A 57,671-nucleotide genomic window follows, 5' to 3' on the forward strand; every position below is an offset into this window, starting at 1 on the left:
CCGTTGCTGCAGACGACGTCAACTATGGATACAGTGTCTTCCTTCTTCAGACCTCTATGTGTAGACATGTGTTCAATATCCGTATTGGCCCGGCAGACTTCATCCCAGTCATCCACAACAATTGCAGAGGTATAATCGAGAATATCCGGCGTGAAATCGCGGAGAGATACGTTCAGCAGCAGACTCCGCTCTCTGGGCTTTCGGTTGATGTAGCCGGAGCTGGAGATCGTGCAGGTAAGGAACAGATTTGCCCCTTCGTAGGCTTCTTCCCAGGAACCAACACACTGCACCCTCGCATTCAATCCATCAGGGATATGCTGCAGGACATCAGGGTTCTGGTCAAAAATCCGGAGCCCGCCCAGCCGGTCCCCCAGAAGCTGAGTCAGCATCGACAGATGCAGTTGCCCGATCGGCCCGAAGCCGACCATGCCTGCAATGATCTTATCTGTCCAAGGGTGCACCTTCTCATATTCCTGAATCATCAGGCCGCTGACCGAAGCGGTTCGGATGCCGGAGATCAGCGGACTGTTGATCATAGCCAGAGGCTTCCCGCTCCCGGAATCATTCAGTATCGTAACCGAATGGGCACGGGGAATCTGCCGGGCATGGTTGCCCGGAAAGCTGGCAATCCACTTGATGCCCGCCATACCGATCTCTCCGCCCACATAGGCAGGCATGGCAATAATCCGGCTGCTGGGATCTTGCTCGAATAGCAGGTAGGGCTTGATCGGCTGGGAGAATTCATGCGCTGCCATCACATGAACTGTTCTCCGTATCGTCTCAATACAGAGGTTCCAGGGAAGATCCAGATGCTCCAGATGTTCAGTGTTCAAATATAACATAGTCGTCCAGCCTCCTCAGCTTATTGGTTTCGCTTTGATGTGCAAACCGATACGCTCCTCTATATCGCTGCATTTCTGCTTAGCCTGCTCTGCATCGTCCCCTCCGGCAATCACCCGCCCAATCCAGTCAAAATTAGACCGCGGATAGGATATTTCACGTCCGGGAGTAACAAAGTTCGCTCTCAGAATATCTGTCCTTTCCTCTAATTCCTGCAGCCCGGTAACTTCGAGCAGCCAGCCGTCAACCGGTGAACAGAATTCCCGTGAGGCAGCTCCGCGTGATTCACTCGGCGTCAAGTCCGGCATCTCCCCCATGTGCATACGCAGCACTTCCCGGGCCAGGTCAATACCCGTTGCATATTTAATCATTTCCGGGACAGGCCCGCCCACCATCCGGGGATTGAATTCAATAATCTTGGGTCCTTGCGGAGTCAGGGCAACCTCCGTATGCGTCGGGCCAAAATCAACCCCAAGCGCACGCAGTCCTTGCCGGACTATCTCCACTACCTCTGCCTCATTGCTCAATTGGACCGGAAAGCTGGCGCCAGTCTCTACAAAATAGGGAAAGCCGATCAGCCGGCGGTCTGTAATGCCGATCAGGTGATTCTCCCCTTGATAAGTGACCATCTCGACACTGACTAAAGGCCCGGCTGCGTATTCCTCTATGAGCACATCTGCGCTTCCATAGAGATTCCGCCCGTAATCCCGGTTGTTCAGATAACTGTCATAGGCCTGCCGCAGCTCTGGCTCATTATTCACGAAGACCACCCCCATACTCATGGCCCCGTCACATGGCTTAAAGATGCAGGGATAACCGATAGCCTGCGCATGTCTGAGCGCTTCCTCCATGCTGGCTGCCAGCAGCGAAGCAGGAACCGGAACACCGTGCTGAATACAGATTTCCCGCGATTTATATTTATTCCGGGCATTCTTGGCAGCCTGCGGATGCAGAGCCGGCACTCCAATGGCATAAGCAGCAGCAGTTGCCTGAGACACATAGAACTCTGCAAAAGACATGACACCCATCAGCGGATAGACCTCATGATAAGCGGTGACAAACTCAACGACCGCTGCTTCATTGAAGGTATCCACCTGATGGATGTGATCTACCAGATGCAGGGGGTGAGTGTCCAGCGGCCGGCCCTTCAGGTAATGCTGGATATTCTGGGTCAGCAAAGTGACTGTATATCCCATCTCCTTGCAGGCCTGGATTCCTGCGATAGACTCATTGCTCTCAACTAACAACAGGTGCTTCATCTGTGTCCTCCTTGTATGCAGGCAGAATGTGTACTTCTCTCTCCAGATACCGCAGCAGCCCGGACAGTCTGGACTGTAATGACGCCGAGTCCTCACCAACGATAATGACGGTCATCACGGCATCCACACTGGAATGGGCGGCATCCAGCCGCTCCCCTTCCCTGACACGGGGAACATATTCTGTCACCCACTCAAAGGGCAGGCTCTGCGGAAGTGCCTTGACCGTTCCCGGGCGTCTCGGCATCAGATATACTCCCGCTACTCCCGGCGGGCTTCCAGCCGGCAGCTTCAGCGGCAGGCCGCATACCCCCCGCACCCACTCCCGGTTCAGATTCACATCATACATGGCGCTGATGGACTCGCTGATCCGTCCGCCTGCAGTCCGGCTGGCAATCTCGCAGAAGATCCATTCATCCTCCGGGGTATGGAACATCTCGCAGTGAAAGGTGGAGACGCCCGGCGAAGGCAGAATCTCTATCACTTGCTGAACGATTTGAACCAGCTGCTGATAGACGGCGCTGCCGGGACTTAACAATTCTACGAAGCATTCCTTGTGGAGAATCTCCAGCGGCGGGCAGGAATATTTCCCTACCGAAGCAAAACGGATCTCCTGGCCCATCATCAGCCCGTCAATCTCATACATTTCCCCCTCAACATAAGCTTCGGCCATCAAGCCGCTGCCGAGGCCGCGTTCCCATACTTCGTTCAATTGCCGGGGGTTCCGTATAATCTCCGTATTCATCGAGCCCATGCCATCATACGGTTTAATGACAACCGGCAAGCCCTGCTCCTGCACGAAATCGATTAAGTCAAGCGGCGACGCCAGCCGGCGGAATGCCGGACAGGACAGTTGCGTGCTTACCAGACTTTTCATAACCACTTTATCCCTGTAAGCAACGGCACTTTCCAGTCGCTGCCCCGGCAGGCCTAGCCGTTCGCGCAGCCGGGCTGCACGAATCAGATCGCTCTCGTCGAGCGCGATAATTAGGCGGTATGGATGCTCCTGATGCAATCGCAACGCCTCGATCTCCACCCGGTCATTGGTGACCCAATGCTCGAACACCCGTATGATGGCATAGGGCTCCGTTGTCTCACCATATCCCGGTGAAGTGTACAGGAAGATTTCTTCATCCAGATCCTCCAGCCAGCTCAGATATGGCGCGAAAGCCCGCCTTCTCTGATTCAGAATCAATATCGCCATACTTTCCCTTCCTCCTTGTGATGAACCGATGACCGCGTTAACATTAGGTAGAATAAAAGCGATAGCCCTGCCAGACAGGCTAACGATAACCAGAAGTATGACAGCTGTCCGTACGAGCTCCACATATGTATGAATTGCAGTCCGGTATATACACCGATGCCTTCTCCAAGTGCGGTTGACAAGCCAATGACACTGAAGTAAGTGATGCGCAGCTCCGGGTGGGCAGCAGTGGACACGAACGCATCTATGGTAGGGATGAATAACATCTCTGCCAGGGTGAACAGGGCGACAAATGTATAATAGCCCGCAATTGAACCTGAGAATGCATTGATCAGGAACGAAACGCCGAATAGCAGAAAAGCCAGCATTAGCCGGTATCCCTCGCGTTCCCCTGACAAAGCGGTATTCATCCAGCGTCCGACAGGAATCTGAAATAGGACCACAAGGATTCCGTTCAGCATCAGCAGACTCCCCAGCTTCTCCGGTGCATTAGAATAAGTGCCGATAACATAGGGAAACGAATTGAACAATTGGGTGAAGAAGAAGCAGCCGATGGTGTTGAACAACAGCATTTTACGGAAGCTCCGGTCCTGCAAAACCGTCTGATAACCCCTCCAGAAGCTTACCGGACTCCGGTCCTGGTCGAGCAGACTGCAGCCTGGCGGAAAAATGCTGAGCAGGATAGCGCCCAGAATATAAAAGCCTCCAACAAAAGACATAGTGTAGCTCTTCAGAGAACCGGCCAGCAGAAAAGAGCCGATTAAAGGCCCGGCAATAGCTGCACCATTCGTATACATATTGGAATTGGCAAAGTAGAACAGCGAGTTGCCGTCCTTACTCCCTACAAAGGATAAAGAAGCCTTGGAGGATAAGCCCCTGACCGAGTACCCGATTCCCGCAATCATCAACTGTATCGTAATCCATACCGGCGACTCCCAGACATCTACCATAGCAATAGAGGCTCCTGTTAAATAGCAGCCAAATACCATACATTTGAACGGGTCCAGGTTATCCAGCAACGGGCCGGTCAGGAATCTTGCGCTGCGGTAGGAGACTGTGAAGATCATGGTGACTACAGCGGTAACCGACAGCGGCAAGCCTTTGACCTGAGACAGATAGATGGTCAGCACAGCCGTCATGGCATAGAAGCCAAGGTGGGTAACCAGGGTGTTAAGGCAGATGGCAAAAACCGGACGGGGCACCTTTAGCTTCCGGAACAAGCTCAAGCCCTCCCTTCTTTGCAGCCTGCTTCTCATTCTGTGCCTGTCTGAAGGCGTCCAAATCGTCGGTAAGCCGTCCAAGTAATTCTTCCGGCGAATGCCGGCCCAGCGCCCCGCACACTTTGGCCGGCTGACTGCACAGATAACAGCGGCGCGAAGGAGCGCCCAGCTCTCTTCTGCCCACTGCTTGCCCTGACGGGGTGTATACATCCATGTCCCAATAAGCGCTAAGCGGGTGCTTTTGTTCGAGTGACAGACACAATTGCTTCAATGCTGCCGCCTCCGCACCGGCCTGCAGATAAGCAACCGGACCAATCATCAGGTCCATGCTCTCCAGAGCAAGCACCGGATACGCTGCTGAAGCCAGCGCCTCCTCCAGAGCCTTCATACAGAAGCCGAATAACTCATAAGCAGCAGGCAGCCTTTTATCCGGCCCTGGAATATTCATCGTGAGCTGCAGCAGCGCGCCTGCTGCCGGATACCTGGTCTGTCTCCGCTCACAGAGCCGCTGCCGGTCATGAAGAATAGCTGATGCGGTGTAGGAATTCGCCATTCTCTCTCCTCCCTTGCTTCTCATTCCACAGGTAGAGCGTATAGGTCATGGCCAGCAGATCCGCAGAACCGCCGGGAGATAAGGACCGCAGCCGGAAATCCTCCTCCATAGTGCGGATGCAGGCTCTGCCCTCAGCGGTGAACAGGCTTCCCCGGGCCAATGCCTCAAGTGCACACGACTGGGTATAGTGAATCCGCGCCCTGTCGAATTCACGGTTCAGCAGCGTGGTATCCTGAGCCACAGACATCAGCGAGAGCAGGCAGTGAACCAGTGCGGTCCGCAGATCCGCTCCCTGGTCAAGCGCTTCCCGGAAGGACGGCAGCCCCGTGTTAAGGATGGACGGGAAGCCGTCGATAACCTCACCCCGTATGCCTCTGACCCCCCACTCCCTGTAGGCACGTGCGCCTGTGCTTATACACTGGGACTGCTCCAGAATAGCGGCCAATTGTGCCTGAAGCGGACGCTCAGCTATGCTTCTGGCCAACCGGCAGATCTCTTCAGGGGCTGCTTCAACAGACTGCCCCCGGCTGGCCATTCCCGCAGCCGCACATAGAATCATCCCGAGAAAGATTGTTCCTTTATGGGTATTCACTCCCCCGGTCGCTGTGAGCATATCAGCCTCAGCCCGTTGCCCGGTTCGCTGCAGCCGCTGGAACAAATCTTCCAGGCGGTTACTGCCGCCGGATGCTTCCATGCCGAAGAGCGCCGCTTCCCGGTAATAGGGCTGAATGCGCAGAGCGCTTCTGAGGAAGGTATAAATATCCATATCCCGGTGGCAGCCTGTGCTGACCGCCGAGACCAGTCCCGGCGAGGGCCAGCTCACTGCCTCCGATAGAAGACTATAGGTCATTGCTTCGGCAATCTGCGCTGCAGCGTCCTGCTCCGAAGCGGTCATCTAACGCTCTCCGGGATCGCTGCAGGCCAGTTCTCACTCTGCAGGCCATACTGCTGGAGGAAGCTCCAGACCACCCGCTCCAGACCCAGCCCGATACAGCCCGACCATGTTTCGCTGTGGTCCTTAAGCCCGAAATTAAAGGTCTTGGCAAAAAAATCACCATGCGTATCATAAGAAGCAATGGAAATGGTATCGTTCTTGTACGGTATATCCGCCCGGACCTCATATTTGACATGCTTAGGCACTTTGAAATTCTGCTTCACCTTGCCCGGGAGGAAGAACGGATCATTCGCCAGGGCACATTGCCCCTTCAAGCCTACGGTCTCCATCCATTCAACGGTCCATTGCAGCGTGAGATCGCGCATCCGGGTAACATAGTCAGGCGTGCCCAGGAAGACGAATTCCCGCATCGTGAAATTCAGCAGCCGTTCCAGCAGGTAGACGCGTTTGCCCTCATTGCGGAAGGACTGGCCTTTGAGCACGAACGCGGTGTTGTCCTCAAGCTCACGGTCCTCCATTTCCATATAGACTTTATAGCAAGGCGCGGATTGCAGAAGATAGGGCGGCGTCTCCAGATACGGGCCGGAGTCCTGCGGAAGCTTGCCGTTATTGGCGGAGACATCCTCCGCGAAGGATCTCATTTTGGCCTGGTCATGGCTGAGATGGGTAGCCAGCAGCAGGTGCATCGGCGCACTGTGGAAGTAATTCATCTTCTCGGCGAAGGCGGCAGGCAACAAGACCGAATACTGCCGTTCCCGGCACCGGCCAATCTTCCCGCCGACATACTCCACATAACTCCGGTCAAAATGCTCCAGCAGGCGGATGATCGGACGATGGTACGCCAGCTCCTGATTCTTCAATAAAGTCAGCCATCCCTGCTCCAGCAGGTCATCCGAGATATTCAGATGATTGGCCGGCGTGCAGCAGGAGCACAGCTGCTCCAGCGGGGGCTCATGCAGCTCCACCACATTCAGCGCAGGCTCCAGCACTTCTGCGGATAATGCGGATGCCTCATCATGCTGCGGGGTGAACCGCTCCAGGAACATAGCAACCTCCCGCTCAATCTGCTCCCTGGGATAAGACGACAGATAAGTGACACTGATCCGCTTCCCATGAATCGGGTCGACCTGAACCTTATGGGCGGATACATGCTGAAGAAACATATGGGTAAAGACCGGAATCTGCAGCTTGTTAAGCGACACCGGCTCAGGCAATTCCAATCGGTATGTTGTGAACATAACAGCCTCCTACGCTATTGAAGTTCCGTAAATCTCTTGGACAAGGGCGACCTGGTCAGGGTGGATGACAGAGCGTCCCGTAAAGCCATACTCTCTGGACAGCAGACAATCCTGGCGGAATCCCTCCATATCACGGAAGGCCATGTATGTGGTGTCGAAGCATTGCAGACCCTTGCTGCGGCAGTATTCCCCGAGCTGCTGCTTGGCCTGCCGGACCTCACGGACCGGGTCCGGCAGCCCCTTGGCTACACAGTCATTGTAGTAATCCGTCCCCCCGAAGGTGAACGCATGGATGTTGGCACTTGCCTCGTGAATACTGGCAATATTGGCAATCGCTTCGCGGCACTCGATCATCACTTCGTAGACAGGAGAATAGTCCAAGCTACGCGCCTGAATGATATCCTGTACCTTGCGCTCCACCAGCCGCAAATCCTCCGCCGATTTGACCATAGGCACCCTGATACGTCCGGGCCGCTGCGGCACGATCTCTTCCAGATCCTGCTCCCAATAGGGCGTATGCACACTGTTGATGCGGACGATCAGCGTATGCTCCGAATCCGCGAAGGCTTGCAGCGCATGCTTAACTACATACCGTGCTTCAAGCTTCTTATCCTCCGGTGTTCCGTCTTCCAGGCACAATATAATATTCATAGGATAGAAGGTCATGGCGTACTCTATGTAATTCGGTTTGTATCCCGGAACATAGAAGTAGACGAGCTGTCCGGCCGTCTGATTCATCCCGCAACCTCCTCCCGCTCCAGGGCAGCATTCAGCATGCTTCTCAAAGCTTCGCAGCGGCTGCGGACCACCCATTCATTGGCTCCATTGAACCAGATCTGCGGGGACAGATCCGCCAAGCCATACTCCTTCAGAATCGGGGCGACATACTCATAGACTAGGCGGTCCGTAAGCTCCGGCACCATATTCATGCACTGCATTGCAGCGTGACCTTCTTCGATTACAATCTTGATATCGCTTGATTCAATTGATCCGGCACTGATATTCACTAAGAACCGACCTCCAAGGAATAATGTAAAGCCTCTAATAGAAAATAGTCGCCCCAGATCTGTGATTCTCCCGGGGCTTGAACGACGTGCAGGGGAGTACTTGCGTGCACAAGCAATCCCTCATGCCCGGAACTGGAGGGGATATATTCCGCAGAGCTCAGCGTCTGAAGCACTCTCTCTGCCGCGTTGCAGAACTGCTTCCGTAAAGGATCGTCAGAGTCTAAGGCCCCGGCAAATTGAAACCAGGCCGAGCAGGCAATAGCAGCAGCGGAAGCATCCCGCATAACGGTCTCCTCCGGGGACAGCATCAGATCCCAGGGCGGAACCCCGTCAGAGCAGACACGGGATAAATAGAAGCCGGAGAGCTTCTCAGCCTGAATCCTCCATTTCTCTTCACGGGTCCATACATATAGCTGAACGGTTCCATAGAGTGCCCACGCATGGCCTCTGGCCCATACCGATTCGGCACCGAATTTAGCATTCTTGTTGAAGGGCTGCTCCGGTGCTCCGGTAGCAGGGTTCATTCTTCTGTATTCATAAGTGAAGCCGTCCTCGCGCACCAGCGCAGCACAGGTGATCCGCGCGGATTCTATGGCGGCGGCGCGGTAGCATTCCCTTCCGGTTACACGGCTGGCCCATAGCCACAACTGGATATTCATCATACTGTCAACGCCCGCGTAACACTTGCCCTCAGGCAGCCAGCTGCATTCCAGATATCCGCCCGGCAGACGGGAATCAAAGAGCTGGTCGGCCGCTTCAAGGGCAATCGTCTTGTATTCTTCCATCCCGGTCAGATCGTACCCAAGCGCATATGAATAATAGAACAGGAAGCCAATATCCTGATAATCCCCTTGCGTCTTGTATGGCTCAATCTTGCCGATCCAACGCCTGGCCTCTTTGGTATAGAGAGAATCCCCTGTCAACTGGCCGAGCCGGAAGAGGAGTCCGATGAAAAAACCGGAAGACCATTTATCCTCCAGCATATAGGCTCCGTTATTTGTGACATAAGGAAACCTGATTTCCCCGGAGGACGGGAGAGAAGCAAGCTTGTCAAGCTGCCTCCGGGTCTGCCTGACGGCACGATCAATCACCTCATTACGTATGGAAACAGTAATGTGTAGCACCCCCGATCATATTTTCACCGCGCTCTTCTCCAGCTCAATGCCGTTCTTCTCCAGCCATTCATCCGAGAATATCGTATTATAGTACCGGTCGCCCCGGTCAGGCAGAATCGCCAGCACCTTCTCCGCAGCGGGCAGACGCCGCGCAAGCTTAAGAGCTGCGAACACTGCCGCGCCTGCGGAGCCGCCGACCAGCAGCCCCTCTTCGTTCACCAGTCTGCGCGCAGTGGAGAAGGCTTCGGCATCCGAGACATGCGTAATCTCATCATATAATTCTCTCCGCATATTGCCGGGGACGACCGCCGAACCAATACCAATCTGGTATCTGACCCCCGCCGGCATTCCGAAGGTAACTGAGCCTACAGCATCTACAGCCATTATCTTAATTCCCGGAATATGCTCCTTCAGACCCAGGCTGCATCCGGTAATCAGACCACAGGTACCTGCCGGTATTACCGCCCAATGAAGCTTCTCTCCGAACGCTTCATAGATTTCCTGTGCGGTGGTCCGCCTGTGGGCCTCAGGATTATTGGGGTTATTATACTGGTTCGGCCAGAATGCCCCGAGCTGTCCGACCAGAGCCTGAACCTTGTCCAGGCGGGCTCTCAGATAGTTGCCATGCTCATCGGCCTGATCAACCATCACCGTCTCCGCCCCGTAAGCCTGGATAATGCTGAGGTTAACCGGGCTGATTTTGGGATCGACCACACAGATCAGCCTGTACCCTTTCTGACGGGCTACCAGAGCCAGTCCAATCGCCAGATTGCCGGATGATGATTCTACAATCGTGCCGCCGGGTCTCAGCTGTCCCGCTGCTTCGGCCTGGCTGATCAGGTACAGCGCCGTACGGTCCTTCATGCTGCCTCCCGGATTCAGTCCTTCCAGCTTGATGAATACCTGTGCCCCATGCGGCTCCGGAAGAGAGTTGAGTTTCACAATCGGCGTATCTCCGATCAATTGCAGCACATTGTCATAGATCAAACCCTCCACCTCCAAAGGTAAATTTTTATAGAATTTTCTATAAAAAGTAAAATAAACACATGAGCATCATACTCTCATTTTCTATTAAATGTAAATATATTAAAAAATTTTATCAGTTTGATTTAAAATTTCTATAAAAATTCATAGGTTTGCAACCACAACATCAAGCAATTATGATTAACCTCATAATGTTTATTGCCCCAGGAGGTAGTATAGTGTCCAAAACGATCTTAGTGGTAGACGATGATGAAGAAATTGTGAAGCTCATCAGCAAGACGCTGAGGTACGAGCAATTCGGTGTAATTACAGCCAGTTCGGGGAGGGAAGCTTTATCTGCGGTGGAGGGTCACCCTATTGATTTCGTTGTTCTCGATATCGTCATGCCTGATATGAGCGGACTGGATGTCTGCCGGACGATCCGGTCGTCTTATAATGTTCCGATTATGTTGTTAAGCGCGCGCGATCAGGACATTGATAAAATTGTCGGTCTGGAAATCGGCGCAGATGATTATATGACTAAGCCGTTCAGCATTCTGGAGCTGGCCTCCCGGATCAAGGCTCATTTCCGCAAGGTGGACAGGCTGCACAAAGAGTGGGGCGAGCTTAGTCCCGCCAAAGCAAAGGCCGATGCTCCGCTCATTTTAAATGATAAAACGTATGAAGCCTTCCTGTACGGCGGGAAGCTCGACTTATCCGCGAAGGAATTTCAAATTCTGTCTGTCCTGATGCGCCACCCCAACCAGGTACTCAGCCGGGAGCAGATCTATGAGAACGTCTGGGGAGACGAATACGGCGAGATCAATACCGTAACGGTTCATATTAAGAATATCCGCAAGAAGCTGGGCCCTGACCACAATTTCATCAAAACCATTTGGGGCATAGGCTATAAATACACGGAAAGAGAGCAATAGGATGAAACTGAAAATAAAGCTTCCCCTGTTATTCCTGCTGATGCTGCTAATTCTGATGTTCTCGATTGGTTTCTATTTAAAATTTGTCTTTACCGTATATTCCCCGATACGTACCACTTTGCTGGACTCACCCTATGTAGTATTACTGCTGCCCATCTTCGTCATCGCCGGCAGCATATTTTCCATTCTGATCCTCTATATTCATTATTATATTGAGAAGCCTATCCGGCGGCTGAATGCCCGGCTGGAGGAAGTCAATGTGGTCCATCCCCTGCCTCCGCTGGCTGTGAAGCGTAAGGACGAGATTGGAGAGCTGTATAAGCACTTCAATAAAATGGAGCATCGGCTTCAGCTCGCCCACAGAGAACAAACCGATATGATTGCTGCCATCGCCCACGATTTGAAGACACCTCTAACTTCGATTAACGGCTTCACTGAGCTGCTGGCTACCCATGAAGACTTACCTGAAGCTGAGAAGCAGGAATATTATGAATTGATTCAGCGCAAGTCCGCCTATATGGTGGAACTCCTCAATGATTTCTCCAGCTTCACCAAAGAAAAATCGGAGCTCGAATCCATGACCGCTAAGCCTGTAAAGGCGACAGAGCTGTTTGCCGACATTGCTTTTGAATATGAGTATGAGCTGGCGGGACTTGATATTGAACTGGTTTGCCGCCATTCCTTCACGGACAGCATATGGCTGACGGTGAAGGAACCGATGCTCCGCCGGGTGTTCGGCAATCTCTTCAGCAATGCCGTAAGATATGGCGGGAAGCCGGATCTGAAGGTGTATATGACCGGGTACCTGCGGGAGCATCATGCCTATTTTCAGATTGAGGATAATGGCATTGGTGTGCCGGATCAGGATATGTCCTCGCTGTTCCTTAAGTTTTTCACGGTGGACCCGTCGCGGCAGAGCCGCAAGGGCGGACTCGGGCTGGGGCTGGCCAGCTGTAAATCGATTATTGAGCACCATGGGGGCGAGATTACGGCCTTCTCCTCCGAGTATGGCGGTCTGGGAATCAGATTCAGCCTGCCTTTATAGTTTTTTATATTCTCTTCAGATTTGTTTATTTTTCCTTTAATGATGCTTCATGTTTGGATGTGACAATAAGTTGTAGCAGGATACAACAATCACTGGAACCAAGCAGGAGGTCGGAGGAAGAATGAGTATTCTATCCAAGAAAAGAATCGGCAGCACGCCCGCGATACAAATTGACGGAGTGCACAAAAGGTTTGGCGACTATACCATATTAAACAATCTTTCGCTGGAGGTTACCCGGGGTGAGATCTTCGGATTCCTGGGACTGAACGGCGCCGGGAAGACAACGACGATCAAGATGCTGCTGGCGATGATCAAGCCTACCTCGGGCTCGCTCTATATGTTAGGGGAGAAGGTCGACGCCGGAAACTCTAAATTATGGAGCAATGTCGGGTATTTGGAGGAGGCTACCTTTTATCCGGATCTGACAGTAACGGAGAATCTGGATATCGCACGGCGGATGCAAGGAATAAAGGACCCGGATGCTGTGCATCAGGTGATCTACAAGCTGGGGCTGGATCCGCACAAAAAGAAAAAAGCAAAACATCTCTCCCTCGGAAACAAACAGCGCCTGGGACTGGCCAAAGCGATGATTCACAACCCGGAGATTCTGATCCTGGACGAGCCGATCAACGGCCTTGATCCCGCAGGCGTAGCGGAGATACGGAATATGTTATATAATCTGGCGCACAATTTCGGCATCACGGTGTTTATATCCAGCCATCTGCTAGAGGAGCTCTCGAAGGTGTCCACACGGATTGGGATTATCCACGGCGGCAAGCTGGTGCAAGAGGTCGCAATGGACAAGCTGGAGCAGTCCTTGGAGAAAAGCCTGGTCGTAAACGGCCGGAACAAGCCTGCTTTAAAGAAGGTGCTGGAGGCGCATGGCTATGACTTTGTGGATACGGCGGACGGCTCCATCAAACTCACCAATGAACATGCGGCAGATCATCCGGAACGGCTGGCTGAACTACTCGTGCAAAACAATCAGCCGCCAACGTCGCTCCGGGTAGTTACAGAGGACCTGGAAGGCTATTTTCTCCGCACCATCGGGGTTAACAGGGGGATTGTATAATGAATATTCTATCGGTGTTACATTGTGAGCTTCGCAAGATTATCCGCTCGAATGTATTCTGGATCATGTTCCTAGTGCTAGGCTTCGGACCCATCATGATGGGCGTCGGAAATGTATTATCCAGTGACGCCGGCGGTGTCACCTGGGAAGCGTATTTGAACGGATTGCTGGAGACACTTGCCCCGCTGGGAGTGATCGGATACACCTTTGTGGCCGCATGGGTATTCGGACGGGAATTTTCGGACCGGACCATCAAGGATTTACTGGCCAAGCCCATTTCCCGGGCGAAAATTGTATTGTCCAAGTTCCTGGTTATTTTAGCATGGTGCGTCTTGCTGTCCATCTATATGTTTGCCATTGGTCTTGCCGTAGGAGCTATTCTCGGTGTTGCAGGCGGGTCCGCCGCGTTCATTTGGAGCTTGTTCCTTAAGTACCTCATTACCTCGCTGCTGTTCATTTTGGTGACCGCACCAAGCGTTCTGTTGGCTAATGTGACCAAGGGCTACCTGGCACCCCTGGGGCTCATCCTGATCATTGTCATTCTGTCCAATGTGCTCAGCTCCTTCGGATTTGCACCCTACTTCCCATGGACGATCCCGTCGGTATTTCTAAGCACCGGTTCGCTGCAGCTGAGCAGTATCATCATTGTTGCCTATACCGGAATTATCGGAATCGCCGGAACCTTCGCCTGGTGGAGATATGCGGAGCAGCCATAAGGGGACCGTACCGGAGCGTCTCAATTTATATGAAGAAACATCTGCTGAAGAGCAGGTGTTTTTTTGTATCATTCCTCATCACCTGCGGCGCTCTTCATCGCCTCCTGTTCCCGGTAAGCCGAAGGAGTCAGCCCGTATTTTTTTTTGAACAGGGTCGAGAAGTAAGTAATATTGTAGATCCCGACCGCTTCGCTGATCTTAGCAGCCGTGTCAGGGGTAGCAGCAAGCAGCTCCTTCGCTTTGTCCAGCCGGGTGTTGTTCAGGTATACACTGAAGGATTGCCCGGTCGCTCCTTTGAACAGCTTGCCCAGATAGCTGGGGGATAAGCCTGCGATTTTGGACACCAGATCGAGGGAGATATTAGGCTCGGCATAATGCTCATGAACATAATTCTGCACTTTTTCAATGAGACTATTATGCTTCTTGGCATTCATCCAGTGGTTCTTGTCTTCAATTAACGTGCAGATGTTGGAGCAATAGCGGCCAAACAGGTTACGGATCTCCGTCAGATCCTCAGCGCCTTCAATTTCGGTTACCGCCTGCAGGTAGTCATTGAAATTAGAATCAGGCACATGCTGCAAATAATCAAAAGCTTTGAGCAAAGACAACATAAGCTGCGTGCTGAAGGTGATAATCTGATGAACAGATCCGCCGGATAGGGTATCGATAAACTCATCGATAGCGTCAGCGATAGGCTCCGGCTTCCCCTGCTGGACGGCCTCAATCAGCTTCTTCTCGCAGGCACTGGGATAGCTTAAGGCCGTTAACACATGGTGCCGTGTCGCTGCTGCATCCAGAATCGCTTCCTTCCCATAGATTAAGCGGTATTTCACATACTGCTGGGCTGAAGTATACGAGTACGGAATATTCCCCTTGCCGAAGGAGATATCTCCGACACCTATCGATACGGTCACCTTGAAGTAACGGCTCAGGAAGCTCTGAACATTACGCAAGGCAGGCACCAGCTCCTCCGGCAGCTGATTTTTCGTGTATTGAAGGATGGCGGCAGCTTCACTTCCTCCCATAATGAGAACATCACAGGGACCGATATGCTCCAGCAGCTCTTTGGCAATATTCCCTAGTGCGAAGCGCAGCAAGGCCTGCTGTTTCCCTTCCATCCTCTCCCCTGCCGGCTCCAGCTCATTGATCTTGAACACCAGAACACTGAAGAACGGCCCCGCAACCTCTTCGCCGATATCCTTAATAATTTCGCTGGACACCGAATTTTCAAGGGAATGACCACGAAGCAAGGAATGAAGATAATGCTCTCGAACCGTCCGGGAGGAATGGCTAATGACGAACTGCATCGATTGCTCACGTTCATGATAGGATTGGAACACCTCGTTCATCATCTTGTACTCATCTATAAGCGCCAAGCCAGATGCGGGTTTGACCGGGCTTGGCATGACCTTCTCCAGCAGCGCCGATAATGGCTTATTCATATTCGAGGTCAGCAGGATAGAGATTAACAGGCCTGCAAGTACAATACCGGCTGTAACCATCAGCGTAATGCTCCGCAGCTGGTCGATGTCAGTGATGAGCTCGGAGTACGGTGAAACGCTTACAAAATACCAGTCCAGTTCCTCTGATTTCACATAAGTGACCAGATTCTTTTCGTTTGCGATCGTTGTGGTGAAGCTGTTCTCCGGTTGGCTCTCTATTAATATCGTCCGCACATACTCCTCCCCGGATAGATCATCCAGGAACAGATTGGAATCGGTATGGGACAGCACTTTACCTTCATTATTGATCACGAAGACATTATTGGCCGCGTCCGCTTTGCCGATCTTGCGGATGGTCGTAAGAATCGACTGCTCCTCCACATTAATATAGATCAGCGGATTACCTGCGGACTGGTATGCGAAATTCGGGTACAGCAAGAAGGTCAGGAACTGTAACGGCCTGCCGTTGTTGCGGCCCGCAGCCTTCAGACTGCGCGGATTGAACTCCATATACTGCTTCGCACTGAGCGAGGTGAGCGATGCGTCGAACGGCAGTCCGGCGGTATCGATGGTCGTGCCTGTAGAAGGCCGGTGGATTCCGATGCTGTGGATATACGGGTTCAGATTGGCAATCTGTTCGATCTGCTGAAAAATATGATAATTGCTCACCTTGTTCTCCACCGTCTCATCCAGAAAGGACAGGATCTCCGGTTGAATCAGCAGCGTATTTCCGATTGTGTTGACCTGATTATAGACGACATCCGAAGCATATGTGATCTGGGATAACATCGCCCGGGAATTGCGTTCAATCTCCTTGATGGCGCTTCGGGAGAACAGAGAGAAGAGTACACTGGAGAGCAAGCTTACAGTTAGAAGCACGAGCAGGAAATATGAAATGGTGAGTTTTTGAAAGGCCTTGTATCGAACAAGCCGCTTGATGGTTGCCCGCATGCTGTATTCCTCCCCTGCTGCCCGGTATCATTTCTAAATATAGTACATTTCCGGCCGGAAAAATACCGAATCAGGCGAAAATGAAAGCCATTCCGTTTTTTTGAAAGCCTCGTGAGCGAATTTGAAAGCGTTTGCCTGGTTTTAAAATAGACTCCTGTTGCGGCTATAGCTAAGCTGAAATCAAGACAACAGTCATCTATAACAAACAAATAGGGGGGAACGGGAATTGAAGAAAAAACGGCGTCCAGGGCTCAGCATACTGTCTGACATCCGCAGGAATGGCACATCCTATTTGTTGGTTTTGCCGGCCATGGCATACACGTTTATTTTCGGCTATCTGACTTATCCTTATATGGTCATTGCTTTCCAGCGCTTCAATTATACAAAAGGAATCTTCCACAGCGAATGGGTCGGCTTCAAAAACTTTGAATTTTTCTTCCGTTCCAATAAAGCGCTTACAGTTACCTTCAATACCATTTACCTCAATTTACTGTTTATTATTTTCGGCACGCTGATGGCGCTGGCCATTTCCCTGGTGCTGAACGAGCTGCGCAAGAAGCTGTTTGTGAAGATCAGCCAGTCGCTGATGTTATTCCCGAACTTCATCTCATGGATCGTCATCAGTTATGTGCTGTACGCGCTGTTCTCCATGGATATGGGCGTGATCAATAGAATCCTGAACCAATTCGGCATGGCCTCCGTGAACTGGTATACCGAAGCCCAGTCCTGGCCGGCGATTCTAACCATTATGCATGTGTGGAAGGGCGCCGGCATGAACGCGATCATCTACCTGGCGACCATTACCGGCATCGACGAGACGTTGTATGAAGCCGCCGAGATTGACGGGGCGAACCGCCTGCAGATGTGCTTCCGGATCACACTTCCTCTAATGATGCCAACGGTTATTATTCTGACGATGCTCTCGGTCGGCAAAATTATGTACGGCGATTTCGGGATGATCTACGCACTCATTGGGGACAACGGCACCCTGTATTCGACCACGGATATTATTGATACTTACGTATTCCGTTCCTTGCGCCAGATCGGCGACCCTTCCGAAGCCATGGCCGTGGGACTGTTCCAGTCGGTTATCGGATTCATCCTTGTCTTTGGTACCAATGCCATTACCCGCAAGTACTTCAAAGACGGCGCATTATATTAAATCCGGGAAGGAGGAGTATTCATGAAAAAAATCTCAATCAGCAGAACGGTCATGTACACGCTGACTGCGGTCTATTCGGCGCTGTGCCTGCTTCCGATGCTGCTTGTGCTGATGATCTCGATCACGGATGAGGATGCCATTCTCAAGAACGGCTACAGCCTGTTTCCGGAGAAATTCTCCCTGTATGCCTATAAGCTGATCTTCACGAGCGGCTCCCAGGTCATTCAGAGCTACGGCATTTCGATCTTTGTCACTCTCGTCGGCACCACGCTGGCCCTGCTGATTACTTCTATGGCAGGCTACACACTGGCGAACAAAAATGTAAGGCACCGCAATCTGCTGGCCCTTTACTTCTTCATCACCATGATTTTCTCAGCCGGCATTGTGCCCTGGTATCTGATGAACCGGGCGCTCGGATTAACAGATAATATTCTCGCCCTGATTATTCCGTCGCTGCTGTTCAGCCCGTTCAACCTCTTCCTGGTGCGCAATTTCATGAACGGCATTCCTGACTCGCTGCGGGAATCCGCCACCATCGACGGAGCCAGTGATATTGTCATTGCCTTCAAGATCTATCTTCCGTTATGTAAACCGGTACTGGCGACGATTGCCCTCTTCTATGGACTGGATTATTGGAACAACTGGTGGAATGCGATTATGCTGATTGACACTAAGGATCTATACCCGCTGCAATTCATGCTTCTGCAGATGCAATCGGAGATCAGTATGCTGAACGATATGGCCATGCTGGCGGGAACGAGCGATGTTACGCTTCCTTCGGAGTCGGTCAAGATGGCGACAGCCATCGTAACCATCGGACCGATTGTTTTCCTCTATCCTTACTTACAGAAGTACTTCGTGAAAGGGCTCGTGATCGGTTCGGTGAAAGGCTGATGTCATCCCTTAGGGGTTAACATATAGAAGACAACATAAGAGGAGGTCCGTATTATTCATGAGAAAATCCTATGCAACCCTGTTAGCTGTGGTGCTTGCCCTGTCCACCCTGGTTGGATGCGGCAAGGCCGATAATGCCAGCCCCGGCGCAAATGGAGAAAGCAATGCTTCATCCCCGAATGCAGAGAAGGCTAATGACTCTGAGGTCGTCAAGATCAAATACGTGGTTCCCGGCACCGAGCCTAAGGATTACCAAAAGGTGTTCGAGAAGGTCAATGAGAAGCTGGCTGCAGACGGTGTCGGAGTTGCCGTAGAGAAAGTCTTCATCCCCTGGGATGCCTGGGACCAGAAGCTGAACCTGATGCTGTCCACCGGTGAAGAGTTCGATCTGTTTCATGTCATGCAGGACCGCACTCCTTTTTCCAACTACTACACCCGCGGTGCACTGGCAGATATCTCTGAAGAGGTTGAGAAGTACGGAGCCAACCTGAAAAAGAATATTCCGGAGGACATCTTTGGCGGCGCCACCATCGGCGGGAAATATTATATCGTCCCCTCCTACTGGGTTGAAATGGCCAGTGAAGGCCAATTCAATATCCGCCGCGACATTCTGCGCGAGAACAATTTGCAGGAGCCCACAACTCCGGCTGAGCTGATCAGCGCCTGGGAGACGGTGATGAAGAACTGGAAGGGAAAGAACAAGCCTTACTTAGGCACCCGGGCCGATTTTGACCCGATCAGTCTGCATACCTCCATCCTGCACCGGACCTATGACACCTTCCCGTTCACGGTTAAGGATAAGTTCATCTATGTCAACCAGAACGGAGAGGTCAAATCCTGGATTGAAACCGACGAATTCAAGAAGGATGCCGCCTTCATGCATGAGTTGTACACCAAGGGAATTACGAACCCTGACATCCTGGTCATGAAGCAGGAGCAGGTAGATGCCCAGCTCGACAGCGGAGAGTGGTTCGTACGCCTGGGAACCGGCGGAAGCTTGAACGGACTCCAGAAGTACAACCCGGATGCTACAGTGGACGATATCGGAGTGGTGTGGTTTAACCCGGAGAAGGAGTATCTGCGCCCTCTCTCCTTCAAGAACGGAAATGCCGTACCGGCGAACAGCAAGCATCCGGAGGCCGCTGTTAAATTTATGGATTGGATGCTGGCCAGCCAGGATAACTACGATCTCGTTCAATACGGCATCGAGGGTGAACACTACACCAAAGATGGCGACAAGGGCCTAAAGCCGATCAGAGACCCGAACAACAACAATAATCCAAGATACAGAGGCTCCGATTCACAGAACGGCAATGTAAACTTTATGCGCTTTGACCCGGAGAGCAGTATTCCTGAGAATAACAAGGTCTTATTCGAGCCTAATCCGAATGCGGTCAATAGTATTGCCGCCAACTTTATTTTTGACCCGACGAATGTAAGAACCGAATACACCAATATTCTCTCGGAAGCTTCAGCCAGTATCACGCCAATCTATATGGGGGTGCTGGACTACGACAAGGCCTTCCCCGAAGCGCTGGATAAGATGAAGAAAGCAGGCCTGGATAAGGTCGTTGCCGAATATCAAAAGCAGTTCAAGGAATATCAAGCTTCTCAGCAATAAAATGAGCTGCAACACCAAAGGAGCGGAGAAATCGTGAGCCTGCATCAGCAAAAACAAGAATTTGAAGTAACAAAAACCGTTCATGAAAGCGCAACCCTGGTATTTAAAAATGTGGACGGATTCGATGTCTATAATATTTCAATTCCTTTTAAACGGGATGGCAAGCGTTACTTGTTCGGCCGGGTAGAACGCCGGGAGGAATGGGCCCGCTCCTGGGTCCGTCTGTTCGAGGAAACAGGCCAGGATGAGTGGACCCTGGTGGAGAACAGCATGATCTATACGCTGGAGGACCCGTATATCAGCGAAATAGGTGATGAGCTCGTGCTTGGCGGAACACATGTGCAATATGAAAGAGGCAAATACAGCACGTATTTCGGTTATTTTTACCGGGGGACGGACCTTCACAATTTGTACTACTTCACGACCGGTCCTAACAAAATGAAGGATATCCGCCTGGTTGCTCTGGCGGACGGCAGAATTGGCGTCTTCTCGCGTCCCCGGGGCCATGAGGTGAAGGGCCAATATGGCAGCGAATCGATGATCGGCTTCACGGTAATTGACAAGCTGGAGGATTTGACTGCTGAAGTCATTGAGAATGCCCCGTACATCCATGGTATCTTCGGAGCAGGTGAATGGGGAGGCGTCAACCAGGCTTATCTGCTGAGCAGCGGCAATATTGGAATTATCGGCCATATTTGTTACTCGCATCAGGAGGAGAATGGGCAGGAAATCAAGGTCTATATGAACATGTCCTTCATCTTTGATCCGGTGACCCGGCAATCCCATGACCTGCATCTGATCGGAAGCCGCTCCTGCTACCCGCCTGGACCTGCCAAGGCTCCGTATTTGACAGACTGCGTCTTCTCTGCGGGGATTGTGATGCGCGGGGACGGCAAGGCCGATCTGTACAGCGGGGTTGGCGACTGCCAGGCTGGACGTATAACGATTGACTATCCGTTCGCATCTTACGGAAGCATTGTCTAGCACGCAGTTCAATACTCAAGGAGGATATTCAACGATGAGTTATAACAATACACCCGGCATAGGAGCTTTGGCATCCAGTCCCTTCATCCGCCGTCATCCGGCCAACCCGGTGCTGGATGCAGCCCGGGTCCCTTACCCCACCGCACTTGTGTTCAATGCGGGAGTGGTGAAGTTCGGCGGCCGGTATGTGATGGTATTCCGCAATGACTACGGCTCCCTTGAGCAGCAGACCCTTGAGCCGTCTCATACAACGGATCTCGGTATCGCCTTCAGTGAGGACGGGATTAACTGGACGGCCGGGCCCAAGCCGGTGTTTAAGCTGAACGACGAAGAGTATGTGCGCGGATATGATCCGCGGCTGACGGTAATCGACGGCCGTTGCTACATGTGCTTCGCTGTAGATACACGGCATGGCATCCGGGGCGGGATCGCAGTCACGGATGACTTTGAATCCTTTGAAATCTTGAGCTTGTCTACACCGGACCTGCGGAATATGGTGTTATTCCCGGAGAAGATCAACGGCAACTATGTGCGACTGGAACGGCCGTTCACCGTATACAGCCGCGGAGGCAAGGACCGGTTCGACACCTGGATCGCGGAGTCCCCGGATCTCATCTATTGGGGCCGGTCTGATCTGTTGCTGGCCGTGGAGCAGGTCCCGTTCGCCAATGACAAGATTGGTCCGGCAGCACCACCGGTGAAGACAGACAAGGGCTGGCTGACCACCTTCCATGCGGTGGATCTAGATCCCGAGAGAGGCAAGAACGGCTGGGAGCCATCCTGGAAGAAGCGGTATACGGCAGGCATTATGCTGCTGGACCTCCATAATCCGAAGAAAATCCTCGGGATGAGCGCCTCGCCGCTGCTCGCCCCGGAAGCCCCCTACGAAATCGACGGCGGCTTCCGCAATGACGTCATCTTCCCCGGCGGCATGATCCTGGAGGACGACGGCGAAGTCAAAATCTATTACGGTGCCGCCGACGCCGTAGAGTGCCTGGCTACCGCGCATGTTGATGATTTAATCAGGCTTTGTTTGGGGCAGTAAAACAAGCGGGTATCATCCTTGAATGAGGATGATACCCGTTTTTAAGGCGTTATTCCCCTGATCATAGCCAAAATCTCTTCAATTACAATCTCCGGTTCATCCTGATGAATATAATGTCTGCTGCCGGCCGCTATCCGGCACTGGCTCGAAGGATATAATTTCTGAACCTCCGCTTGCATCTCCTGGTCGATTCTCAGGATGGCTTCGTTTGGCCATTCTTCATTGTAAGTGTCCGGCAAGCCTCTCATAATGATAGAAGTATTCAGATCGCTCATTTGCGTTAATTCTACCAATTCCATGTAGCTTCGCGGTTTGTCGATGCTCTCCTTGTTCATCAAAGGGTTTAAGTAATACTCTCGGTTATGGGCAACGAGCTTGTCATGCAATACCCGCTCATAGACAAGCTCCTTATATTCAACGGCAGCATCAATAAGAACCATACCCAAGATAAGCTCAGGATATCTGGCTGCAAATAATCTTGCGACCAGACCTCCAAACGAGTGTCCCACTAAAATATAGGGCGGTACTATGTTCAGTTTCTGCAATAATCCGGATAATTCCTCCACCAAGTCGGCACAGCTGCGCGGTCCAGACACAGCCTGACTTCTCCCTGTTCCTGGCCTGTCATAAGAGAACGTTGACGTCTCTTGACTAATTCTCTCCTGCACCCCATTCCAAGTATCACTGCCGTCACCTAAGCCTGCCACAAAGACAACACTGGGCGTGCCTCTTCCTTCGTATTTACTGTAGACCATGCTTCTTTATCCCCGCTTTCTTAATCTATTAAAGATCGACTCTACATGAGCTATGTATTCATTTTCTGAGTATACCACAGTGCAGATTTATACTTCTTCCTGATATATCTAATAAACACGCAACTCATTATGTCAGTTAACATTACGTAAAACTGCAGTTTTTATCATATAATATACTAATTTTTGCACCTACCTTTGTTAAAATCTCTAAAAATAGTTCAATTTCATATTATTCATTGACTGAATTAATATACAATGTTATATTTCTTAACACAATTAATAATATACATAGAGGAAAGGGAGATTGCCTACATGAGTAAGTTGAAACGTCTGCGCAGAACGAAGAGGCAAGTTATAGCTACTTCCATTGCATTATCTGTTATTGCTTCAGGAGTCATTCCGTTTCAAACGGCCGATGCTTTAACACGGGTCACTTCATCCAGTGGTACTGTATGGGAGATTCACGATGCTTTTGCTCCCAGCTTAGACACAGGAAGCTTGCGTACCATTGGTAGTACACAAGTACAAGGCTTCGGTAATATTTTTGTTAAAGTATCCTCGCCTTCCGCCTCCCTAATGAATGGACAGATGATGCGCGGGTTTGACCTCAAATACGATGGTGTTAATCGATTCACCTCCTCTCAATCTGTCAATCTCGGAAATGTCACCGTTACCCGTGATGTGTATGTGGACACTATCAATAACCGGACCAGATTCTTTGATACTTTTACCAATAAGAATGATATGGCTGTAAAAGTAGATGTCTCCTTCGGCGGCTCCTTAGGCTATGGCACAGCGGCCAACGCTTCAGTGGTCAAGGCCACCTACACCAATGATCTGGACGTGACAACAGACGATTCATGGATTGTAGTCGACAGCAGTGCCAGAAACAATAAACCTCTAGGCGTTGCAGTGGGGTCTCCTCACCCGTTCCCTAATGGATTAACTGCTCTAGGCAATCAGCAGCAGAATCCATTCACCACACCTCTGGCTAAGTCCGGCAATGAGGCGAATTTCTACGGCTTTATTAATACCTTAAATCTTGAGCCGGGCCAGTCGAAATCTCTGGTGCATTTTGTGCAAGTTGGGGAGGCTGGCGAAGCAGGACTGAGTAATCTGGTAACCACGCTTAATGGACTGAATCAGCAGTTGGATGTGTCTGGCTTAACCCCCGCACAGATCCGCTCCATCAGCAACTGGGATATCTCAGGTATAGAGGGGCTTAATGCTGGAGATACCCTGTTCGTTCCAGAGGCTCCTGCAACCCAAAGCTTCGTCACCTCCTCCCCCTATAATGTAGTGAATAAATCCATCGCAGAGATGCAGCAGGATATGATTAGCGGTACAACAACTTCTGTCCAAATTACGCAAGCGTATCTCGATCGGATCAAGGCTTACGATTTGGGGCAACTCGGCTTCCATGCCTTCCTGCATGTATCCGAAACTGCGCTGGCCCAGGCCAAAGCGGCTGACGATGCCCGGGCACAAGGTGCCAAGGGTGATCTGCTGGGAATTCCAATTGCGATCAAAGATATCTACGACACCAAGGATATGCCGACAACAGGCGGCAGTAAAGCGCTTGAAGGCTGGCGGCCGGAATCGGATGCCTTCCAGGTGAACAAGCTGCGGGAAGCCGGCGCGGTCATTATTGGTAAAGTCAACACCTCGGAGTTCGCGAACAGCGGAAGCTTCAGTGAAAGCGGCTGGATGCAGACATGGAATGCACTCTATCCATCCAAAACCTCCTTTGGCTCCAGCGGCGGTTCGGCCGTATCGGTGGCAGCTGATTTCGCAGCGGCAGCTATGGGATCGCAGACCGGGGTATCCCTCTACGCACCTACGACAGGCGCCAGCTTAAAAAGCTTCCGCGGAACAGACGGCATGGCAAGTACAACCGGTGTGCTGCCGCTCACTTGGGGACAGGATTATGCGGGGCCCATTGCCAAAACCGTAACAGACCTGGCCATTATGCTGAACGCTACAACGGGTACGGACCCGCAGGATATTTTCACCGTAACTGCTGATGCCGATCATAAACGTCCGGAGAACTGGAAGGAATCGCTGGATGCCGGCGCACTAAAGGGAAAGAAAATCGGGTACATCCCATCATCCTTCGTCTCCAGCTACGCAGATGATGATACCGGACAAGCGGTAATGAACAAATTCTCCGAGCTTCAGGCCGCAGGCGCGACCATGGTTGAAATGTCAAAAATGCCAGCAGCCCCTACCCGCCCTCAGGGCATTAACGGCTCTACCGAAGGCTGGGCGCGCTACATTGAGCTTCACAAAGCCTTCCCTTACGCGGATGGAGCAAGCGTGCTCGCTTCCGATAAGGTGCTTATCTATAATCAGAGAGGATATACTGCACCTACGCGGATGACGGAACAGGCTGTACAGGATTACATTAAGTATAGAACGGACTACAAAGAAGTGATCAAAGGCTGGATGGACGAGAATGGCGTGGATGCCATTGTGTATGCAGGCTTCATCAGTGACGTATACAACAATGACGCATCAGCCGCTCAGCTAAGTTCTGACCGCAACACAGGCGTATTAACGTCTAATGTCGGTCTCCCTACCGTAGTGGTTCCTGTAGGAACGAACGACAGCGGATATTCGATCTCGATGCAGCTTGTGGGCAGAGCGTGGGACGATGCCAAAGTTCTGGGTATGGGCTACGCGCTTGAGCAGCAAAGTCAAGCCAGACTGCTTACCGCTTTTGCTCCAGCACTCCCATATGTTCCAACCCCAACTGATCCTGATCCAGTAGACAATGAACCAAGCAATCCTAGTCCTGGAGGAGGTACCGTCACTCCACCGGCAACACCGACGCCAACGCCAGCACCTACAGCTACACCGGCTCCTACAGCTACACCAGCACCAGCAGAAACAGCAGCACCAACACCTACGCCGGTAGTAGTCAGCTTCACAGACACAATTAATCACTGGGCAAAAGCAAGCATTGACCTGCTGATCTCCAAAGGATTACTAACAGGTTATGAAGATGGCACCTTCCGTCCGAATGCAGGCCTGACCCGTGCCGAAGCCATTAAGGTCATTACAACGCACATGGGACTTGAAGGACAAGCAAGCAGCTTCACAGATGTATCTGGGTCGCATTGGGCCAATAAATACATCGGGGCAGCCGCCAATGCAGGCCTGATGAACGGATACAGCGACGGCACCTTCCGTCCAAACGCTAAGATTAGCCGCAGTGAATTAGCCACCCTAATCACCAGAGCGTTTAAGCTGACAGGTACCGGAAACACTTCATTCAAAGATATTAACAAAGATGCATGGTACTATAATTCCATTGATGCACTCGCATCGAATAAAATTATTACCGGATACGAGGACGGTACCTTTAAGCCTGCTAAAGACATTACCCGGGCAGAGTTCGCTACTATGGTGGCGAGGTTGCTGGAGAGCGGGAAGTAAGGGGAGTTATTATTAAAAGCATTAAATTTACAGGAAAGGCCATCCCGAAAGGGATGGCCTTTTTCTTAAGAAATGATTTCTATAGTTACCGTATAAACATAGATACCTTTCTTAATTTGATAGGGAGCGTGAATATTTTTGGTCCAGCCGGTATCTCCGCCAAGACCTGCATGTTTGTAATCAATATTAAGAAAAACAGAATCTGAATTTCCCAGCTCGTCTGCATAGGCGGCGTTGTCATATTGCTCAATACTGTGCCCATGAATATCGAAATGGAAATGTCCCGCTGCCGAGACTTTTACTTCTTGTTCTTTGGATGACAAATATAAATACCTGACATCCTCCTTACCACCGCATTCTACCGGTAGGATATAGGGTACGTGCTGCTGTTCTACAGTGCTCTCATATACTCCAACGAATGCGGCAGATTTACGGTCTGCGTAGTTTTCCCATGGCCCGCGGCCATACCATTTCAACTTCTTCCAGGCATCAGAGAACTTAAAGCTAAGCCCAATTCTCGGGAGGGTGTCGACCTTGGCATTGTTCACAACTTTATTGGTGATTTCTATACCCTTGCCGCCAACGGTATAATTAGTTTTTGTTTCAATGCATCCATGATATATACAATGAACTTGAATGATAACAGCAGCTGGTGCGGCAAATACCCTAATCTTCTTGATTTCTTTTTGATGGGAATGGAGCCCGAGAGCTTTCCATTCATCTGCATAATTGGACGATTCGAGATGAATACCTGCATCAATACCTGTTGGAGGGCGATAGAAGTTATTTGCTCCTCCCGTGAAATAATGCTGGTTATTGTATTTTACAGAAATGAACTCTGCTGTTTCTTTCGAAAAAAGAACCGCTGTATTTTCATTATATATATGAATTTCATTTGTCGTTTCATCATACTTCAAACTATCCTTTTCTATCTCTCCGGTATGCACCTTATTAACAGAATCTTTAAGCTCTATCTGGCATGCATAAATACAGGTTCCCTTATTAGAATAAAAAGTGTCCTCGTCCAAATAAGCATGGAAATTAAGAAAGGCTTCCCCGGAGACTTTAGACGAATCATAAGGCGCTTGAAGCTTTTCAACGGATCCGGGTGCTGTGTGATACCTAGGCAAACTACCGCTTTCAATCACCTTTCCATCGCAAACCAGCTCCCACACCATATTCAAATGGCTTAAATCCCGATGTGTGTAGTGATTATAAATTCGATAGCCATTATTCCCAGGCATATAATCTATTTGGACAGGAGATTGTACATTTTTTATTTCATTCGCAGCCGGCTTGAGCGTTAGATCAGGGAAAACAATACCATTCAGGCACATATCAGGAGCAGGATCAATCACTTCTTCCTGGAATGCCCCGCCATAGACATACTTTTTATTTCCGTCTTTATCATGCTTAACCAGCGCTTTATCCTGAAAATCCCAAATAAATCCACCTTGAAAACGCGGGAATTTATGAATGAGCTCCCAAAATTCATTAAAGTTTCCGTTACTGTTACTTTTCGCGTATGCATATTCACACATAATAAAAGGACGCAAATCTTCGCTTTCAGCCATGACATCCAGGATCCAATCTTTCTGAGGATACATAGGCGCCATAATATCAGAGATGTTTGCCGGAGGATTCAGAGACTCATACTGAACATACCTTGTTTTGTCATACTCCTTAATCCAGCCGTACATCGCAGCATGATTCGCTCCATAACCGGATTCATTACCCAGAGACCAGAGAATGATGGATGGATGATTTTTATCTCTCAGAACCATCCGTGTAGCCCGTTCCATATACGCATGTGTCCATTCGGGGGATGCGCTTAACTGGCCGCCAAGACCGTGTGTTTCAATATTGGCTTCATCCACCAAATAAATGCCAAATTCATCACACAGGTCATACCATTCGATTGCGTGGGGATAATGACTTGTTCTTACTGCATTGATATTCAGCGATTTCATGACCTTAATTTGCTCACGCATATATTCTGTTGTTACAACCCGTCCTGTTTCGGGACAAAAGGCGTGAAGATTGGTGCCCCGTATAATGAGACGCTTCCCATTAATTCTCAGGACCCCTTTTCGATCGATTTTCACTTCACGGAAGCCGACATTCGCACTTTCAATATCAATTACATTTCCAGACAAATCAATCATTTCTAACACCAATTTATAGAGATAAGGGCTCTCGTCGCTCCACAATTGCGGATTTGAAATGGTTTTCGTAACCTTTGCTACATATTTTTCTTGCAGATAGGAATCACAATCCGCAAACTTTGGCGTTTCAAACTCAGTAACCAATTGCTGATCGCTATCATACAGGGACAACCGCACATGGGCTTCACCATAACGATTCGCTTTATTATTAGGTACAACCGTCACTTTTAATTCGGCATTGTTGTAATTCCCTGAAAAGAGGGTTTCGATCTTATAATCATGAATGCGCATACGTGGTTTTGCATAAATGAGAACATCCCGGTAGATCCCCGAGAGATGCCAGTAATCCTGATCCTCCAGATAAGTCCCGGCCCCAAACCGCATAACCTGAACTGCTATATGGTTTTGTCCCTTTTGAATGTAATCCGTGATTTCAAAAGAAGCGTTAAGCTTACTGTCCTGAGAATAACCAACCAGTTTGCCGTTTAACCACAGATAAAAACACGATTCCACACCTCCAAAATCGATAAATATATCTCTTTCGTTAAAATGTTCGTCAACTTCAAACGTTCGGACGTAACAACCGGTAAGGTTACTATCCGGCACATGAGGCGGATTCAAAACGTATTCATTCTTCTTGAGTTGAATTTCGTGATGTGAATCCTCCCCTTTTTGAACAAAGGGATACAACATATTAGTGTATACAGGCTTTCCATACCCCGAAAGCTCCCAATGGGAAGGAACCGAAATATGATCCCAATGGGAGACATCATAGTCAGGACTATAGAATTCATCCGTTACTTCATCGGGGAACCCAAACCATTTAAACTTCCACAGTCCATTCAGGCTATTTACGTATTTAGACCTTCTCCGGTCTCCGCTTAAAGCCTGTTCAACGGTTTCGTATGCTCCGTAGGGCTCATGCATGGGATAACGATTTTTTTGAGTAACATATTGATTTTCCCAATCTCTGCTTAGCTTCATTGGCTAATAACACTCCCATCCATTGTTCTAATTGGTTGATCATTCAATCTAGATACCCTTATAATATAAGGAAAATCCCTTGTGTTAAATGTTGAGTATGGTATTTCATTTATCCATTTTGGTAGGAGTGTGAATACATGAATGTTGAAGACATTAATGAAAATGATGTAATCTACCGATGTATCGGCAAAGATTTTAATCAAGGTATTTTATCTTGCGGCTTTATGCGGAAAAGATCAGCAGAGCGTTCTCAATATGATTTTAAGATAGGCTATTACAGCTGTTTTTTAGTATTGCAAGGCAGCGGAAAGTTTATTTCTGCGGACGGTACCGTTACTCCTATGCAAGCAGGTGATCTTGTTCAACGTTTACCTGAACGTTTGCACTCTACTGCAATTGAACCAGATGGTAATTGGATCGAGTTTTATATCAGTGTCGGGTATCCTGTCTATTCCTACTTAAAGACACTTGGAATTATTAATTCCGATAAGGAAGTTCAATCGACACAGCATACGAATGATTTTTTCTTTGATTTTCTATCCTTGCTGAAAGCCTTGAAAAGTGCAACAGATGAAAGTCTTCCCTCCCTGCTAATGAAGTCTCAGGATTTGATTATCCGGTTACACACTAGCATTCATAATGCTCATAGCAATGAAAATGAAAGTAAAATAACAAAAGCTTGCGAGCTTATTAGTGTTTCCAATGATATTCACTTTGATATTCAGGAAGTGGCAGCTGCCGTGAATATGGGCTACGAGAAATTCCGGAAATTGTTCAAAGATACTACGGGGATTTCCCCTAAGCGATATCACACTGAACATTTAATGAGACAGGCCAAAATGATGCTGTTATCTGGCCTTCCCATCAAACATGTAGCCGTTAGTCTGGGTTACGGGGATATATACTCATTCACCAAACAATTCACTAAGTCAGAAGGGGTATCTCCAGGACGGTATATTCGTAAAACAAAACCTGTTCAAAATTAAATCGCTAAAAAAAAGCAACTCATCCGTAGACAAGTTGCATAGTAAACGTTCCTTGTGTTTTTTCAGTGAGCGGAGATGCATCAATATCTCATTCTCAATACAACGGGCGGCAAAAGTAGCCAGCTTCGTGCCCTTGTTCGGGCAAACATCGTTGCCTTTGTCTCATTCATGGATAAAATCCTGTTCATTCATTTTCTCAATTTCACCCGTACTATATTCTCTAACAATTTGCCCCTCATTTGTCTGATATACTATATATGTTCCATTTGCTTTAGCATCCAACTTCGCCCGGTCACCTGTTAACCGAATCAATTTAGCAAGGTCCTTCGTAAGATTCATCATTCCACAAACACCTCATTTCACACTTATAGTTCGAGTATACCACAGTACAGCGCATTTTATATCGGCTTCAATCCAATACAGATAACACAATGATTTTTGAATATCTTATTAAAAAACACAAACAACCTGCAGGACCGAGACATCTAATGTCTCATTCCTACAGGCGTTTTCTTACCTCACCGCTTCACCTTATAAAACTCATGATACAGCTTCATAAGCGCCCTCTTCTCAATCCGCGACACATAACTCCGCGAAATCCCCAGCTCCTTCGCAATTTCCCGCTGTGTCCGCTCCTCCCCGCCAGTGTCCAGGCCAAAGCGGCCGACTACAACTTCCTTCTCCCGGTCATCCAAAATATCCAGATTCCGATAAATCTTGCTCTTCTCGATCTTCAGATCCACTTCTTTAATCACATCATCGGTCTCCGAGCCGAGAATATCGATCAGGGTGATCTCATTGCCCTCTTTATCCGTGCCAATCGGATCGTGGAGGGATACGTCTTTACGTGTTTTTTTGAGCGACCGGAGGTGCATCAGGATCTCGTTCTCGATACACCGGGCGGCAAAAGTAGCCAGCTTCGTGCCCTTGTTCGGGCGGTAGCTCTCGATGGCCTTGATCAGCCCGATGGTGCCGATGGAGATCAGGTCCTCCATGTCTTCGCCGGTGTTGTCGAATTTCTTGACTATATGGGCAACCAGCCGCAGGTTATGCTCGATCAGCAGGTTCCGTGCCTTGGCATCTCCCTCGGCCATCATGCCTAAGTATTTGCTCTCATCCTGCTCCGATAGAGGCTGGGGAAAAGCGTTGTTCCTTACGTAGGATACCAGCAGCGTCAGTTCTTTGATCAGCAGCGCAATCGTGCTTATGATTCCAGGCAACTTGGCGACACCTCCCGCACATGTACAATGAAACCGATCAGTTAGCAGAACAACGGGTTCATGGTCCCTTTATTGTATGTGGGTAGGTGCCTAGAAGTGCATGTACGGAGAAAATAGGTACGGGCTTCCTACGCCCGCTTAATCACTCGGCATCGCACCCTTCTTACTATTATCATAGCTCCAGGCCACCACCGTTGCACTGTCCCGCCCAAGTTGTTCATGCACCCCCGTCAATATTTCCGCCACACATTCCTCCAGATTCTCTCTACCCGTAAAAGCTTCATACAGCCTGCGCGGGTCCTCCAGCAGCCGTGCGCCCACTCCAGTAGTCCGTCAGTGGTCATCACAATCACGTTACGGCCCTGCCGCAGCTCGCGGATGCCGGAGGAGTAGCATGGGACGGGCTGGGCGAAGGTGTTGACGAAGCCGATCCACTCATAATAATTGCGCTGGTTAAGCGCATATTGCCCGCGGGCCGCCAGCTCGGGGTGCAGCAGATACAGTGAGTTATCTCCCACCGATAACCACCACAGGTAATTGTCCATGCGCACACAAATCAGACATGCGGTCTCCCCTGTTACCTGCCTGCACTGATTCAGGAATGACTCTGATTGGAAAATCGACAGCAAAAAAGCCTCCAGCTCCCGGAACGCCCGCTGAACCGGCAGCGACAGAAGCCTGATGATTTCACCTGCTTCATAGTTGATCGTGCAGACCAGCAGTTCGGCACTTTCCGCCGTATTATGCGCATCCAGGATGCACTTCATGCTCCATACTTCTCCCCCTGTCCCGCCTGCCGGATTCTATATATCTACTATACTCATTCCCTCAAGCGGAAACGGCTATGCCGTTCTTTTTAAGGACGGTACCGTTTCAGCGAGAAATATAAGGATAAGTTATCGTGTGCAACCTATAAATTATATTTTAACAAAAAAACAGCAGAAGCAACATCTACTGCCTCTGCCGCCTTTCTAGCCATTCATATTTCCGGCAGCACCGACATCTTGAAGCTCCAGTTGCCGATGGTGGTTCCGTTCCGTTCAATGGAGGTGTAGTCAAACTCGGTGAATCCGTTCTTGGTATAGAATCTTCTGTTGATCTCACTGTTCGTGAAGGTCACAAATGATTCAGGCAGCTTCCCATTGGTCTGCTCCTGAATGTAAGGAATCACGCAGTCCCGGAGCATTCTGCTGCCAAGCTGCTGGCCTCTGGATGAGTGGTCTACGGCCAGGGATTCCAGGAACCAGGACTGCTTTTTGAGCACCTTGCTGGGTTCATGGCCTTCATTGAGAGTCTTCAGGAATCTGAGCACCTTGGGGATGCTGACGGTTCTGAATAACCGGAGTGCACCGGCACGGAGATAGTCCCATATCCCGATTTCCTTACTATAGGGGCGTTCGATGATTGCGCAGCTTTTAATCTGCTGATTCTCTTCTCCTACGAATACGATACTCTTCTTATAATAGGCCCCAATGTATACCTGGAAGACCTCAGTCAGGAACTCTACAAATTTCTCCCCGGTTCTGAATTCGCTGCGGATCTCACGGCATAACGGATAATCTGCAAATGACAGGGCATTAAGACGGGCTACGGCGGGCAATTCCTCGGGTCTTGGTCTTCTGTAATTGATCATGCGGGTTCCCTCCCGGGTTCTTTTGAATTAAATTCTATCTATCCCGCAGGCCCTTGGTAATACACAATCGTAAGCAAAATATCCGTTAACGAACAATGTAGCGCAAAGTGTCCGTTAACGGATAGTGTAGCAGGTTTATTTCCATAGGAAACCGAACAGATTGGACAGACACGAGGTGACTTCCTCCGGCGCCATGGAGAAATCGGTCTCCATCCACCACATAATCATGCCAACCACGCCGGAAGAATAATAAGCGACCAGAGGCGGCAGCGAACTGCTGGCGAGTTGCACACCTTCTGCCTGGCAGACTGTGAGTATATTGGTAAAAAAGCTGATGAACGTACCTTGAAGCAGCTTCTCTAATTCATCTGAGGCTTCGGCAACAAAGAGATTATGGTACAGCTTCTTGTTGCCGCGAATATCCAGCAGGACCTCCAGAATCAGCTCCTCCGGGGGCGAGTCACTCAGGAGGATCGCTTCCAGTCCCTGCTGCTCCTGCTGCAGAATATAAGAGATGAGCTTATATTTATCCTCGAAATGAGCATAGAACGTGGTGCGGCCTACGACAGCTGTCCGGCATAGATCATTTACGGTGATTTTACGAAAAGGCTTGTGTTCAAGCAAGGTTTCCATCGCCTTAACAATCGCTTCCCTGCTCTTGGTGATTCGAATATCCTCTTCAGACACGTGTCAGCTCCCCCTGCGGTTTGAGTAAATGCTTCTATTCTACTGCCGGAACCAGGGGATAGCAAGACTGTATACCTGTCTCCCGGCGGAAGGATGGTTCTGCGGCATGGCGGACTTTCAGTTTATAAAAAGTTTAACTCTAATTTATCTTTCCCCCGAATTTGCCCTCTTTTTATTTATCCCGGTGTTAATCCTTTCCCGTAAGATAGGAAACATCTTCTAGCGGCTGCCTTAAGCCGCCGGTTGGATGATGAATGCCGGGAGGGAATGAAATGAAGAATCAACGTGCCTGTGCCGCTCTGGTATTAGGGATGATTATTGCAAGTACGCACCTGGCGTTATCCGCATCTGCGGCGCCAAGCAGCGTTACGGCAAATAAGACGCAGCAGCAGAATACCAGCACCTTGGCGCAATTACCGCCGGTCACTGTCCAGGCCGGGGTCAGCGTGAGACTGACCGATGTGCAATTAGCTAAGGCCGATGGCGGCAACAGTCTGACCTACACACTGGTGTACAGTAATACAAGCAGCAGCACCTATAAGCTGTTCAACGTCTTTTCCAAGATCACCACCCCTGCGGGAGCATCGCTGAAGAGCAGCCCCATTCCCGAGGATAAAAGCAAAGCTGAGGTCGCCCCCAAGGAACAGCTAACCGTCACTTACTATGTGAATGCCGGCAAGCTGGCCTCGCCGCAAGGACTCTCGATCTCGCTGTTCGGCTTCGACTTCAGCGGCTCCGAATACCAGAAGAAGCTTGGCAGCTTCACCGTTCCGGCCGCTTATACCCCTTATGTACAGCAGGGTCTGAGCAAGCAGATTACGGTCAGCAATCTGCCGGTTACCTTGAAGCCCGAGAGCCTGCAAATCTACAGCTTCAATAACAAAACCTACGCCAAGGTCGCTCTGAGCGTAACGAATCTAGGCCCCAAGGTACTCGCTGCTCCCGGCCACCGGGTGTTCCTCGAATCCTCCGGCGGTTCTGCGTTCGAGCTGACGCTTGACAGTGCCAGCCGTGATTACAAGGTGCAGTCCGGCGAGAACAAGAAGGTATTGTATCTGGCGGAGCTCCCTGCATATATCCCCACCACCCGCATGTCGCTGCTGATTACCGGGGAGAATGCCGGACTGAAGGCGGATCTGCCGGTGGTCTCCTTCAGGCTCCCGGAGGCGGCATATCCCAGCCTGGATGTGAATGCTTATGCCATCCGGAAATTCGGCGTGAGCAGCAATACGATTGAGACCCAGCTGAAGCAGGCTTCTGTCTCCTCCACCGGAGAGAAGGCATTATGGACGCTCAAGCTGCGGGTCAAGAATGCCGGGAACAAGGCGGTCACCCTGCCAGCCTATGAATTATCTGTAACCGCCAAGGAAGGCTACTCCTTCCCGGTCAACAGCAAGACGCTGGCCAGCCTCACCTTGAAGCCGCTTGAGGAGAAGATCCTCCAATTCTCAGCCGAAGTGCCGCTGAAGGTGAACCAGAGTACGCTGAAGCTCCAGATGGTAGAGCCGGCCGCGGAGGGCAAGCTGATTTTCCCTGCCGCCCTGTACAAAATCCCCTATGCCCTGGAGATGACCAACTCCATAGCTTCCGAGGTCATCATGGACAACAGCTTCGGCACCTTCGGCGTCACACTGGAGTCGCTCCAGCGGATGCCGTGGACCACCGAGGATCTGCTTGTCGCCGCCATCCGCATCCGCAATGTCAGAGAGGCGGCGGTGACACTGCCTGCCTTCACCGGGGAGATCAAGGCAGGACAAGCTGCTATAGACCCTGCGGTTCAGGTGGTGGCCGACAGCCCCAGCCGGCAGCTCCCTGCAGGGGCCAGCACTGTGTATTACGTGATCGGCAAGCTTCCCTACGAGCAGTCTGTGGACCAGCTCCGCATCGGACTGAGCAGCACAACTGGCGATACCGCTGAACCCTTCCTCTCCCTGAATACACGTCAGGCTGCTGCGGGATTGGCTGCGGAAGATGCGGCTGCCGCCTTCCGAATGGAGACCCCAGGCAAGCGGGCAGAGGTCAAAGAGCGCCGGACGGTTCTCTATCCCGGAACAAGCCAGAATATTGTGTATACAGAGCTTGAAGTGAATAGCCTGGAAGCACGGACAGCAGAGCTGTCCAGATTCGTGGCCTATTACAAGACGCCGGACCGCACCTATTATGAGGCGGAGGTCAGCCAATCCACACTAGCAGCAGCACCTAAGGGCAAGAGTCTGGTAACGGTATGGAGCAGGCTGCCTGCCGGTACCGACGCCTCGCAGCTGACACTTTTCATAGGAGAAGGGGTTAGCGAAGGCAAACTGACAGCACCGGCAGGGACTCCGGCCGCCTATATTCATCCTAAGGCACTTGGAGTCCATCCGCAGACTCCGGCCGCGCTGACCACACTTGGGACTGGGGTGCCATTGTTCCCCTATACGTTTACCGTAACCCAGGCAACAGGAGCTGTGTCTGAAGGCCAGGATACGCTGAATGTCAATCTGACCTATACCCTTGCCAAGGACAACCAGTATGATATGGGCGCTTATGCCCATAAGCTGGTCGTGCAGCTTACCGATCCTCTCGGCCAGACCCAAGAGAAGACGCTGTTGCCCGGCACCGATCTGGTCACCGGGAGATTCCTGAGCTATCCGTTCACCCTGACAAGTAATGCCTATAAGACGCTCAGAAGCGGAAAATTCCAGGTGACCCTTTATGACGAATTCCAGGGAGAGCGGATTCTCCTGGGCAGCCAGAGCTACTCCCTGACCTATACACCGGCAGCCAAAGCCCCGGAGGCGGCTGTCCCCAGCAACACCACTAATCCGGATGGCGGAGGATCACGATGAACGTCAAAAAAACCGTATGGCTGTCAGCCGCCGTAATATTAGCCGCAGGCATAGCCGTGTATAGCCTGCGGCCGGACCGGAGCACACAAGACAGCGTCCCTGCTGCACAGACTACTGCAGTCACCAAGGGAGATATAACCGTAACTGTGAAGGGCTCCGGCACTGTAAAAGCCACGAATACCACGATTGTCTTTGCTAAGGATACAGGGAATGTAGCCAAGGTTCTCATTAAGGAGAATGAACAGGTCAAGAAGGGTCAGGTCCTGCTGACCTATGAAGGAGCCAATGTAGCCAGCAATGTCAGAATCCAGCAGAATACGCTCAAGCAGTCGCAGAATGACCTGCTGGAGAAACAAGATCAATACAAGAAGCTAATCATGGACGGAGCTGCCCTAACCGACATTGATGCGGCGAAGCTGGCTATCGAGCGAACCAAGGATACCATTACGGCTACACTGGCTGAGCTTGCAGCGCTGAAGAAGGATCATATCCCTCCCGCTTCTATTAAAGCGCCGATGGACGGAACAGTAACCAAGCTCAGCGCCTCGACCGGCGGGATGGTGACTAAAGGAGCCGAAGTCTTCTCCATAACAGACTACAAGCACTTAAGCGCTACGGTTAAAATTGATGAGCTGGATATCCCCAAGATTAAGCCGGGCATGCCCGCCACTATAAAGCTGGATGCCATGCCTGCCACATCCTATCCGGGCCGGGTCACCCGGATTGCCGATGAAGGCACCCTAACGAACGGTGTCTCCGTCTTTGAAGTGACCCTGCAGCTCACAGACCCCGCCGGAGCAAGAGCGGGCATGTCCGCACAAGGACAGATCACGATAGAAGCGAAGAAGGATATTCTGCTCCTTCCCATCGAGTCCGTGACCCAGAAGGATAACAAGTACTATGTCCAGGTCCAGGAACCGCGGCCGGAGCAGACAGCTGCCGCCAAGGGCGGCTCTCCCACCCCGCCCCCGGCACAGATGAAGGCTGTTACTGTAGGCCTGCACGATGAGAGCCGGATTGAGATTGTGAGTGGATTAAAAGAAGGGGAACAGGTAATTATTCCGACGATCATTGCAGCCAGCACACCGGCTCCTGCCGCTCCGGGTATGTTCGATATGGGCGGTGACGAGGGCGGCGGGGGCAACAGCGGCGGCGGTGCGGAAGGAGGCTTCTAATGAGTACAGAGCCTCTAATCCGGATCGAGCATCTGGTTCACGGATATACAATGGCTAAAGAACAGGTGACGGTGCTGCAGGATCTGTCTTTTGAGATCAGCCACGGTGAATTTGTTGCCATCATTGGCCCCTCGGGCTCCGGCAAATCAACCTTAATGAATATGATCGGCTGCCTGGATGTACCGAATGAGGGAAGCTATCTCCTGGACGGACAGGATGTCCGCAGGTTATCCGACAACCGGCTGGCCCAGATCCGCAATGAGAAGATCGGCTTCATCTTCCAGAGCTTCAATCTGCTTGCCAAATTATCTGCGATTGAGAATGTGGAACTGCCGCTGATCTACCGGGGTCTGCCCCGCCGCGAACGCAGAATACTGGCCGAAGCAGCGCTTGAGAAGGTTGGACTGCATGAGCGGATGCACCACCGGCCCAGCGAGCTGTCAGGAGGCCAGCAGCAGCGGGTCGCCATCGCCAGGGCGCTGGCCGGGAATCCCCCGATGCTGCTGGCCGATGAGCCTACCGGGGCGCTGGACTCCAGAACAGGAGAAGAGGTCATGCACATGATCCGAATGCTGAATGAACAGGGTCACACCATTATTGTGATCACCCATGACCTGGGCATTGCCGAGCAAGCGAAGCGGGTGATCCGCATTCAGGACGGCTGCCTGGTGGAAGATCGGAGAAATGACCTATGATGCTGGTTCAGAGCATACGAATGGCGCTGATGAGCATCGCCGGCAACAAGGTCCGCTCCTTCCTCACGATGCTGGGCATCATCATCGGAGTGTCCTCAGTCATTCTGCTCGTTTCGGTCGGGCAGGGTGTCACCGGCCAGATCACCAGCCAGTTCAGTGACTTAGGCACCAACCAGCTGACGGTGATGATCAACGGACGGGGAGCGGTCACCTCCCTTACGAATGAGGAAGTCGCCGCAATGGGCCGGCTGCCCGGTGTGGACCAGGTGTCGCCTACGGTCAGCAGTACTGTAACGGCGAAGTACCGCAACGCTCATACCAACGTCTCCCTTGAAGGCATTACCCCGAGTTACGAGAAGGTGCAGAACTTCCATGTGCAGTCCGGCCGCTTCCTGCTGGATATGGACAACGAGTACCGGCAGAAGACGGCCCTGATCGGAACCGAAACGGCGAAGAAGCTGTTCGGTGCCGAGCATCCGGTAGGCCGGGAGCTTCAGCTCAACGGCAGCACCTTCAAGATTGTAGGCTTGCTCCAGGCCAAGGGCTCCTCGCTCAGCGGATCGAACGATAAGAAAATCCTTATCCCCTTGGCTTCCGCCGAGCGGCTGCTGCAGAGCAAAGGCATTCAGACCTTTGCCGTCACCGCCTTAAGCGACAAGGATGTAGCACCTGTGAAGGCTGCAATTGGACAGATCCTGGACAAGAAATTCCTGCACGCCAAGGATTCTTACAGTATCTTCGACTCCAAGCAGATGCTTGATACGCTGAAGGCAACCTCCGGCACATTGTCCCTTGCTCTGGCAGGGATCGCCGGAATCTCCCTCTTCGTCGGCGGCATCGGCATTATGAACATTATGATTATCTCGGTGAACGAACGCACCCGGGAGATCGGTATACGCAAGGCGATCGGCGCCAAAAGAACCGATATTCTGCTGCAATTCATCATTGAATCGGTTGTACTAAGCACCCTGGGCGGAATCATCGGGATTGGAGCAGGCTTAGGTCTGACCTGGCTGGTTGGCCAAACGGGCGCACTGAAGGTAGGCTATGCCTGGAATATGGTTACCATCTCCTTCCTGTTCTCACTCTTGATCGGCGTATTCTTCGGCCTTCTGCCTGCCAATAAAGCTGCCAGACTCCGGCCGATCTACGCCCTGCGCACCGATTAGCCGCGATGCTGCAACGGATGTTATGATGGAATGAAAGAGCACGATCAAATGCAAGCAGGAAGGAACCGGTTATGACGATTAAGCGCCGCTTGTTCATCTCTAATATCCTGATGATTGTCATTCCCGTCTGTATATCCCTGATCATCGCCTATGTGGGAGTCTCGCTGCTGTTCACCGTATCGAAGCATGATAAGCAAGGCCCGTTCTATACGGGATATGACGATCTGGTCCGGCTGTCCGCCAAGCTGCTGGAGGACACAGGAGAACAGAAGCAGGAAGAGATCCGCCGCCAGATCGAAGCCATCTTGAAGCCGGAAGGTATGAGTCTGGTCATCTACGATTCAGAGAAGATTCAGATCAGCTTCAATCTTCAGGAGACCCGGCTCACAGAGAAGCTGCTGCGGGTAGTCAGAGCCATGGATGGTCAAGGCTTCGCTTCGGCGGAGGATAAAGAGGTGTTCGCTCAACAGATCCGGGCAGCCGGCCAAGCATACACTGTGAGCATTATCGGCACGGCCACGGATGATACGGACGGACCAGTCACTCCGGCTATGGCAACCTTCCTTATTCTGGTTACCCTGGGGATCATCTTTGCGGTTTTTGTAACGAATCAATTCCTTACCCGGTTTGTGTTCAAGCGGATTAAGCAGCCGCTGGACACGCTGGCAGACGGGGTGCATCAGATCCGGGACGGCAATCTGGATGTCAGAATTGAATACGGGAACAAGGATGAATTCGCTCCGGTCTGTGAGGATTTCAATGACATGGCTGTCCGCCTCAAGGAATCCCAGCGCCTGATTCGTAAGCAGGAGGAGAGCCGCAAGGAGCTGCTGGCCGGGATATCGCATGACCTCCGTTCCCCGCTGACCTCTGTCCGGGCATATTCGGAAGGGCTGCTGGATGGGGTAGCTGCAACCCCTGAATCCCAGAAGAAATATATCACCATGATCAAGACCAAGGCGGAGGATATTGACCGGATGGTGAACAAGATCTTTCTGTTCTCCAAAATGGACCTGGGCGATTACCCCTACGAGCCGGAGGTGCTGGAGGTCAACCAGGAGCTGCTCTCCCTGATTAAAGCTATGACCGAAGAATACCGGGATCAAGGGCTGGACGTAGTCATTGCCGCCCTGGCTCCGGATGTGCATATCTTTGCCGATCCGGCACAGCTCAGCAGCATGGTCTTCAACATTCTGGAAAATAGCTGGAAATACAAAGATAAGGAACGCGTCCAGGTCACGATCCGCACCGAGGTTATGGGGAACCATGTGCAGATCTGCCTCGAAGATAACGGGCCCGGTGTACCCGAGAAGGCACTGGACAAGCTGTTCGATGTGTTCTACCGCAGTGATCCTTCGCGCAATAATCCGACCAAAGGCAGCGGGCTCGGGCTGGCCATAACGGCAAAAGCGGTCAGCCGGATGGGCGGAAGCATACACGCAGAGCCCTCCCCCGCAGGGGGCCTGCGCATCATTATCAAATTGCCGGTTACGGACAAAGGGGCCTGACCATGACCAGAGTATTAATCATTGAAGATGACAGTGCGATTGCAGCCATTGAGCGTGACTATCTGGAGATACATGACTTCTCGGTCGAGGTCGCGGAAGACGGAATCACCGGACTTGAGCTGGCGCTGACGGGACAATTCCAGCTTATTCTGCTCGATCTGATGCTGCCGGGCGAGGACGGGTTCTCGGTGTGCCGCAAGCTGCGCAGCCAGCTCGATATTCCCATCCTTATGGTCACAGCCAAGCAGGAGGATATCGATAAGATCCGAGGCCTTGGGCTTGGAGCGGATGATTACATCGTTAAGCCTTTTTCACCGAACGAATTAGTGGCCCGGGTCAAGTCCAATCTGGCGCAATATTCGCGGCTTAAGGGCAGCAGCGGCAGCAGTCCGGAGCGCAACAGCCGGATCGAGGCCGGTCCGTTCATCATTCATACCTTATCCCACAGAGCCTATCTGCATGGCCGGGAGCTGGAGCTGAAGAAGAAGGAGTTCGACCTGCTGCACTTCCTGATTGCCAATGCGGATATCGTGTTCAGCAGGGATTCCCTGTATGAGCGGATCTGGGGCTTCGATGCCATGGGGGATAACGCAACCGTAGCGGTCCATATCAACAGGCTGCGGGAGAAGATCGAGCAGGACCCCGGCAACCCGAAGTATATTCAGACGGTGTGGGGTGCGGGGTATCGGTTTCAGGTACCGCAATAATAGGCGCGTTCTGCCACCTTATAATAAATACACTGGATTTTCAGCGGCTTATTTATAAGAATTAGAATAATTGAGTTTCCTATGATTACAGGGGGTCGCTGTGTTCATGCTACTACTGAAGTTATGCGCTATCGCTGTACTGCTGTCTTTTTCCTACCGGATCTTCGAGCGGGTGCTTGGGTTGGTTGCTAAGACACAGGTGCGGTATACAATCTATTATTGGGGAGCCGCCATGATTGGCGCGAGCATTCTGTGGAAGGGCAGTTATACGTTCGGGGTGCCGCATCAGGTGATGAGGGTGCTTCCGCTGTTTCTTGTCATTCTGGCAGTGAATCTGATCATCTCCAGAGCCTCCGGCTATAATCCAGTGGGCACTTATAATACAGTCAACTTCGTGCTGTGCTTCCCGATTTTTGAGGAGATTGCCTTCCGGGGGCTTGTCCTGCCTATACTGGCGCAGCATCCGGTGCTTGGAGAACTCCATGCCACAGGGATCATCGATGTCAGCGGCGCTATTCTCCTTACTGCGTTCCTGTTCGCCGTGTCGCATTTGCAATATTACCGGCTGAACCGCGAGAGCGTCCGGTTTATGCTGTTCGCCCTGAGCGGAGGGATTTTCTTCGGGCTGTTCGCGCAGGTGACGGAGTCGCTGGTGCTGACGGTTGCGCTGCATATTGCTTTTAACGGATCGGCTGTCTGGGTTCAAAAAAAGAGCCACAGCTCATCTACAGAGCCAGCGCCTCTTCCGTAATGCGTCTGATATCGATCGGAGACAGCGTCTCCTCGTTCACCATGTCCGGCAGAATCTCTGCCAGAAAGTAATCCACACATTTCAAGTTGATATGCTTGATCTTGATCAGTGCGTTACGGTACATTACCACGAATTCCTTCTCGGTGTTCCCTCTTTGCAGCTCGGCAAAGGCCTCATACACCTGATCCATCTTATCCGCAACCTCCAGAATCAGCCCCTCCAGCGACTCATCCTTGCCCTCACGCAGCTGCTGGTAGAAGATGCTTTTGAACTCGTCGGGAATATGCTCCTTGATGAAGTTGTCGATCATGCCCTCCTCCACCTGCTGGATCAGTGATCTGAGCTGGAGCGAGGAGTGCTTCACCGGCGTTTTGATATCTCCAATAAAAATCTCTCCATAATCATGGCTGCTCGTAATCTCGTACAGCTTCTTCCAGTCGATCACCGCGCCGTGCTGCTCTTCAATGTCCGCCAGCGTCTTCGCATATTGCACGACCTTCCAGGAATGGGCCGCTACGCTATGCTCCTCGAATTTGAATTTGCCCGGGCAGCGGATGATGCGCTCCAGTTCATTCAGTGACCGGAAATACTTGTGAATTCCCATGGCTAGTCCTCCCGTATGTTAGTTAGGCTACGCTAGAGTTCAGTCTAATCCTTCAGTGTTAACCCCGGATGAACCTCAGCACCCCATTGTGTAAAATCCGCACAGCTGCGCGTATCTAACGGTTTTGCCTGGCCTCTCCCCGTCCCATTGCGGTCCTCATCCCCGACTAAAGTCTGGATTCAAGAACAGTCTGCAGGCTGTTTTGCGATGAAGGATAAATTCGTACAATACATACATAGACAACGGAAATGAACACGCCGGCTACCGGCGGTCATCTAATAAGAGAGGAAGATTCATTATGACAAAAAAATTAACCCGCTCCGTAACAGACAAGAAGCTCACCGGCTTATGTGGAGGATTGGCACGCTATTTCAACGTTGATACGACCCTGGTAAGATTGCTTGTAGCCGCTGCCGCCTTTTTCAGCTTCGGAACAGTTATCCTGCTCTACATCATCGGCAGTCTCATTATCCCTCAGGAATCCTACGGCGGATTCGATGACAGCTTCAACTTCTAATTTACTGTACTAAAAACTTGCGTTTGCGCTTAATCAACCCACATATAAAGGAGATCATTACAATGAGCATATTCCAAAGAATCACTACCCTAACCAAGGCTGCTATTCACGAAGGACTGAACAAGCTGGAGGATCCGATTCTGCTGACCGGCCAATACCTGCGCGACCTGGAGGACAAAATCACCGGTGCCGAAGGCAAACAGCGTGAACTGAAGGCAGCGGCCAGTGTGCTGGAGCGCCGGATCTACGAATACAAGGTGCTTGCAGAACGCAGTGAAGCGGAAGCAGTCCAGTACATGAGCGAAGGCAATGAACCGGCGGCCCGCACTGCGGTTATGGCTAAGATCCGTTACACGGAGAGCGAACAGGAATGCACCGCCGGGCTGAAGGAGACCCAGGCTACGCTGGCTTCCCTTGAAGTACAGCTGGCCAGTGTGAAGGAAGAACAGAAACGTCTCAAAGCCAAAAGAGCCGAGCTGGCCGAACGTGCCCGCAAGGCCGCAGAGATCAAGCAGGCTGCCCAGGCTTACAACACTGCTGCTCCGGCTGGCTATCCCGGTCAAGTGCTGAACAACGGTGCCGCCTCACGCGGATTCGAACGCATGGAGGACAAAATCGCCATGCAGGAAGCGATGGCCGAGCAAGCGGGACTGGCCGCAGCGGCTCATGACTCTTCCATGAACAGCGCGGTTGAAGCCGAGCTGGAACGCCTCCGTAACCGGAAGTAAGCTGACGGTATCGTCCGTAATTGCAAGAAGGATGCCTCCCTGGTCATAGGGATGGCATCCTTTTTTGGTGACGAATTATTACCTCTTCGCCTGATTCACACCTGCCCCGCCGGTTCAGTGGCCTTGGTGTAGCGGTTCTGCGGAATGGGCAGACCGAGATTCCCCCGCAGGGTATCGCTCTCATATTCGGTGCGGAACAGCCCGCGCTCCTGCAGGATCGGAACCACCTGATCCACAAATTCCTCCAGCCCTTTCGGAACAGAAGCGGCCAGCATGAAGCCGTCGGCGGCCCCGCCCTCGAACCAGGCCTGAAGCTGATCGGCCACCTGCTCCGGCGTACCGATGAAGCTGCTCCGCGGTGTAGCCGACTGCAAGGCGACCTGCCGCAGGGTTAAGCCCTGCTCCTTGGCATCCTTCTTGATCTTGTCCGTTCCGCTCTGGAAGCTGTTCCGGCCCAGATCGCCCAGCTCCGGGAACGGCTCATCCAGCGGATACTGCGAGAAGTCATGATGCTCGAAGAACCGGCCCAGATAGTTCAGCGCATTCTCGATCGTTACCAGTCCGGCCACCTCCTGGTATTTGCGCTCCGCCTCCTCCGGGGTAGCCCCGAGAATCGGTGCTATGCCCGGGAAGATCAGCACTTCATCGGGATTGCGTCCGAAGGAGGCTACCCGGCTTTTCACATCCTTATAGAATGCCTGGGCAGACTCCAGGGTGTCATGGCCCGTGAAGATGGCGTCTGCCACGCTTGAGGCATAATCCTTGCCGACCTCCGAGGAGCCTGCCTGGAAGATCACCGGCTGTCCCTGCTTCGAGCGGGCAATATTGAGCGGTCCCTTCACCGAGAAGAACTCGCCTTGATGGTCCAGCGTGTGCATTTTATCCGGATCGAAGAAGACACCCTTCTCCTTGTTCCGCACAAAAGCGTCATCCTCCCAGGAATCCCACAGCCCGCGCGCCACCTCCAGATATTCGGCAGCAATGCGGTACCGCTTGCCATGATCCGGATGCTCCTTCTTGCTGTAATTGAGCGCAGAGCCTTCGAGCGGCGAAGTCACTACATTCCACCCGGCCCGTCCGCCGCTGATCACATCGAGTGAGCCGAACTGCCGGGCTACCGTGAATGGTTCACTGTAAGAGGTGGACAAGGTCCCGACCAGACCAATCCGGCTGCTGACTGCCGCCAGCGCACTAAGAATGGTCAGCGGCTCGAAGCGGTTCAGGAAATGAGGGATCGACTTCTCATTGATGAACAGACCGTCGGCAATGAAGATCAGGTCCAGCTTGCCTTCCTCCGCCTTGCGGACCCACTCCTTGTATAGCTCAAAGTTCACACTGGCATCGGGCTTCGCATCGGGATGGCGCCACATGGAGGTGCTTCCTCCAACTCCGTGCAGCAATGCGCCCAGCTTTAACTGTCTTGATTTCGTCATGTTCATTCCTCCTCCTAAAATATGCTTACAATGCCGCTTGCTGTGAAGCTTCAGTAGCTTGAGTCGTTTGGGCAGCTTCAGCTCCCCGCTTCACCCGTTCAATCTGGGCCAGATGCCGCTCTACATGTGCAGTGAATCCGCGGACAATATCGGTGATCCGCACCGTTTCGCCCTTGAAGTTAATTCCGCTTTTCTCCCATTCTGCGGGACTCAGCCTTCCCAGCAGCAAACTGTTGTATTGCAGCAGACTGCGGAACAGCTCCAGACTGTCTGCGGCCTGCCCCTGATTACTGTGCTGTCCGCTAACCCACGCGTCCTGCTCGAATGCCGGGAGCTGAACCTTCGTATCCGCCAGAATATCACGGATGCGGAAGGAGACGACAATGCTGTGATCCGCCAGATGGGCCAGCACCTCGGTCACACTCCAGCTTGACGGCTCCGCCTTCCACCGGAGCTGCTCTTCGGATAAGCCTTCCACCGCCTGGACCAATTGCCCATGCGTATTCAAGTAGCCGTCTAGCTCCACACTCACACTGCTCATTGCGCTTCCCTCCAGTATAGGTTTGGATTATCGTTGTTAAGGTCACTATGTGCGTTACTTATTAAAGCGTGACAACGCAAACGGAGCTATATTCTGCCGGGTATGTCCCTGCACAGCCAGATCCGCGAGAATCTCGCCGACCGCGCTGGAGAATTTGAAGCCGTGGCCCGAGAAGCCTCCGGCCAGCAGCACATGGCTGTGAGCGGGATGGCGGTCGATGATGAAATCCTCATCCGGCGTATGCTCATACTTGCAGACAGAACCCTTAAGCAGCTTCCCGGCAGCGCCGGGCATATAAGCTTCGAGCACGCGGCGCAGGTCGCCTTCATCACTCTCCAGGCTGCCGAAGGGAGCCAGCGGCTCACCGGGCCTCCACTCTTCGCCGGTGTCATGCCGGCCGATCTTCAGCCCGGCCCCGCCGATAGCGGGGAAGCCGTAGAACCCGCCTTCCTCAGCGCCGAGCGTGAAGCCGGGGAATTGCCCTGCATCGAAGGCCGACGTACTCCCGAACCAGCCTACTACCTTGCGTACCGCCTTAATGGGCAAGCTGATGAAAGGCGACATTGAGCTGAACCAGGCCCCCGCACTGAGTATAGCAGCGGCTCCGTGATAATCCCCCTGCTTTGTTTGGACTGTGACACTGCCCGCCCGGGCTGTCACCTTCAGCACAGGGGTATTCGTCAGCAGCTCCGCACCGTGAGCCAGCGCAAGCTGGCGGTAAGCGGTAATGCACCGCTCACTGTAGAGATAACCGGCATCCGGCTCATACATCGCCGCGAAGGTCTCCGGAAGGGCCAGGGCCGGCCAGCGGCGGCGGATCTCCGCCGCATCCAGCTGCTCCACCCGGACCTTACGCTTCCGCGCCTCCGTATAGCGTCCGGCGAAGGAATAGACCCTGCTGTCTGCCAGATTAAGCACGCCTGACGGAGCCAGCAGCTTCTGACCGCTCTCTGCCTCCGCCTCTTCCCACAGCACCTGGGCACGGAGCGCCAGGTCAATATAAGTCGGATCGCCGCTATAGGCATGCCGGATCAGCCGGGTATCCCCGTGATGGCTTCCTTCCGTATGCGGCGGATCGAAGGCATCGATCAGCAGGGTCCTCACTCCGCGCCGGGCCAGATGATAGCCTGCGCTCATGCCCATGGAGCCGGCGCCGGCAATAATAACATCATAATCAGAATGCTCCGCTATGATCGGCACCCCTCTCCGCCGCCAGATGCTCAAGCACACGGATGGCCAGATCGCTGAAGAATCCTGCGCCAACCGGCAGCGCCGCTTCATCCAGCCCAAAAGCGGGATGATGCCACTCCCGGCTGCCGGCCGTGCCGGTGAAGACGAACAATCCCGGAACCTCGCGCTGATAGAAGGCGAAGTCCTCTCCGGCCGGAGAAGGCACCGGCTGTACGGCGGTATAGCCCAGATTCGCTGCCGTCTCTTCGCCCAGCCGGGCCAGCAGCGCATCGTTGATGACCGGCGGCGGCCCGCCGATCCAGCGCACGCTGGCTTCAGCACCGAGTGCAGCAGCCACACCTGTGACCACCTCCTCGAACCGCTTCAGCACTCTGCCGCGCACCGCTTCATCGAAGGAACGGATCGTTCCTTCCAGCACCGCCGTGTCCGGGATGATGTTCCACGAATTCCCGCTATGGATCTGCGTGACGCTGATTACGGCGCTGTCCAGGCTGCCTACATTCCGGCTGACGATGGACTGCAGCGCCGTTACAATATGCGAGGCGGCGACAATAGGATCGATTCCGGCCTCGGGCACGGCTGCATGAGTGCCGAAGCCCCTGATACTGACCGCGAAGCCGTCTGCGGCCGCCATCAGCGGACCGGACTTGATGCCAACGGTGCCCACCGGCAGATCCGGCTTATTGTGCATCCCGATCACGGCACGGACCTGATCCAGCCCTCCGGCGGCGATGATCTGCTGCGCCCCCTTGGCCTTCTCCTCGGCGGGCTGGAACAACAAGCGCACCGTTCCCTTCAGGCTGCTCTCCTGCGCCTTGAGCTGATATACGGCTCCAAGCAGCGCCGCCGTATGGAAATCATGCCCGCAGGCATGGCTTCTGCCCGGATACAGCGAGGCATACGGCAGCCCGGTCTCTTCCTGAATCGGCAAGGCGTCTATATCAGCCCGCAGCGCAATCACCGGTCCGTCCTGCTGAGCGCCGACCTCGGCAATGACTCCGGTCTTCAGCCCGTAATCTGTGATCCGCACTCCCGCCTGCTTCAGCAGCGATGTGATGTACGCAGTAGTCTCAATCTCTTCCCCGGACAGCTCCGGGTGCCGGTGCAGATGACGCCTGATCTCAACCAGACGCTCATTGAACTCCAGAGAATGCACTGCCTGGGCAGCGGATTCTGCGGCTGTACTGGTCATAATGAAGCCCCTGCAACCGCCCCGGAGAGCGCCTCACTCAGCAGCTCGAAGGAACGCTGCCGCTTACCGAAGGGCTGCACATTCGTAGTGACGATGAACTCTTCTACGCCGGAAGCTTCTGCTAACGCCAGAAGCTGCTCACGGACGGTCTCCTTCGTCCCTTTGGTAATCTCAGGCTCCCGCTCCTCCAGCGTGTAGGCTTCCTCACTCTGGCGGGTGAACTCCTCGGCCTGCTCCCGGCTGGCCAGGGTCAAGGTCTTGCCGCTGGCGAAGCGGAGGCGGATCAGCTTGTTCGCTCCGGCCAATTCTCCGGCCTCCTCTTCCGTATCCGCCACGATGACAGCCAGCGCAATAATTACCTGCGGCTCCTGCCCGCCGCTGCGATTGAAGCCGCTGCGGTAAGCCCGCACCGCCTCTAAGGCCACGGCCTGATCGCCGCCGATGAACAGGGAGAACACATACGGCAGCCCCAGGCTGGCCGCGATCTCGGCGCTGGCAACGCTGGCGCCAAGCACATACAGCTCCGGCGGGGTTCCGGGGAGCGGACCTGCCTTCAGCCCGTGCAGCGGATGCTCCGCCTCCAGCCGGTTATGCACATATTTGTCCAGCTCCACAATCTTGTCCGTTAACGAAGCAGCTTCCCCGCCCCCCTGCTGAAGCGCCTGTGTACTGCGCGGCAGGCCGCCGGGTGCGCGGCCAACGCCTAAGTCCACTCGTCCCGGAGCCAGCGAAGCCAGAACGTTGAAATTCTCAGCCACCTTGTAAGGGCTGTAATGCTGAAGCATAATCCCGCCGGAGCCGATGCGGATACGCTCCGTTTTGGCCAGCAGGTGTGAGATGAGCACTTCAGGAGAAGATCCGGCGACCTGCTCGGAATCATGATGCTCCGATACCCAGAAGCGGCGGAAGCCGAGGCGTTCCGATAGCTGTGCCAGGCTGATTGTATGTGCAAAAGCCTCTTCCGGTGTCTCCCCCGGATAGATCGGGCTTTGGTCGAGTACGCTGATTGTAATTGCCATAGATATGCCTCCTAGATGGAATAGTTCAGCTCCGGCGTAATCCGCTTCAGGAACTGCTTCGTTCGTTCTTCTCGCGGATGGTTGAATACCTCCGTGGGCGTGCCCTCCTCAACGATCACACCGCCGTCCATGAACACCACATGATTCGCCACATCGCGGGCAAACCCCATTTCATGCGTCACTACAATCATCGTGATGCCTTCCTTGGCGATCTTGCGGATCACAGCCAGCACCTCGCCTACCAGCTCCGGGTCCAGTGCCGAGGTCGGTTCATCGAAGAGAATGACCTCCGGCTCCAATGCGAGTGCCCGGGCAATCCCGACCCGCTGCTGCTGGCCGCCGGAGAGCTGGCTCGGATAGGCATCCAGCTTGGCACCGAGCCCCACCTTCTCCAAGAGGGCGATGCTCTTCTCTCTCGCTGCCTCCTTTGGCAGCTTCTTGACGACCAGCAGGCCCTCCATCACATTCTCCAGCGCGGTTTTATGCCGGAACAGATTGTACTGCTGGAAGACCATGGCGGTCTTTTGCCGGAGCTGGTGGATATCCTTCTTGCGGGCGTGCCGGAAGTCCAGCTTGAAGTCTCCGATGGAGATTTCGCCGCTGCTGGGCTTCTCCAGAACATTCACACAGCGCAGCAGGGTGGTTTTGCCGGAGCCGCTGGGACCGAGAATGACGACCACCTCCCCCTTGGACACCTCCAGATCAATATGGTTCAGCACCTGATGACGCCCGAACGACTTCGATAGCTGCGATAGCTTAATCATGCGACTCCCCCCCGGTTATATAGATTAATCCGTTTCTCGATCAGGGCAGTCGCTCGCTCAATCAGGAACGTCAGCCCCCAGAAGATCAGCGCCGCCGCCAGGTACGCCTCGAAGAACTTCCAGTTGGTTGAAGCGACAATCTGCGCCTGGGCATTGATGTCCACCACCGACACGGTAAAAGCCAGCGTAGACCCGTGCAGCATCCCGATCACGGAATTGGACAGATTCGGCAGGCTCGCCGCCAGCGCCTGGGGGAACACAATCCGCCGCAGCGCCTGCGGGGTGCTCATCCCGATGGAATGGGCCGCTTCGAGCTGACCGCGGTCCACCGCGAGCAGACCGGAACGTACCACCTCGGACATATAGGCCCCTGCCGTAATGGAGAAGGAGATATAGGCGAAGCCGATCATCGGTATCGATACCGAGCGAAAGCTCCAGCCGAACTGTGCGGCAAGCCCGTCAATGATCATCGGCAGTCCGAAATAGATCAGCAGCAGATGGGTCAGCATCGGGGTACCGCGGATGAACGTGACATACCCTACGGCCAGCGGATACAGCCCGGGGACTCTATAAATCCGGATCAGGGCCACCACCGTACCGATCACGAAGCCTGCCAACACCGACACCACCGTGATATACAGCGTCGTAGGAATCGCTCCCAGAATTTGCAGAAACGCCGTCCAGATAAATGATGGGTCCAGCTTCATTACGCACCGCCTCCCTTGCCTGCTCCCATATCCGCGACGATCGTGCGGTAGGACGCTTTTCGCTGCAGCGTGAACCGCTTCTTCGCCGGGCTATCCTGGGCTTCATGCCGGAGCAGCCGGCGCTCCGCCACCAGCAGCAGCTTCTCAATCGTAAAACTGATCACCAGATAAATAAGAGCCAGCGCAATATACGTCTCAATGAAATGCTGGGTCGCGCTGCCCAGGGTCTGGGCCTTGCCCGTCATCTCCATTACGCCCAGCGTGAACGCCAGTGAAGTATCCTTCAGCAGCGCTATAACCAGGTTCGAGAAGACAGGAATCGCAATTCCCAGCGCCTGCGGCAGCACAATACGGGTAAAAGCCTGGTATGATGTCATCCCCATAGCATAAGCCGCTTCCACCTGCCCCTTATCAACTGCTGTCACTGAAGCGCGGATCATCTCCGACATGAAGGCCCCGGTATGCAGACCGTAGGTCAGAATCACGAACACCAGCACCGGCGTCCGCGTCATATCCAGATTCACCAGCTTCAGCACCTCAGGCAGACCGTAATAGAACAGGAATAATTGAATCAGAATCGGCGTCCCCCGGAAAAATGAAATGTACACCTCGGCACAGGTCTTCAGAACCGGCACCTTATACAGGCGGGGAAGCGCAATGATAAATCCGACAATCATCCCTGCCAGCAGCGAGCAGGCTACAATCAGCAGCGTGGTGCTCAGCGTGGTCAGCAGCTTGGGCAGGAACGAGAAAACAAAACCTAGATCAAACGGTGCACCCATCCTGCACCTCCTTTCAGAGCTGTACGGGCCTGCGCACTATTGAACCGATGAGGTGGTAACGTCTGCGCCCAGCCACTCTGTGCTTATTTTGCCCAGCGTGCCGTCTGTCTTCAGCTCCTTGACCGCTCCGTCAATGGCCTCCGACAGCTTCTGCGAAGGGGCATCATCCTTGCGCAGCACATACAGAATATCAGCTGAGGACAGCTCGGGACCTACCGCCTGCAGCTTGCCCTGAGGATCGATGATCGGCAATACGAAATCCGCAGCAAGGGTAGCATCCACCCGGCCCGAGTCAATCTGGCTGACCGTATCGTTGGCGGCACCGTTCTGATAGACAATTTGGATCGAATCTGCACCGTGCTCCTTGTTGTAGTTCTCCAGAATTTGCGCTTGTGCGCTGGTGGCGCCGGTCAGGACTTTCTTCCCTTTCAGATCGTCCAGTGTCTGGATCGAATCATTACCTTTCGCTACAACGATGCGGTTTCTCCAGTGGGCATAAGCTTCCTTATTAAAAGCGTACTTCTGCTCCCGCTCCGGGTTCTTCTCCATGACATGGGCCACCAGGTCGATCTTCTTCGTCTCCAGACTGAGCAGCAGATTGCTGAAATCCATCGTCTGGAATTCGAACTCATATTCCGGCAGGCGCTTGTCAATCTCCTTCAGCAGCTCTACATCGAAGCCGGTCAGCTTGCCGTTCTCATCAATGAAGCAGACATTGGGGAAACCAGTCCCGGTCCCGATCACGATCTTGGTCACCTTAGCCGGCTCGGCGGCTCCAGCCGTGGACTCCGCACTATTCTGAGGGGCTGCCTCTGCTACCTTACCGCTATTGGCGCTGCTATTGGTGCTGTTATTATTGCCGCAGCCGGCGATCAGCAGCGTTAGTACCAGTGTGGATGCGAACGATATCGTCTTGTTCATGTCTCAAACCCCTTTTCAATTTAGATAATCCCTATCTGTTTAGTGGTGATTATATGCAATTAACTTTATCACTGCATGCTGCCATGCGCTAATAGAGTTTTTTAATACAGTTATTTAAGAACTCAATTCACCTTATTCCAGATTCCCGTCCCCAGCTCCAGCAGAGTGTCCAGGAATTCCGCATTCTCCCCGTTCAGCGAGATCAGGCTGGTCCGCAGAGAGATGCCCTCCGTCTCCGCGATATCCACCCGGACCAGGGTTCCCGCCTCCGTCTCCTCCTGCACACTCAAGGCTGGAAGAAAGCAGATGCCCGCTTGCCTCAGCACCAGCTTCTTGGCGGTCTCCAGGTTATCCACCTGATAGACGATGCCCGGCGGACGCTCCATGCTCTCGAATACCCGGTGCAGGCGCATCCAGTCCAGCGAGCCGCATTCGAAGAATACGAGCGTCTCGTCAGAGATCTCCCGGATCGAAGCACGGCCCTTGCGGGCCAGCGGATGACCGGCATACACATACAGCGAAATCGGGTCTTCACAGAAGGGAAACGACTGGATGGCCGGATTCACGACCTTGCGGATAAAAGCGAGATCAATCTCCTTCCCCTTCAGCTTCTCAATCAATACTTCGGTGGGAGCGGTAGTCAGCTTCATGCGGATGTGGGGATACCGCTGCTTCAAATGCAGCAGCAGACGGGGCATCAGATAATTGGAGACGGATACCGTGCTGCCGATTCTCAGCTCGCCGGGAATCAGACCTTTGGACTGCAGCTGATGCCTGCCGTTCTGATAGACCTGCAGAATCTGCTGCGCATAGGGGAGGAACTGCCGGCCTTTATCAGTCAGGTTAATCTGCTTGCCCAGCCGGTCGAATACTTTGCAGTCCAGCTCCCTCTCCAGCGACTGGATACGGGCCGTCACTGTCGGCTGCGAGATATAGAGCACATCTGCCGCTTTGTTGAAGCTTCCATAGTGGTTAATGTAGACAAACGCCTCAATGTTCTCGATATTCAAGCGTAATCCCCCTCTGCGTTCAATAAAACTATTATTCCAATCAATTAACAAGGAATTGAATTTGAATTAATCTTATGCACCGGCTATTTTTTTGTCAACTCATTGAACAGCCGAAACAATTATATAGATCACAAATTGATCGCAAAGTCAGATAGAACTTTTCTATCCATTAATCAAAATCATTAAATTCCTCTTATACTTATCGGATTTATAGATTATAATAACGGCACACCCCACTTTGAACAGGAGGCAGCAGATGAATCACTCAGCAGAACTTGTAATCCGTGAAGCCGCAGCTTCCGACCGTGAAGCCATAGCCGCTGTCTTACTTGATGCGTATAGCGAATATGCCGCCGTACTGCCCGGGCCGTTCTGGGAGGAGTACCGGGACTCCATTCTCGGCTCGGTTCATGGCGATGGACCGGTCTCCAGGATTGTAGCGGAGCTGGATGGACAGATCGTAGGAAGCGTACTGCTGTTCACCTCCTCAGAGGCTGCTTACGGCAGGCCGGAGCTGGGCATCCATACGCCGATCATCCGTCTGCTGGCCGTATCTCCGGCGGTCCGGGGACGCGGGGTAGCCAGACTTCTGATCCGCGGAGCCGCAGACAGGGCCATTGCGCTGGGAGCAGCCAGCTTAAATCTTCATACTTCGGATATGATGGCCTCTGCGATTAGATTGTACGAGGGATTAGGCTTCAAGCGGGCTTATGAGACGGATCTGAAGAACGGGGATACACTGGTAAAAGGCTACCGCCTGGAGCTGCCGGTCTCCTCTGGTCCACAGGCGGAACCGGCCTCCGAGGCCAGGGTAACCGGCTAAGCTGTCCTTGTCTTACGGCGAACCGTAACAGCGGAGCGCTCCTGGGCTCCGCTTCGGGTATCCAGGAATCAAAGCTGCAATACTTACAACATTCGTGGCGTTGATGTGGATGCCGCTATAGAATCCCCTTCGCCTTCGCGGCCTTCAGCCATTGCGGGAATTCATTCAGCAGCTGGTCATACAGCTCCTCATCGGATACATCCTCGATGCGGTCCAGATGCATGAAGCTGGCGTTATCCACCAGCCTGCCGCTCATCGTGTCGAGCTGCTTCAGCACCTCGAAGTCGGAATCGCCGATGCCGACAAACTGCCAGAAGATCGGAAGCGGGGAGGCGGCCATAATGACCTTACGGGTCAGCTTCACTACACCGCCGTCATTGATGAAGATAATGAATACCGGAGTCGTGTCCGGCTCCTCCTTCGTGTATTTCTGGATGACATCCCTCATCACCGGCGGTTCGTTATTGCGTCCGAACTTATGAATGGCGTCATTATTCGTAATATGGGTGAAGACATAGCTGCCAAGCTCCCGTTCGGTAACGGGCGGCAGCCGGCTGAATTCCGTATCGTAGACCCATACATCCAGCGAGCCGTTATCGTCGAACTTGCTGGCAACCGCGAGGATGCGCTCCACCACCTCCTGCACCACGCCTCTGGCATAGAGGCTGCGCATAGAGCCGGTGATGTCCAGCACGATGCCCACTCTTGCGGTTACGCCGGTGAGCTTTTTTTTGACCAGGGTGAGCTCGACGAGCTTTTTGCGCAGATTGATAGAAGACAACACATTCACTGGAGGCTCGGCTCCGGGCTGCGGGATTGCTTGCGGAGTCTGCTCCACTAACTCAGTTTCCCGCTCCACTACCTCAGCCGCCGCTGCCGCTTCGTTCCCGGACTCCTGTTCCACCTCAAGCCCGTAGCTGCTGCACAGTGCCGCGAGTCCCCCGTTATATCCGCTGCCGATGGCGCTGAACTTCCACTCTCCCTGATGGCGGTACAGCTCCCCGGCTACGACGGCTGTCTCCTCTGACAGATCCGCCCCGTACTCGAAGCGGTGCAATTCTTCCCCGGTCCTGCGGTCTGTCAGCGTTAGCTGCAAGCCGGACAAGTCCTTCATCCGCTGGTTGCGCTGCTCGCCCTCATAGATCGTCAGGGTCACAGCAATGCGGACATATTGCTCAGGGATTCTGGACAATGAAATGGACAGACTTGCCCTGTTCTCCCCCTCCGCAGCATGAGCTACAGCCCCATCTCTGGAGACCGGATTGCCATAGAAAATGAAATCCTCATCCCGCTCACACCGGTTCTGGCCGGAGAGCAGAAAAGCCGCCGCATCCACCCCTATTCCGCTACGCAGTGTATTCCAGCCGAGCTGGACCGTTATATCGTTAACATCTCTTCCTTTGGTGATATCGGCCTTTTGACCTTTGGACAGCAGCAAGACACTCATCTCCTCTTCATAGAATTCTGTTCCAGAAGTTCATAGATTAGGTATACCCCATTGAGGCAGCCTTGCACAACCTGAACCGATTGTATTTCCTGCATAGCTCCTATAATATGAAAGGTATTAGATGATAGATAAGGGGCTTTACCTGATGGACTTCACTGCGATAGATTTTGAGACTGCCAATTCCGGCCGCTCCAGCGCCTGTGCCCTGGGGCTTGTTCAAGTCCGCGATGGTATCGTTACAGCAGAACATAACTGGCTGATTGACCCGCAGCAGCCGTTCGACGGGATGAATATTTCCATTCATGGCATTACACCCTCGATGGTCAGAGGCCAGCCTACCTTTGAGGAGCTATGGCCCACGGTAGAGCCGCTGCTGCAGGGCGAAATTGTGATCGCTCATAATGCCGCCTTCGATATGAGTGTGCTGCGTTATTGCCTGGACGATTACTCGCTGGGCTATCCCGGCTTTCAATATTTATGTACCTACCTGCTCGGCAAAAAAATGCTCCAGGACCTCCCCTCCCATAAGCTGAATGTCATCTCGGCGCATTTCGGCATCCGGCTGAAGCACCATGATGCCCTGGAGGATGCCAGAGCTTCGGCACTGATTCTCCTGAAATTGATGGAGCAGTGGCAGCAGTTCGATCCGCTGCTGTTAGCCGGCAGCCAAGGCTACAAGCCCGGGACGATGTATGACGGCGGATACACGCCGTTCAAGGCCGTGCCCAAGAAGACTGCGAAGAAGCCGGCGGCCGGGAAGAAGGCAGCGGTCCGTCCTGCGGCCGATGTCAGCCCGGGATTGCCGGTTGTTAGCGAAGCGGTGGCTGGGGAAGGGAAGTCGCCAGCGGCTTCACCGGGCCAGCGTCCGGCAGAAGCACCTCCAGCCACCGGTGCTCTGGCTGTCCCCACACTGGTGCGGGGGCAACGCGTCGATATCGGCGACAAGCTCAGCGCCTCCAGACTCCTTGCCGCTGTGGAGTGGGATGCCCCAGCTTCGCACACGGAAATGAGCCAGCCGGAGACCGCTGCCTTCCTGCTCCGGGAGAGCGGGCGCTGTGAGCAGGAGCGGGAGCTTATCTTTTGTGGCAATATGGAAGACCCCAGCGGCTCCGTCTTCTGCTCGAAGCCGGCTG

53 protein-coding genes and 2 pseudogenes (2 of these 55 cut by a window edge) are annotated in these 57,671 nt (G+C 52.7%); 22 read left to right on the forward strand and 33 right to left on the reverse strand.

The features are described 5' to 3' along the window. The 11 genes from K1558_RS25930 to sbnA all read right to left on the reverse strand — a co-directional run. Positions 1-842 carry the 5' portion of a 2,3-diaminopropionate biosynthesis protein SbnB gene (locus tag K1558_RS25930; protein WP_238654857.1) on the reverse strand. 133 nt of this gene lie to the left of the window's left edge, so the window shows 842 of its 975 coding nt (coding positions 1-842); the start codon lies at positions 840-842; the stop codon falls past the left edge of the window. A gap of 15 nt (positions 843-857) precedes the next feature. Beyond that, positions 858-2,099, reverse strand: coding sequence for an ATP-grasp domain-containing protein (locus tag K1558_RS25935; protein ID WP_238654858.1), 1,242 nt, complete (start codon positions 2,097-2,099; stop codon positions 858-860). After that, positions 2,077-3,300 (reverse strand): ATP-grasp domain-containing protein, encoded by a 1,224-nt coding sequence (locus K1558_RS25940; protein ID WP_238654859.1) that lies wholly within the window; start codon positions 3,298-3,300, stop codon positions 2,077-2,079. Before K1558_RS25940 ends, K1558_RS25935 begins: the two co-directional genes overlap by 23 nt. Then, entirely contained in the window at positions 3,288-4,520 is a 1,233-nt protein-coding gene (locus tag K1558_RS25945; protein ID WP_338019734.1) for an MFS transporter, read from the reverse strand. Before K1558_RS25945 ends, K1558_RS25940 begins: the two co-directional genes overlap by 13 nt. Then, entirely contained in the window at positions 4,471-5,073 is a 603-nt protein-coding gene (citX, locus tag K1558_RS25950; protein ID WP_338019735.1) for a citrate lyase holo-[acyl-carrier protein] synthase, read from the reverse strand. The genes K1558_RS25945 and citX overlap by 50 nt, the downstream gene beginning before the upstream one ends. Next, positions 5,036-5,968 carry a triphosphoribosyl-dephospho-CoA synthase gene (locus K1558_RS25955; protein WP_238654861.1) on the reverse strand — a complete coding sequence of 311 codons (933 nt, stop codon included), beginning with the start codon at positions 5,966-5,968 and terminating at the stop codon, positions 5,036-5,038. The genes citX and K1558_RS25955 overlap by 38 nt, the downstream gene beginning before the upstream one ends. Continuing rightward, a complete protein-coding gene (locus K1558_RS25960) occupies positions 5,965-7,206 on the reverse strand; it encodes a hypothetical protein (RefSeq protein WP_238654862.1) in 1,242 nt (413 codons plus the stop codon). Before K1558_RS25960 ends, K1558_RS25955 begins: the two co-directional genes overlap by 4 nt. A 9-nt stretch (positions 7,207-7,215) precedes the next feature. Further along, positions 7,216-7,944, reverse strand: a complete 729-nt coding sequence (locus tag K1558_RS25965; RefSeq protein ID WP_238654863.1) for an HpcH/HpaI aldolase/citrate lyase family protein — start codon at positions 7,942-7,944, stop codon at positions 7,216-7,218. Beyond that, entirely contained in the window at positions 7,941-8,213 is a 273-nt protein-coding gene (locus K1558_RS25970) for a hypothetical protein (protein WP_238654864.1), read from the reverse strand. The genes K1558_RS25965 and K1558_RS25970 overlap by 4 nt, the downstream gene beginning before the upstream one ends. After that, the gene (locus tag K1558_RS25975; RefSeq protein WP_238654865.1) at positions 8,213-9,196 is read right to left on the reverse strand and encodes a glycoside hydrolase family 88 protein; all 984 of its coding nucleotides are present in this window, start codon (positions 9,194-9,196) and stop codon (positions 8,213-8,215) included. The genes K1558_RS25970 and K1558_RS25975 overlap by 1 nt, the downstream gene beginning before the upstream one ends. A 147-nt stretch (positions 9,197-9,343) precedes the next feature. After that, positions 9,344-10,315 carry a 2,3-diaminopropionate biosynthesis protein SbnA gene (sbnA, locus tag K1558_RS25980; RefSeq protein WP_238654866.1) on the reverse strand — a complete coding sequence of 324 codons (972 nt, stop codon included), beginning with the start codon at positions 10,313-10,315 and terminating at the stop codon, positions 9,344-9,346. A 215-nt stretch (positions 10,316-10,530) separates the two neighbouring features. Here sbnA and K1558_RS25985 point away from each other — a divergent pair, with 215 nt between their 5' ends. The 4 genes from K1558_RS25985 to K1558_RS26000 all read left to right on the forward strand — a co-directional run bounded on the left by K1558_RS25985 (position 10,531) and on the right by K1558_RS26000 (position 14,059). Beyond that, positions 10,531-11,226, forward strand: a complete 696-nt coding sequence (locus K1558_RS25985; protein WP_238654867.1) for a response regulator transcription factor — start codon at positions 10,531-10,533, stop codon at positions 11,224-11,226. A gap of 1 nt (position 11,227) precedes the next feature. Beyond that, entirely contained in the window at positions 11,228-12,271 is a 1,044-nt protein-coding gene (locus K1558_RS25990; protein ID WP_238654868.1) for a HAMP domain-containing sensor histidine kinase, read from the forward strand. Positions 12,272-12,392: 121 nt separating this feature from the next. Next, entirely contained in the window at positions 12,393-13,343 is a 951-nt protein-coding gene (locus K1558_RS25995; RefSeq protein ID WP_238654869.1) for an ABC transporter ATP-binding protein, read from the forward strand. Next, positions 13,343-14,059 carry an ABC transporter permease gene (locus K1558_RS26000; protein ID WP_238654870.1) on the forward strand — a complete coding sequence of 239 codons (717 nt, stop codon included), beginning with the start codon at positions 13,343-13,345 and terminating at the stop codon, positions 14,057-14,059. The genes K1558_RS25995 and K1558_RS26000 overlap by 1 nt, the downstream gene beginning before the upstream one ends. Positions 14,060-14,127: 68 nt before the next feature. Here the strand turns inward: K1558_RS26000 and K1558_RS26005 are convergent, their stop codons facing one another. Continuing rightward, positions 14,128-16,452, reverse strand: coding sequence for a helix-turn-helix domain-containing protein (locus K1558_RS26005; RefSeq protein WP_238654871.1), 2,325 nt, complete (start codon positions 16,450-16,452; stop codon positions 14,128-14,130). Between the two features lie 226 nt (positions 16,453-16,678). Between K1558_RS26005 and K1558_RS26010 the strand changes: the two genes are divergently transcribed. Genes K1558_RS26010 through K1558_RS26030 form a run of 5 tightly spaced genes read left to right on the forward strand, consistent with a single transcriptional unit; the run spans position 16,679 to position 22,158 of the window. Next, positions 16,679-17,614, forward strand: coding sequence for an ABC transporter permease (locus K1558_RS26010; protein ID WP_238654872.1), 936 nt, complete (start codon positions 16,679-16,681; stop codon positions 17,612-17,614). A 21-nt stretch (positions 17,615-17,635) separates the two neighbouring features. After that, a complete protein-coding gene (locus K1558_RS26015) occupies positions 17,636-18,508 on the forward strand; it encodes a carbohydrate ABC transporter permease (RefSeq protein WP_238654873.1) in 873 nt (290 codons plus the stop codon). Positions 18,509-18,566: 58 nt separating this feature from the next. Beyond that, positions 18,567-20,129: an extracellular solute-binding protein gene (locus tag K1558_RS26020; RefSeq protein WP_238654874.1), complete on the forward strand. Its 1,563-nt coding sequence runs from the start codon at positions 18,567-18,569 to the stop codon at positions 20,127-20,129. Between the two features lie 33 nt (positions 20,130-20,162). Next, on the forward strand, positions 20,163-21,113 hold the full coding sequence (locus K1558_RS26025) for an MTP-1 family protein (protein ID WP_238654875.1): 951 nt from the start codon (positions 20,163-20,165) through the stop codon (positions 21,111-21,113). 34 nt (positions 21,114-21,147) lie between these two features. Continuing rightward, on the forward strand, positions 21,148-22,158 hold the full coding sequence (locus K1558_RS26030) for a glycoside hydrolase family 130 protein (protein ID WP_238654876.1): 1,011 nt from the start codon (positions 21,148-21,150) through the stop codon (positions 22,156-22,158). Positions 22,159-22,199: 41 nt separating this feature from the next. Here the strand turns inward: K1558_RS26030 and K1558_RS26035 are convergent, their stop codons facing one another. Then, positions 22,200-22,913, reverse strand: coding sequence for an alpha/beta fold hydrolase (locus tag K1558_RS26035; RefSeq protein ID WP_238654877.1), 714 nt, complete (start codon positions 22,911-22,913; stop codon positions 22,200-22,202). A 312-nt stretch (positions 22,914-23,225) separates the two neighbouring features. On the opposite strand from K1558_RS26035, the gene K1558_RS26040 reads away from it, so the two are divergent. Further along, positions 23,226-26,351 (forward strand): amidase family protein, encoded by a 3,126-nt coding sequence (locus K1558_RS26040; protein WP_238654878.1) that lies wholly within the window; start codon positions 23,226-23,228, stop codon positions 26,349-26,351. A 65-nt stretch (positions 26,352-26,416) separates the two neighbouring features. On the opposite strand, the gene K1558_RS26045 is transcribed toward K1558_RS26040, so the two are convergent. Then, a complete protein-coding gene (locus K1558_RS26045; protein WP_238654879.1) occupies positions 26,417-29,500 on the reverse strand; it encodes a glycoside hydrolase family 2 TIM barrel-domain containing protein in 3,084 nt (1,027 codons plus the stop codon). Between the two features lie 137 nt (positions 29,501-29,637). Here K1558_RS26045 and K1558_RS26050 point away from each other — a divergent pair, with 137 nt between their 5' ends. Next, positions 29,638-30,486 (forward strand): helix-turn-helix domain-containing protein, encoded by an 849-nt coding sequence (locus K1558_RS26050; protein WP_238654880.1) that lies wholly within the window; start codon positions 29,638-29,640, stop codon positions 30,484-30,486. Positions 30,487-30,534: 48 nt separating this feature from the next. Here the strand turns inward: K1558_RS26050 and K1558_RS33230 are convergent. The 6 genes and pseudogenes from K1558_RS33230 to K1558_RS26075 all read right to left on the reverse strand — a co-directional run. Beyond that, positions 30,535-30,627: pseudogene (locus tag K1558_RS33230) on the reverse strand (RNA polymerase subunit sigma-70); the annotation flags it as partial. A 21-nt stretch (positions 30,628-30,648) separates the two neighbouring features. Further along, on the reverse strand, positions 30,649-30,828 hold the full coding sequence (locus tag K1558_RS26055; RefSeq protein ID WP_238654930.1) for a hypothetical protein: 180 nt from the start codon (positions 30,826-30,828) through the stop codon (positions 30,649-30,651). Between the two features lie 176 nt (positions 30,829-31,004). Then, positions 31,005-31,706, reverse strand: coding sequence for an RNA polymerase sporulation sigma factor SigK (gene sigK, locus K1558_RS26060; RefSeq protein WP_238654881.1), 702 nt, complete (start codon positions 31,704-31,706; stop codon positions 31,005-31,007). Between the two features lie 230 nt (positions 31,707-31,936). Beyond that, positions 31,937-32,473, reverse strand: a complete 537-nt coding sequence (locus tag K1558_RS26065) for a PP2C family serine/threonine-protein phosphatase (protein WP_238654882.1) — start codon at positions 32,471-32,473, stop codon at positions 31,937-31,939. Positions 32,474-32,685: 212 nt separating this feature from the next. Further along, entirely contained in the window at positions 32,686-33,339 is a 654-nt protein-coding gene (locus K1558_RS26070) for a GNAT family N-acetyltransferase (protein WP_238654883.1), read from the reverse strand. 135 nt (positions 33,340-33,474) lie between these two features. Beyond that, positions 33,475-34,026 (reverse strand): TetR/AcrR family transcriptional regulator C-terminal domain-containing protein, encoded by a 552-nt coding sequence (locus tag K1558_RS26075; RefSeq protein WP_238654884.1) that lies wholly within the window; start codon positions 34,024-34,026, stop codon positions 33,475-33,477. A gap of 272 nt (positions 34,027-34,298) precedes the next feature. Between K1558_RS26075 and K1558_RS26080 the strand changes: the two genes are divergently transcribed. The 7 genes from K1558_RS26080 to K1558_RS26110 all read left to right on the forward strand — a co-directional run bounded on the left by K1558_RS26080 (position 34,299) and on the right by K1558_RS26110 (position 42,859). Next, positions 34,299-36,854, forward strand: a complete 2,556-nt coding sequence (locus tag K1558_RS26080; RefSeq protein WP_238654885.1) for a hypothetical protein — start codon at positions 34,299-34,301, stop codon at positions 36,852-36,854. After that, positions 36,851-38,029, forward strand: a complete 1,179-nt coding sequence (locus K1558_RS26085) for an efflux RND transporter periplasmic adaptor subunit (protein WP_238654886.1) — start codon at positions 36,851-36,853, stop codon at positions 38,027-38,029. Before K1558_RS26080 ends, K1558_RS26085 begins: the two co-directional genes overlap by 4 nt. Next, entirely contained in the window at positions 38,029-38,724 is a 696-nt protein-coding gene (locus K1558_RS26090; protein ID WP_238654887.1) for an ABC transporter ATP-binding protein, read from the forward strand. The genes K1558_RS26085 and K1558_RS26090 overlap by 1 nt, the downstream gene beginning before the upstream one ends. Continuing rightward, entirely contained in the window at positions 38,721-39,893 is a 1,173-nt protein-coding gene (locus K1558_RS26095) for an ABC transporter permease (protein ID WP_238654888.1), read from the forward strand. Before K1558_RS26090 ends, K1558_RS26095 begins: the two co-directional genes overlap by 4 nt. 71 nt (positions 39,894-39,964) lie before the next feature. Beyond that, a complete protein-coding gene (locus tag K1558_RS26100) occupies positions 39,965-41,401 on the forward strand; it encodes a sensor histidine kinase (RefSeq protein WP_238654889.1) in 1,437 nt (478 codons plus the stop codon). 2 nt (positions 41,402-41,403) lie between these two features. Beyond that, on the forward strand, positions 41,404-42,108 hold the full coding sequence (locus K1558_RS26105; protein ID WP_238654890.1) for a response regulator transcription factor: 705 nt from the start codon (positions 41,404-41,406) through the stop codon (positions 42,106-42,108). A 106-nt stretch (positions 42,109-42,214) separates the two neighbouring features. Next, positions 42,215-42,859 (forward strand): CPBP family intramembrane glutamic endopeptidase, encoded by a 645-nt coding sequence (locus tag K1558_RS26110; protein WP_238654891.1) that lies wholly within the window; start codon positions 42,215-42,217, stop codon positions 42,857-42,859. Here the strand turns inward: K1558_RS26110 and K1558_RS26115 are convergent. Next, a complete protein-coding gene (locus tag K1558_RS26115; protein ID WP_238654892.1) occupies positions 42,834-43,463 on the reverse strand; it encodes a YfbR-like 5'-deoxynucleotidase in 630 nt (209 codons plus the stop codon). The two genes, K1558_RS26110 and K1558_RS26115, sit on opposite strands and share 26 nt — an antisense overlap. Before the next feature lie 298 nt (positions 43,464-43,761). Here K1558_RS26115 and K1558_RS26120 point away from each other — a divergent pair, with 298 nt between their 5' ends. Both K1558_RS26120 and K1558_RS26125 read left to right on the forward strand, forming a co-directional pair. Beyond that, positions 43,762-43,980 (forward strand): PspC domain-containing protein, encoded by a 219-nt coding sequence (locus tag K1558_RS26120; RefSeq protein WP_238654893.1) that lies wholly within the window; start codon positions 43,762-43,764, stop codon positions 43,978-43,980. Between the two features lie 62 nt (positions 43,981-44,042). Further along, the gene (locus tag K1558_RS26125; RefSeq protein ID WP_238654894.1) at positions 44,043-44,708 is read left to right on the forward strand and encodes a PspA/IM30 family protein; all 666 of its coding nucleotides are present in this window, start codon (positions 44,043-44,045) and stop codon (positions 44,706-44,708) included. A gap of 95 nt (positions 44,709-44,803) precedes the next feature. Here K1558_RS26125 and K1558_RS26130 read toward each other — a convergent pair whose 3' ends face one another. The 10 genes from K1558_RS26130 to K1558_RS26175 all read right to left on the reverse strand — a co-directional run bounded on the left by K1558_RS26130 (position 44,804) and on the right by K1558_RS26175 (position 54,268). Then, entirely contained in the window at positions 44,804-46,141 is a 1,338-nt protein-coding gene (locus K1558_RS26130; RefSeq protein WP_238654895.1) for an LLM class flavin-dependent oxidoreductase, read from the reverse strand. Positions 46,142-46,166: 25 nt separating this feature from the next. Continuing rightward, on the reverse strand, positions 46,167-46,682 hold the full coding sequence (locus K1558_RS26135; protein WP_238654896.1) for a DinB family protein: 516 nt from the start codon (positions 46,680-46,682) through the stop codon (positions 46,167-46,169). Between the two features lie 54 nt (positions 46,683-46,736). Next, positions 46,737-47,873, reverse strand: coding sequence for an N-methyl-L-tryptophan oxidase (gene solA / locus K1558_RS26140; RefSeq protein ID WP_338019736.1), 1,137 nt, complete (start codon positions 47,871-47,873; stop codon positions 46,737-46,739). Beyond that, positions 47,857-49,065 carry an amidohydrolase gene (locus tag K1558_RS26145; RefSeq protein WP_238654897.1) on the reverse strand — a complete coding sequence of 403 codons (1,209 nt, stop codon included), beginning with the start codon at positions 49,063-49,065 and terminating at the stop codon, positions 47,857-47,859. The genes solA and K1558_RS26145 overlap by 17 nt, the downstream gene beginning before the upstream one ends. Beyond that, positions 49,062-50,084: an LLM class flavin-dependent oxidoreductase gene (locus tag K1558_RS26150; protein WP_238654898.1), complete on the reverse strand. Its 1,023-nt coding sequence runs from the start codon at positions 50,082-50,084 to the stop codon at positions 49,062-49,064. Before K1558_RS26150 ends, K1558_RS26145 begins: the two co-directional genes overlap by 4 nt. An 11-nt stretch (positions 50,085-50,095) precedes the next feature. Next, positions 50,096-50,848, reverse strand: a complete 753-nt coding sequence (locus tag K1558_RS26155; RefSeq protein ID WP_238654899.1) for an amino acid ABC transporter ATP-binding protein — start codon at positions 50,846-50,848, stop codon at positions 50,096-50,098. After that, complete coding sequence (locus K1558_RS26160) at positions 50,845-51,555, reverse strand: amino acid ABC transporter permease (RefSeq protein WP_238654900.1); 711 nt, start codon at positions 51,553-51,555, stop codon at positions 50,845-50,847. The genes K1558_RS26155 and K1558_RS26160 overlap by 4 nt, the downstream gene beginning before the upstream one ends. Then, positions 51,555-52,337, reverse strand: a complete 783-nt coding sequence (locus tag K1558_RS26165; protein ID WP_238654901.1) for an amino acid ABC transporter permease — start codon at positions 52,335-52,337, stop codon at positions 51,555-51,557. Before K1558_RS26165 ends, K1558_RS26160 begins: the two co-directional genes overlap by 1 nt. Positions 52,338-52,373: 36 nt before the next feature. Then, on the reverse strand, positions 52,374-53,258 hold the full coding sequence (locus K1558_RS26170) for a transporter substrate-binding domain-containing protein (RefSeq protein ID WP_238654902.1): 885 nt from the start codon (positions 53,256-53,258) through the stop codon (positions 52,374-52,376). 122 nt (positions 53,259-53,380) lie between these two features. Further along, positions 53,381-54,268, reverse strand: a complete 888-nt coding sequence (locus K1558_RS26175; RefSeq protein ID WP_238654904.1) for a LysR family transcriptional regulator — start codon at positions 54,266-54,268, stop codon at positions 53,381-53,383. 256 nt (positions 54,269-54,524) lie between these two features. Here K1558_RS26175 and K1558_RS26180 point away from each other — a divergent pair, with 256 nt between their 5' ends. Further along, a complete protein-coding gene (locus K1558_RS26180; protein ID WP_238654905.1) occupies positions 54,525-55,091 on the forward strand; it encodes a GNAT family N-acetyltransferase in 567 nt (188 codons plus the stop codon). 115 nt (positions 55,092-55,206) lie between these two features. Here the strand turns inward: K1558_RS26180 and K1558_RS26185 are convergent, their stop codons facing one another. Beyond that, entirely contained in the window at positions 55,207-55,872 is a 666-nt protein-coding gene (locus K1558_RS26185; protein WP_238654929.1) for a vWA domain-containing protein, read from the reverse strand. 144 nt (positions 55,873-56,016) lie between these two features. Beyond that, positions 56,017-56,538 (reverse strand): annotated as a pseudogene (locus K1558_RS26190) (TerD family protein); the annotation flags it as partial. A 145-nt stretch (positions 56,539-56,683) separates the two neighbouring features. Here K1558_RS26190 and K1558_RS26195 point away from each other — a divergent pair. Next, positions 56,684-57,671 carry the 5' portion of a TerD family protein gene (locus K1558_RS26195; RefSeq protein ID WP_238654906.1) on the forward strand. Its footprint extends 398 nt past the window's final position, so 988 of the gene's 1,386 nt are visible here — the first part of the coding sequence; its start codon is at positions 56,684-56,686; the stop codon falls past the right edge of the window.

The sequence above is a fragment of the Paenibacillus piscarius genome, from assembly GCF_022234545.1.
GTDB lineage: Bacteria > Bacillota > Bacilli > Paenibacillales > Paenibacillaceae > Paenibacillus_AQ > Paenibacillus_AQ piscarius.

Bases quoted from the DNA above. Each gene is read 5' to 3' on its own strand.
- K1558_RS25935 (WP_238654858.1), bottom strand. From the start codon at position 2,099: ATGAAGCACCTGTTGTTAGTTGAGAGCAATGAGTCTATCGCAGGAATC.
- K1558_RS25940 (WP_238654859.1), bottom strand. From the start codon at position 3,300: ATGGCGATATTGATTCTGAATCAGAGAAGGCGGGCTTTCGCGCCATAT.
- citX (WP_338019735.1), bottom strand. From the start codon at position 5,073: ATGGCGAATTCCTACACCGCATCAGCTATTCTTCATGACCGGCAGCGG.
- K1558_RS25955 (WP_238654861.1), bottom strand. From the start codon at position 5,968: ATGACCGCTTCGGAGCAGGACGCTGCAGCGCAGATTGCCGAAGCAATG.
- K1558_RS25960 (WP_238654862.1), bottom strand. From the start codon at position 7,206: ATGTTCACAACATACCGATTGGAATTGCCTGAGCCGGTGTCGCTTAAC.
- K1558_RS25965 (WP_238654863.1), bottom strand. From the start codon at position 7,944: ATGAATCAGACGGCCGGACAGCTCGTCTACTTCTATGTTCCGGGATAC.
- K1558_RS25975 (WP_238654865.1), bottom strand. From the start codon at position 9,196: ATGCTGGAGGATAAATGGTCTTCCGGTTTTTTCATCGGACTCCTCTTC.
- K1558_RS25990 (WP_238654868.1), top strand. From the start codon at position 11,228: ATGAAACTGAAAATAAAGCTTCCCCTGTTATTCCTGCTGATGCTGCTA.
- K1558_RS25995 (WP_238654869.1), top strand. From the start codon at position 12,393: ATGAGTATTCTATCCAAGAAAAGAATCGGCAGCACGCCCGCGATACAA.
- K1558_RS26000 (WP_238654870.1), top strand. From the start codon at position 13,343: ATGAATATTCTATCGGTGTTACATTGTGAGCTTCGCAAGATTATCCGC.
- K1558_RS26005 (WP_238654871.1), bottom strand. From the start codon at position 16,452: ATGCGGGCAACCATCAAGCGGCTTGTTCGATACAAGGCCTTTCAAAAA.
- K1558_RS26015 (WP_238654873.1), top strand. From the start codon at position 17,636: ATGAAAAAAATCTCAATCAGCAGAACGGTCATGTACACGCTGACTGCG.
- K1558_RS26020 (WP_238654874.1), top strand. From the start codon at position 18,567: ATGAGAAAATCCTATGCAACCCTGTTAGCTGTGGTGCTTGCCCTGTCC.
- K1558_RS26030 (WP_238654876.1), top strand. From the start codon at position 21,148: ATGAGTTATAACAATACACCCGGCATAGGAGCTTTGGCATCCAGTCCC.
- K1558_RS26035 (WP_238654877.1), bottom strand. From the start codon at position 22,913: ATGGTCTACAGTAAATACGAAGGAAGAGGCACGCCCAGTGTTGTCTTT.
- K1558_RS26040 (WP_238654878.1), top strand. From the start codon at position 23,226: ATGAGTAAGTTGAAACGTCTGCGCAGAACGAAGAGGCAAGTTATAGCT.
- K1558_RS26045 (WP_238654879.1), bottom strand. From the start codon at position 29,500: ATGAAGCTAAGCAGAGATTGGGAAAATCAATATGTTACTCAAAAAAAT.
- K1558_RS26050 (WP_238654880.1), top strand. From the start codon at position 29,638: ATGAATGTTGAAGACATTAATGAAAATGATGTAATCTACCGATGTATC.
- K1558_RS26055 (WP_238654930.1), bottom strand. From the start codon at position 30,828: ATGATGAATCTTACGAAGGACCTTGCTAAATTGATTCGGTTAACAGGT.
- K1558_RS26065 (WP_238654882.1), bottom strand. From the start codon at position 32,473: ATGAAGTGCATCCTGGATGCGCATAATACGGCGGAAAGTGCCGAACTG.
- K1558_RS26070 (WP_238654883.1), bottom strand. From the start codon at position 33,339: ATGATCAATTACAGAAGACCAAGACCCGAGGAATTGCCCGCCGTAGCC.
- K1558_RS26080 (WP_238654885.1), top strand. From the start codon at position 34,299: ATGAAGAATCAACGTGCCTGTGCCGCTCTGGTATTAGGGATGATTATT.
- K1558_RS26085 (WP_238654886.1), top strand. From the start codon at position 36,851: ATGAACGTCAAAAAAACCGTATGGCTGTCAGCCGCCGTAATATTAGCC.
- K1558_RS26090 (WP_238654887.1), top strand. From the start codon at position 38,029: ATGAGTACAGAGCCTCTAATCCGGATCGAGCATCTGGTTCACGGATAT.
- K1558_RS26095 (WP_238654888.1), top strand. From the start codon at position 38,721: ATGATGCTGGTTCAGAGCATACGAATGGCGCTGATGAGCATCGCCGGC.
- K1558_RS26100 (WP_238654889.1), top strand. From the start codon at position 39,965: ATGACGATTAAGCGCCGCTTGTTCATCTCTAATATCCTGATGATTGTC.
- K1558_RS26105 (WP_238654890.1), top strand. From the start codon at position 41,404: ATGACCAGAGTATTAATCATTGAAGATGACAGTGCGATTGCAGCCATT.
- K1558_RS26110 (WP_238654891.1), top strand. From the start codon at position 42,215: ATGCTACTACTGAAGTTATGCGCTATCGCTGTACTGCTGTCTTTTTCC.
- K1558_RS26115 (WP_238654892.1), bottom strand. From the start codon at position 43,463: ATGGGAATTCACAAGTATTTCCGGTCACTGAATGAACTGGAGCGCATC.
- K1558_RS26120 (WP_238654893.1), top strand. From the start codon at position 43,762: ATGACAAAAAAATTAACCCGCTCCGTAACAGACAAGAAGCTCACCGGC.
- K1558_RS26125 (WP_238654894.1), top strand. From the start codon at position 44,043: ATGAGCATATTCCAAAGAATCACTACCCTAACCAAGGCTGCTATTCAC.
- K1558_RS26130 (WP_238654895.1), bottom strand. From the start codon at position 46,141: ATGACGAAATCAAGACAGTTAAAGCTGGGCGCATTGCTGCACGGAGTT.
- K1558_RS26135 (WP_238654896.1), bottom strand. From the start codon at position 46,682: ATGAGCAGTGTGAGTGTGGAGCTAGACGGCTACTTGAATACGCATGGG.
- K1558_RS26145 (WP_238654897.1), bottom strand. From the start codon at position 49,065: ATGACCAGTACAGCCGCAGAATCCGCTGCCCAGGCAGTGCATTCTCTG.
- K1558_RS26150 (WP_238654898.1), bottom strand. From the start codon at position 50,084: ATGGCAATTACAATCAGCGTACTCGACCAAAGCCCGATCTATCCGGGG.
- K1558_RS26155 (WP_238654899.1), bottom strand. From the start codon at position 50,848: ATGATTAAGCTATCGCAGCTATCGAAGTCGTTCGGGCGTCATCAGGTG.
- K1558_RS26160 (WP_238654900.1), bottom strand. From the start codon at position 51,555: ATGAAGCTGGACCCATCATTTATCTGGACGGCGTTTCTGCAAATTCTG.
- K1558_RS26165 (WP_238654901.1), bottom strand. From the start codon at position 52,337: ATGGGTGCACCGTTTGATCTAGGTTTTGTTTTCTCGTTCCTGCCCAAG.
- K1558_RS26170 (WP_238654902.1), bottom strand. From the start codon at position 53,258: ATGAACAAGACGATATCGTTCGCATCCACACTGGTACTAACGCTGCTG.
- K1558_RS26180 (WP_238654905.1), top strand. From the start codon at position 54,525: ATGAATCACTCAGCAGAACTTGTAATCCGTGAAGCCGCAGCTTCCGAC.